The following is a 57,671-nucleotide window of genomic DNA, read 5'->3' as shown; positions in this document are numbered from 1 at the left end:
GCGAAGCCTATACCCATCTTCTGCCCGAACTCATTCCGGCGGGCTGTCAGGCCTGCATCGAGCAAGGCGCAAAAGTCTTGAAGATTCCTTATCCTGGATCGGATGAAGCCTGCGCGCGCGTGACCACTCTCTGCGGTGAAATACCCTGGGCCGTTCTGTCTGCGGGCGTCGATCACGCCACTTTTCTGCCTCAGGTAGAGAGCGCGTTGAAAAATGGCGCTGCCGGCGTAATTGCCGGACGTTCTCTGTGGAAGGATTGCATCTCCCTCGATCGCAACGTTTCTAAAGAGAAGTTGTCCACGGTCGCCGTGTCCCGCCTCAACGATATTCAACGGCTGTTAAAACGGTATCAACACCGCTAGTCCAAATGGTATTTCGCGCTCTCTTCGGGGAGCGCACTTCCCTATCCGCATTTCCCTATCCGCATTTCCCTATCCGCATTTCCCTATCCGCATTTCCCTATCAATAGACAGCGTAATACCGATTTATCTTTTATCACCTGAGCGACCTTTTTCCATCAAACACGCTCAATTCGTCAATTGCCGCGTTTCCAAAGCTCAGCTATAACTAAATGAACCACGATGATTTTTTGACAGGAGCCAGCGGGAAGGCAGTAAACGAGATCTCACGTACAGGCTTGTTATGTTAGGGGGCGCGCTGATGGCTATATCGACGGATAATCAGGTAAAAAAAACACTTCGCCTGAGTGATGGACCGGACTGGACGTTTGAGTTATTACAGGTTTACCTTGATGAAATTGATCGGGTAGCCAAGCTGTATCGTCTGGCAACCTATCCTCATCAGATTGAGGTAATCACCTCAGAACAAATGATGGATGCCTATTCCAGCATAGGTATGCCGATCAACTATGCCCACTGGTCGTTCGGGAAAAAATTTATCGAAACCGAACAGCGGTACAAGCACGGGCAACAGGGGCTGGCATACGAAATCGTCATTAACTCCGATCCCTGTATCGCTTACCTGATGGAAGAAAATACGCTGCCGATGCAGGCGCTTGTCATGGCACACGCCTGCTACGGACACAATTCGTTCTTCAAAGGCAACTATCTGTTCCGCAGTTGGACCGACGCCAGCTCTATCGTCGATTATTTGCTGTTTGCCCGGCAGTATATTGCACAATGTGAAGAACGTTATGGCGTGGATGAGGTCGAGCACCTGTTAGACTCTTGCCATGCGCTCATGAATTACGGCGTTGACCGCTATAAGCGTCCGCAGAAAATCTCGCTCGAAGAGGAAAAATCTCGCCAGAAAAGCCGCGAAGCCTATCTGCAAAGTCAGGTCAACGACCTCTGGAAAACCTTACCGCGCCGCGAACAGGGTACGGCACCAGAACAAGCAAGGCGCTTTCCGCAAGAACCGCAGGAAAACCTGCTCTACTTTATGGAGAAAAACGCCCCGCTGCTCGAGCCCTGGCAACGAGAAGTATTGCGCATCGTGCGGAAAGTCAGCCAGTATTTCTATCCACAGAAGCAGACTCAGGTGATGAATGAAGGTTGGGCCACCTTCTGGCATTACACCATCCTGAACCATCTTTATGATGAGGGTCGGGTCTCTGAGCGTTTCATGCTGGAATTCCTGCACAGCCATACCAACGTGATTTATCAACCGCCGTATAACAGCCCGTATTACAGCGGCATCAACCCCTATGCGCTGGGCTTCGCAATGTTTCAGGACATTAAGCGTATTTGTCAGTCACCGACAGAGGAAGATCGCTACTGGTTCCCTGATATCGCGGGTAAAGACTGGCTTGATACGCTGCATTTCGCGATGCAGAATTTCAAGGATGAAAGCTTCATCAGCCAGTTCTTATCACCTAAATTGATGCGCGATTTCCGGCTATTTACCGTGCTGGACGACGATCGCAATAACTATCTGGAAATTGCCGCGATTCACGACGAAGAAGGCTATCGTTTGATCCGACAAGAGCTGTCCGCACAGTACAACCTGAGCCATCTGGAGCCAAATATTCAGGTCTGGAACGTGGATTTACGCGGTAATCGAGCGCTGACACTGCGCTATGTTCCGCATAACCGCGCGCCGCTAGATAAAAGCAGCCAGGAAGTGTTGAAGCACGTCCATCGCCTGTGGGGGTTTGACGTTTACCTGGAACAGGCTAACTCGGATGGCAGCATTGAGCTAATTGAGCGCTGCCCGCCGCGTAACGGGGCGGCATCCGCATAGCAGAACACAGTGACACAGGTAAAAGGCTTCGCCGATAAAAGACAAAGGGGATTCAGGCAGTATCTGAATCCCCTTTTCACATTTTCATTATGACGCGCGTGACGTCTTAGCGGCGCACTTCCGCGATATCCCGCGGGATGGCACTCTGCATACTGTGCCAAATCGCTCCACTTTCTTTACCGTAATGTCTGACGACATCCATCACCTGATCGTACAGCTCTTCGCTGCGCAACGTTTCCAACCGACCGTAAAAATTCACCGCCAGCTTACGGGCTTCAGGGTTGGAGAAATAATATCGCCCTACGCGAATATATAACCCTTTCAGACCGTTCAGGATCAGGCCATAAATCGGGTTGCCAGAGGCAAAAGCCAAACCACGGAACACGTTGTAGTCAAGTAGCGCAAAAGCTTCTGCGCTGTCATCAACCGCGTTTGACTGAGTCAACACATCGCGCACCTTTTCAGGATTATGTCGTAACGCCGTCCGAATAAAAATTGCGGCGATATTAGTGCGCACAGCCAGCAGGTTATCGATCAGTTGCGGGACGCTATCGTGATCGAGCCGAGCCAACGTTTCCAGAATGTTAAGCCCAGAGGTTTCCCAAAAATTGTTAATCTTTGTTGGTTTCCCGTGCTGTATCGTCAGCCAACCATCGCGGGCTAAGCGCTGAAGCACCTCACGCAGGGTAGTACGGGTCACGCCGATCAGTTCGGAAAGCTCTCTTTCCGCGGGCAAAATAGAGCCTGGCGGAAAGCGGTTATTCCATATACTTTCGATAATGTATTCTTCCGCGAATCCAGCCGGACTTTGCGCCTTTATAACCATGTGTTTGATAATCCGTAGCGGTGATTGCCGAAAAAAGCCGAACTATAATACCAGACGAAAGAATCATGATATAGCGCCGCACTCAGACCCTGAACCATTTCCATGAAAAATTGTGACGGCAAATCGCCCCCTCACAGCGACGATGGTAGACTTATGACCTTTTGTAAAGTTTTTACGATATGATAAAAACCATCAAACTATTCTAACGAATAAGGATGTCCCTCCCATTATGCTCGCCATTCCCCTTCACCGCGCGCTGTTAAAAAATTTTCTGGGATACGCGCCAGACTGGTACAAACTGACTATCTTGGGTTTCTTGCTGATTAATCCGCTGCTGTTCTATTTTGTTAGCCCGTTCTGGGCGGGTTGGCTATTGGTGGTGGAATTTATTTTCACACTCGGTATGGCGCTGAAATGCTATCCGCTACAGCCAGGCGGCCTGCTGGCGCTAGAAGCCATCGTCATCGGTATGACCAGCCCACAGCAGGTGTGGCATGAAGTCACCGGGAATATTGAAGTGCTCATGCTGCTAGTGTTTATGGTGGCAGGCATCTACTTCATGAAACAACTGTTGCTGTTTGTGTTTACCAAATTGCTGCTACACATTCACTCCAAAACGCTACTCTCACTCGCCTTCTGTATGGCGGCGGCGTTTCTCTCCGCTTTTTTAGACGCATTGACCGTGATTGCTGTCGTTATCAGCGTCGCTATTGGATTTTATGGTATTTATCACCGCTTCGCGTCCCAACAGGGTGAAGACGAGGCCGACATCAGCGATGACAGCGCATTAAGCAGCGAGGAACATCATCGTACGCTAGACCAATTCCGTGCATTTCTACGGAGTTTGATGATGCACGCTGGCGTCGGTACAGCATTGGGTGGGGTGATGACGATGGTCGGCGAACCTCAAAACCTGATTATCGCGAAAAGCGCTGGCTGGGATTTCGTCAGCTTTTTCCTGCGTATGTCACCCGTAACCGTCCCCGTGTTTATTTGCGGCATCCTGACCTGCGTGCTGGTCGAACGTTTTAAACTGTTTGGCTATGGGGTAAGCCTGCCGGACAATGTACGCCGCGTACTTGAGGATTACGATCGGGACATGACAGAAAAGCGTACGCCGCAGGATAACGTGCGTTTACTCGTGCAGGCGGTAATTGGCGTCTGGCTCATCGTCGCGCTGGCGTTTCATCTGGCTGAAGTCGGGTTGATTGGTCTTTCCGTAATTATTATGGCCACAACGTTCTGCGGCGTGACCGAAGAACACGCTATCGGTAAAGCGTTTCAGGATGCCATGCCGTTTACCGCGCTGTTGACGGTCTTCTTTGCCATCGTCGCCGTCATTATCGATCAGCAGCTATTTTCACCGATTATCCATTACGTCTTGCAGTCTTCTGACAGCGCCCAGTTGACGCAGTTTTATCTGTTCAATGGCCTGCTATCATCGATATCGGATAATGTTTTTGTGGGTTCGGTTTACATCAACGAAGCGCGTAATGCGTTTGAGAGCGGCAAAATCTCCTTACCTCAATTTGAACTGCTCGCCGTAGCGATCAATACCGGCACCAACCTGCCTTCGGTTGCTACACCGAATGGGCAAGCAGCGTTTCTGTTCTTGCTGACGTCCTCTCTGGCACCGCTTATCCGCCTCTCTTACGGACGTATGGTGATCATGGCACTACCTTACACCATAGTGATGACGTTGGTCGGGTTGCTTTGCGTCGAATTCGCGCTGGTGCCGTTCACTGACTTTTTGCTGAATAATCACTGGATTTCTTTGCCAAATTTGACCCTATCGGGCAGTCACTCATAATCACGATCGTGTATAGTAATCGCGGCAGCGACAATTTCGGCCTTGATGATATTATCAACACCATTTTCGCCGCCGCAGAATGACAGAAAAGCATCAAATAAACATATCGTTACGTTTTGCACAGTGAAATGATGGCAGTGAAGCCAGAACGGTTTACACTGCTGCTTTAATCATGTTTAGCATGGAATATTTTTATGTTGCGATTTCTTAATCGTTGCTCACGCGGACGTGGTGCGTGGCTGCTGCTGGCGTTTACCGCTTTAGCGTTGGAATTGACTGCGCTCTATTTTCAGCACGTTATGCTATTAAAGCCGTGCGTGCTGTGTATCTATCAGCGCTGTGCACTATGGGGCGTGTTCGCGGCAGGTATTGTCGGTGCCATCGCACCATCAACACCGTTGCGTTACCCTGCCATCGCGCTCTGGATATACAGCTCGTACGAAGGGGTTCGATTGGCATGGAAGCATACGGATATCTTGTTGAATCCGTCGCCGTTTAACACCTGTGATTTCTTTGTCAGCTTCCCATCATGGCTGCCGTTGGACAAATGGCTTCCCGCCATTTTCAATGCGACAGGGGATTGCTCAGAGCGTCAGTGGTCGTTCCTTTCAATGGAAATGCCGCAATGGCTGCTCGGCATTTTTGCTGCTTATCTATTGATTGCCGTGCTGGTATTGATCGCTCAGCCCTTCCGTCCCAAGCGCCGCGACCTCTTCAGCCGCTGATCATATACCCTAAATAATTCGAGTTTCAGGACAAAACGTTAGCGTTTTGAACAACACAAAGTGTTGGCCCTTTAGGGCGAGGCGTATTTATGCGCCTCGTAACGCGGCAAGTGAAGAAATCCCGATGAGCTTACTCAGGTAAGTGATTCGGGTGACTGACAACTCTGCCAGAGGCAGGTTTGAACGCTGCTTGCAGCGGCCTCAACGGGGCGAGGTACACGCAAGTGAGCCGAGTATCGTAGCCAACGCACATGCAACTTGAAGTATGACGGGTATAGACCGAAAAGCCCGACACTATTGTCGGGCTTCTGGTAACCGTCTCTACGCTTCACAGACTCGCGCCAACCGTCACTGCTGGGGCCTGTAGATATCGCGATAATGGCCTAATCGCTCGTTGAAGAAAGGCCTTTTTTCTTGCGGGATTCTTCGTGATATTTCATCTGCGTCGATCTTTTTTTCCTGACTTTCCATGAAAGCAATCGTGGAGGCAGCAAAGTCAGTGTACTGCTCGCTGTATTCAAGGATGATTTTTTCAAAGTTAATCACATGCTCTCCCCCTCTGCTGGTTTAACTGCTCTAAAATTATACAACACGTCACGATTTATGCCGGAAACGACAGCATGATTCGCACAAGGAAAAAGAAAAATGTGAAGTGGTGGGCAAAAAAATGGATGTTTCAGTTTCAGTAGTGAAGTGCGGCGTTTTCTTCCTCAATGGTATTTAAACCACCACCCCCTTTTTGAGCATTTTTTCTTCATTACAATCCCATTCATGCCTATAGTGCGTACCGCAGGTCAACAACGACTTCTCACCCTATGAGGTATTTCTATCGCAATTAATTTATTCAGGAGAAACAATTATGTTAGGCAATATCAATATTTTTATCGCCGTATTGGGCGGCATCCTTTTCCTTAGCTTTCTGGCGGCGTACCTGAGCCCCAAATGGGATGACTAATGAGCACTGACTCTCCCCCCGATAAAAAGCCCCTCTTCTGAGAGATTCAGATTGAGGGGCTTCTTGTTTTAGGCATGCAATAACCCGCGCCGAGCAAACGTTATCGCGCCCACTCCGGTTTGTTCAGGATATGATCCTGCCAGTCCACCACTTCGCTTTCGCGCACGGCGATATGGCGCACCGAGATACGTTCGCGGTGCATGGCGGTCTTGGTACCACAGACCAGCGGATGCCACTGCGGTAAATCCTCACGCTCATGAACCAAACGATAAGCACAGGTTGCCGGTAGCCAGTTAAACGTCAGTAGATTTTCCCGCGTCAGCTTGATGCAGTCCGGTTCGTACTCAAAGCGTTTTTCATAATTACGGCACTGGCAGCTTTTAATATTCAGTTGATTACAGGCGACGTTGGTAAAGTAGATCTCCTCCGTATCCTCATCAATCAGTTTATGCAAACAGCACTGACCGCAGCCATCGCACAGCGACTCCCATTCATCGTCAGACATCTCAGACAACGTTTTTTGCTGCCAAAAAGGGCGTTCAGTCATGTTTCTTCCTGTTGTAAATCTATAGCGTTGTAAATAAAGATGCGTGATTCTGGCAGGCACTGCGGGGAAGTGTTGCTGCCCGTCGTTCGACACGGGCAGCCAGAGCGTTAAATAATACGTGTGCTCAGCGTCCGGTCATTGACCGTAATCGTCAGCATATCGCCAGACAGGATCGGACCAACCCCTTTTGGCGTACCCGTCAAAATAATATCGCCCGCGCGCAGCGTAAAGAAACGGCTCATATAGGCAATCAGCGGCAGAATCGGCGTAATCATATCACGCGTGTTGCCCTGCTGGCGCACTTCATCATTCACTTTTACACCCAGTTCAGTTTGCTGCGGATCGCCAAACTCAGCGACCGGAATAAAACCGGAGATCGGGCAAGAGCCGTCAAATGCTTTAGCTTTTTCCCACGGCTGGCCCACTTTTTTGAATTCAGACTGCAAATCGCGCAGCGTCAAATCCAGCGCTACACCATAACCCGCGATTGCACGAGCGACGCGTTCTTCATTCGCCTGCTTTAATGGCGTACCAATCAGCACCGCCAGCTCGACTTCATGGTGTACCGATCCCAGATTTTTGGGAATGGCAACGGGCTGGCGTAAATCACACAATGCGGTTTCAGGCTTGATGAATAGAACTGGCTCGCTCGGGGTTGCACTTCCCATTTCTTTGATATGTTCTGAGTAGTTGCTTCCGACGCAAACGACTTTATTTACTGGGAAATCAAGCAGCGCGCCCTGCCAGTCTCTGTGTTGATACATGGGTATTCTCCTGCCCTGTCTGTTGGATTATCGCTGCCTTCATGGCGTACAACTCGCCCGAAAGGAAAACAGCTATATAAGAACACGATGGTGCAAAACCATCGTTATATCATCGCAACAGGGGTTCTCCCAACAGATTTCAGGAGCGCAAGGTTACCGAGAAGAAGGCGTCATAGCCCATCCAGAATAGAGACAATTAAATTATGACGGGCGAAAAATCGAAAAAAGATGAATATTTATCGTGCGGAATATCATGTAAACCGTCGAGATATTCCACACTCAATTATGTGTTCGGCTTTATCTGAAAGTATGCATTAGTATTATTTTTTTACATTTACACAGGCGTGGTTAATAAGCTTTCAACGGGCGGCGGAACCTGTAGATAAAAACCCTGTTCCTGTAGCGCAAGTTTTACTTTTTCTATATCGGCATTCGCCAATTTTTTACGTCCATCCAGCGGTAAAACCATGGCCAACTGCGGCGCACCAAAACTTTTCATTAATTCTTCAGGCACGCGTGAAAAATCGTCTTTTTTTTCAACATAAAGATAGGTCTGATCGCGTTTAGCACTTCGATAGATCACACAAAACATTTTTTTTACTCTATTTGATGGGAATGCCATCTTGCCTGTATATAATTGTAACTATAACATGCTTACAGCGCTCTGGAATATCATGCCTTAAATGTTACTCTAGGGATTAAAAGATGCTGAAACTGAGTCAGGATAGATGTCACAAACGCCAATAGAGCTAAAAGGCAGCAGCTTTACCTTATCGGTTGTTCATTTGCATGATTCCCAACCCGAGGTAATTTACCAGGCACTACAGGAAAAAATAGAGCAAGCGCCTGCTTTCCTGAAAAATGCCCCCGTTGTCATTAATGTTGCTGCATTAACAGCGGAAACCGACTGGATAAAATTGCAGCAGGCCATTTCATCAACTGGCCTGCATGTCGTTGGCGTCAGCGGATGCACCGACGATGTATTAAAACAAGCCATTGCGCAGGCGGGGCTTCCTCTTTTGAGTGAAGGTAAAGCACAACGTCGGGCAATCGAACCCGTTGCTGCTGTTCCTACCGCAGTGAAAACGAAAGTCATCAACACCCCTGTTCGCTCCGGCCAACAGATTTACGCTCGGAACAGTGACTTAATCGTCATGAGCAGCGTCAGCGCAGGGGCAGAGGTGATTGCCGATGGCAATATTCATATTTACGGCATGATGCGCGGCCGAGCCCTCGCGGGCGTTTCTGGCGATGTTCAAAGCCAGATATTCTGTACGCATCTGGCCGCAGAACTGGTCTCTATTGCCGGACGTTACTGGCTGAGCGACCAGATTCCTGAAGCGTATTTTGGGCAACCAGCACGGATCAACCTGAACCAGCTGGACAATGTGTTAACGATAAAACCTCTAGACTAGAATCTCCCAAGGAAACATTTATGGCACGCATCATTGTTGTTACATCGGGTAAAGGGGGCGTTGGCAAGACCACATCAAGCGCGGCCATTGCTACCGGTTTAGCCCAGAAAGGAAAAAAAACAGTTGTCATCGATTTTGATATCGGTCTACGTAACCTCGACCTGATCATGGGATGTGAGCGTCGCGTGGTATATGACTTCGTGAACGTGATTCAGGGTGATGCCACGCTGAATCAAGCGCTGATCAAAGATAAGAGAACGGACAACCTCTATATTCTGCCTGCATCACAAACACGCGATAAGGATGCGTTAACACATGAGGGCGTTGAAAAAATACTCAACGACCTGAGCGATATGGAGTTCGATTTTATCGTGTGTGATTCGCCAGCCGGGATTGAAACGGGTGCGTTGATGGCACTCTATTTCGCCGACGAAGCGATTATCACCACTAACCCGGAAGTGTCTTCCGTTCGCGATTCCGACCGTATTCTGGGCATTCTGTCCTCTAAATCACGTCGTGCGGAACGTTCTGAAGATCCGATTAAAGAGCATCTGCTGTTGACGCGCTACAACCCAGGCCGGGTGAGCCGCGGTGATATGTTGAGTATGGAAGACGTGCTTGAGATCCTGCGGATTCCGCTGGTTGGCGTTATTCCTGAAGACCAATCCGTACTGCGCGCCTCTAACCAGGGCGAACCCGTTATTCTGGATGCGGAAGCCGATGCAGGTAAAGCCTACGCGGATACTGTTGAGCGTTTGCTTGGCGAAGAGCGTCCTTTCCGTTTTATTGAAGAAGAGAAGAAGGGTTTCCTTAAACGACTTTTTGGGGGATAAATTATGGCTTTACTGGACTTCTTTCTGTCCCGCAAAAAAACGACAGCCAATATTGCCAAGGAACGGCTGCAAATTATTGTCGCGGAGCGACGCAGGGGTGATAGTGAACCCCATTATCTGCCGCAATTAAAGCGAGACATTCTTGAGGTTATCTGTAGATATGTACAGATTGATCCTGAGATGGTGACAGTTCAACTTGAGCAAAAAGGAGATGATATTTCCGTACTTGAGTTGAACGTGACATTACCCGAAGCAGAAGAAACGCCTAAATGATTTTTCTGCTGTGATATCCCCTGCTTTCACGCAGGGGATAACTATTTCTGTCATACTTCAAGTTGCATGTGCGTTGACTGAGTCCGTTGCTCGGCTCACTTACCTGAGTAAACTCATCAGGGTGCTTTCTTTTGTGACCTTTCTAAAACTCGAATCGTTTAAAATAAACTGTATATTTAGCCAGTGTTTATTTTTATTCTGTTTTTCACCACGTTCTTCTCACCCTATTTGCTGCTTTTCTCTAATTGAATATCGCAACAAATAAGGTGCATTGAGAATATTCGTTTGCCAGTAATTAATAGCCCTGCACAATTTCGCGCAGTTCATCGCCATATAACTGACCACGCCAGCCAGATAGCATTTCTGGTGTACTGGCATCTTGCCCCGTTAATTTCCAGTGCCAGTTCAGCAGGCGATTAATTTGACGACGTGATGCCAATAATTCGGCGGATAAACCACTCTGTTCACTGGCGCGCTGCACCAACGCCTTGATATCTTTAAATGCTTTCTTATAGCCAGGATGGTCGATCAGATTAATGACTGGTGGTGGGCAATCCACATCAGCAATACCCTCCGTCTGCGCAACACAATCCAGCAGCGTTTTTCCGTGATAACGGATTTCAGGGCCGCTCAGCCCCAGAGAACTCAGTTCTCCCAGCGAAGACGGCAGACAACGTGCAACCTGCAAAAGGTTCTCTTCACGTACGACAAAATTCACCGCGCTGTCCCGCTCACGCGCTTTACGTAAACGCCACTCAGCCAAACGCTGAAGACATGCCAGATGCCGTCCACGCAGTTGCCAGGCGTTGCCAAATTCACGATAGGCCAGCGCCGGAGCCAAAATATCCTGTTTACGCTGACAAAGCAGGAGGCACTCGTCCAACGCGGCGTTCATCCACCCCGCAGCTTCTGTATCCGCCACCAGTTGGATCGCCATCGGTAACAGATAGAACACATCGGCGGCCGCATAGTCGCACTGTTTTTCGCTCAGTGGACGGGCAAGCCAGTCCGTTCTCGACTCACTTTTATCCAGCGTCACGTCCATGTAGTCGGCCACCAGCGCAGCAAAGCCATAAGAAAGTGGCTTGCCTAAAAATGCAGCCAGAATCTGTGTATCAATGAAAGGCGTCGGAAGTGTTCCAAACGTATTGAGAAAGACTTCCAGATCTTCGCTGCCCGCATGCAGGAATTTAGTGACCTGTTCGTCACGCAGTAATGCCTGAAAAGGTGCCCAGTCTGTAATCGTTAACGGGTCGATAAGCGAAAGCTGTTCGCCGTCATACAATTGAATCAACCCTAATTGCGGGTAATACGTGCGGGTTCTGACGAACTCCGTGTCCAATGCCACCTGCGGAAAGCGTTGCGCCTGGGCGCAGACCTGTTGTAACCCGATGTCGGAAGTGATCAACTGATAATTCAAAACGTCATTCTCTTGGTTGTTTTTACTTTACGGTTCTGGGTCAAATCCGTATCGCCGTAAAAAATTCCCGGCGGACATTTTTAACGTCGTAAGCGACGGCCCATAGGTTATTCATCATAAAAAAGAACGCCGGATAAACCGGCGTGAAAACATCATATCGCGTCCTGCCTCTCTCTGGCAGTCGTTTTTCGCGGAAAATCGTCAAGCGGCAGCGTCTTTCTTCGCCTTCTTATCTTCACGTAATTCGCGGCGCAGGATTTTTCCAACGTTGGATTTCGGCAAATCTTCACAAAATTCGATCTCTTTCGGCACTTTATAGCCCGTCAGATTACGGCGACAGTGGGTGATGAGTTCTTCTTTCGTTAACGAGCGATCGCGCCTTACCACAAAGGCTTTGACTGCCTCACCGGATACTTCATTTTCGACCCCAATCACTGCCGACTCGGAGACTTTGGGGTGACGGCTAATAACGTCTTCAATCTCCGTCGGATAGACATTAAAACCAGAAACCAGAATCATGTCCTTCTTGCGATCGATCACCCGCAGGAATCCTTCGTCATCAGCCGTGACAATGTCACCTGTCGCCAACCAACCGTCTTTTAATACGTCATCCGTGGCAGCAGGCTGCTGCCAGTACCCTAACATCACCTGCGGCCCGCGCACCCACAGTTCACCGGATTCGCCCGGCCCCACATCGTTGCCGTTATCGTCAATGATTCTGACATCCGTTGATGCTACTGGCAGTCCAATACTGCCGCTATAATGCTTGAGATCGTAGGGATTCACGGCCACCAGAGGAGAACTTTCTGTTAAGCCATATCCTTCAAGCAGATGTTTACCCGTTAGTTTCTCCCAGCGTTCCGCCACAGCCCGTTGCACTGACGCTCCTCCGCCAACAGATAACCGCAGTGTCGAGAAATCAAGCTCATGGAATTCTTTATTATTGAGCAACGCATTAAACAGCGTATTGACGCCGGTAATCGCAGTAAAAGGATATTGCTTCAGTTCTTTTACCACCGCGGGGATATCTCGGGGATTGGTGATCAATAGATTCTGGCCGCCCAACTCAAAGAAAAGCAGACAGTTAGCCGTCAAAGCAAAAATATGGTACAGCGGCAACGCCGTGACCACCCATTCATTTCCTTCCCTCAACACCGGGCCATAAGCCGCAAGACACTGTGCCACATTCGCCTGCATATTGCGGTGCGTGAGCATCGCGCCTTTGGCGACGCCCGTCGTACCGCCAGTATATTGCAGAAAGGCAAGATCGTTATTGATGATATCAGGCCGCACATACTGCTGGCGCCGCCCTTCTTGCAAAACACGACGAAACGAGATGGCATCAGGCAAATGGTACTTGGGCACCAGTCGCTTAATGTATTTCACTACGAAGTTAACCAGCGTGCCTTTTGCCGTGGATAGCTGGTCGCCCATGCGGGTCAGGATAACGTGCTTCACCGCCGTGTTATGGACGATTTTTTCCAGCGTATGCGCAAAGTTCGAGACGATCACAATCGTACTGGCACCGCTATCTTTTAGCTGGTGTTCCAGTTCCCGTGGCGTGTACAGCGGGTTAACGTTAACGACCACCATGCCCGCACGCAGCACACCGAACAGTGCAACAGGGTATTGCAACAGGTTGGGCATCATCAACGCCACGCGATCGCCTTTCTGCAATTTAAGCTGATTTTGCAGATAAGCCGCGAACGCCCGGCTCCGCTCTTCCAACTTGCGAAACGTCATCACCTCACCCATGTTGATGAATGCAGGTCGATCGGCATAACGCCTTACGTTATTTTCAAACATTTCAACCAACGACGAATAGCGATCTGGATCGATTTCCGCCGGTACGTCCGCCGGATAACGTGATAACCAAATTTTTTCCAAGACGTCACTCCCGAGATATTTTTTTAGTGGCATCGTCGTCGCCCTCATAGGCCTATAGTTATTAACATTATTTTAACTCAGCCTACCAGTTAGCTAACAAACAATGTTAAGGTTGCGAGAACGATCACTAATTTATTCTTTATTCAAAAAAAATCAGGCGACTTGCGTCGCCTGATCTCAATAGTCCTACGGCTAGATTTTATTCTGTCACGATATTCTCAATACGTGCCAGGCCAGGCCAACCGCCGTCAAATCCCCATCCCGGCCCCCAGCCATAACCGTAACCTGCACGCCATCCCCACGGGCCATAGCCACCAGGCGGCACCATCAGACGCTGCACGACATTCCAGCGTTTGTAGCCTTGCGCATCGACCACAACATAGCGATAAGGTTTATCACCAATAGCGCCCTGCTCGGTACCAACAATCGACCCAACAACGGTCACCAGTTGATCTTTAAAATCGACAGGTTCCAGAAAGCGATTCACATAAGCAATAAAGCGGCCTTCTGACGGCATATCCAACAACGGTTTCGCGCCGCTATCCAGCGGCATACTGGCAATTTCCAGACGCGTTTTATTCGCTTCATTGCGGATGCTGACAACTCGTCCACCAAAGCGTGATTCCTGACCGACATAAATCTGCGGCGCATTCATCACTCGCACCAGATCGTCTTGCGGCGTTGGCGACGTGCCTTTGATGGCATCCGGCACCGTGACACAACCTGAAAGCAACAGCGCGACAGCCGCCGCCATGCAGAGGCGTACGCTTTTCTGATTCCTACTTTTTATTTGTATGGACATGGGACACCCCCTCTACCAGATATCTGATAGTTAGACTGCTCAGCATCGAATAAGTTGCTGTTTATGACGGGTATACTTCACGCCGAATACGCATTCTGGCTAGTCGCGGCCAGGTAGCTTTTTCCAGGTCACTTCATTGCGCAGGTAGCGAGGTTGCGCATTCTCGACGCTGACCGCTTTTCCTGCCTGCCATAGCTGACAGGCCAACGGCAGCATGTCCTGTGCCTGCGGCAACAGCACGCCGCCCTTCGTTAATGCCAACGATGGATGCTTGACCAATTCTGGATAGGTTTCCCATCCGGTTCCTACCGTGGTCCATTCGCCAGACAGCGCAACCGTCAACGCCTGCACCTGTTCAGGTTTCAATACCGCTTCTTCGGACTCGCCCTGCCAACTGCCGTCAGCATCGCGCTGATAGCGGCCCCAGTAGACTTCCCCCATCCGCGCATCGATGGCAGCCAGCACTTGTGTCGCCTGCATCTGGCGGAAAGCACCCTGCGCCATCGCCGCCAGTGACGATACGCCGAGCAGCGGTAAATCTGCGCCCAGCGCCAACCCTTGTGCAATACCGATACCAATCCGCACGCCGGTAAAACTTCCCGGCCCCTGACCAAAGGCCAGCGCATCAAGATCCTTGAGCGTCAGACCGCTGTCGGCCAGCACCTGCTGAACCATCGGCAGAATACGTTGTGTGTGTTCACGGGGACAAATTTCAAACAGGGAATGAATTTCACCGTCATTCCAGAGTGCGACGGAACAGGCTTCCGTTGCGGTATCAAGCGCTAGAATTCGCGTAGACATGCCAACCTCAGGCAGGATAAATAAATCTTAATAACCCGTATCATAGCATAAGCCCCTGTCGTGCAGCAGCCCTTCCCACCATCGGTCAGGCCATACGGCAATCATCAACAGAGATTAGGTGCTACGCGTCAGGAAAGTAATCGCTTGCTGAATATCACGGGTACGCGGTGTCGGCGGCAGGCTGTTAAGAAATACGGCACCATACGGCCGCATCACCAGTCGATTATCACAAATAACAATCACACCACGATCCTCAACATCGCGGATGAGGCGACCTACGCCCTGTTTCAACGTAATCACCGCATCGGGAACCTGCACATCGTCGAATGGTTCACCGCCGCGCAGGCGACAGTCTTCTATACGCGCTTTCAGCAGCGGGTCATCCGGTGAAGTGAACGGCAGTTTATCGATAATCACACAAGAGAGCGTATCACCGCGCACATCCACGCCTTCCCAGAAGCTGCTGGTCGCCACCAGCAACGCATTTCCCGCCGACACAAACTGCGACAGCAACTGCGCCTTGCCGGTTTCGCCTTGTAACAGCACCGGTAGCGTCAGCGTGGCACGGAACTCGGCGGCTAAATCGCGCATCATCTGATGCGAGGTGCATAGCATAAAGCAACGCCCCTGATTCGCTTCAATCAGCGGCCGCAGCATCGCCGCCAGCTTTTTTGCCGCACCGGGGCGATGGGTTTCCGGCAAGTGACGAGGAACACAGAGCAGTGCCTGATTGGCATAATCAAACGGACTGGGTAACAAGAGCGTGTTCGCGTTATCCAACCCCAGCCTATCGGTAAAGTGAAAGAGTTGATCGTTAACCGACAAAGTCGCAGAGGTAAATACCCAGGCCGCAGGCTTCTCTTTTATCAATTCACGAAAACGATCGGCGACGGACAACGGCGTCAGCGCCAACACAAAATGGCGCGAATTACATTCATACCAGTAGCTGTAGCCCGGTAACTGGACGTCTTTCAGCCGTTTTAGTCGATTGCGGTAAAGCGTGGCGCGTTCAAAGGCAGCATCCAGCAGCGCAGAACGGCCCAGTGATAGTTTCGCTACGTCGTAACACAGCTCCAGCGCATCATCCAGCAACACCAAAGCACGCTGAAGCGACGGCTGTTCGAGCACATCGCGTAAATTACCGCGAAACCCCGGATCGCCGAGCGCCAATCGAAAATCCTGCGTACTTTGCGTCAGACGATCGGCACTTTTCTGTAGTTGAGAAGCGTCGCGTACTTCGGTGCGATAAGCAATGACGATGTCTTTTGCCAGATCCAGCAGTTGGCGGCTGGAAAGCTGCTGGCCAAAATATTGGCTGGCAATATCGGGAATCTGGTGGGCTTCATCGAAAATCACCACGTCGCTTTCTGGGATCAGTTCCGCAAAACCGGTTTCCTTCACCACCATGTCTGCCAAATAAAGATGATGGTTAACCACCACGATATCGGCATCCATCGCTTTACGCCGTGCTTTCACCACGAAGCACTCTTTATAGTGCGGGCAGTCGCTGCCCAGACAGTTATCGTTGGTGCTGGTCACTAATGGCCAAATCACGCTGTCTTCTGCCACGCCTGAACAGGTCGTGACATCACCTTCCGTTGTTTCCGACGACCATCCTCGCAGCCTAACCAGCTCGCTCAACGTTTCGGCGGGTAAATCACCACCCCCCAGCGACTGCTGTTCAAGCCGTTCCAGGCAGAGATAGTTCGAGCGGCCTTTCAGCAGCGCTAACTTACCTTTGTATTTCAATGCCTGCGCAATTGTCGGCAAATCGCGGCTATAGAGCTGATCCTGTAGCGCTTTCGACCCGGTCGAAATGATGACTTTTTTATCAGAACGCAAGGCGGGCGCGAGGTAAGCATAGGTTTTACCCGTTCCAGTTCCCGCCTCCACCACCAGTGCCGTTTTGTCGTCAATGGCTCGCATGACGGCCTGCGCCATCTGCCGCTGTGGTTCACGAGGCCTGAAGCCAGTGATCGCTTTCGCCAGCGCGCCGTCATTAGCAAAATCATCGATTACCCGATCGTTCGTCACGCCAGCTCTCTTTCTCAAAGGAATACGTTCTCTGTCGCCTCTAACCGTTTCTGGTCGCGGCAAAAATATCGCGCTGATTATGCCAAGAGTCGCTCGGCGCTACCACCTTAAATCAGGAAAGCGGGCCGACGCCCGCTGTGTTAGGCTTGGCGATTCGCTTTTATTACGTTAGGAGAAACTTCACCCATGGCGATCACACGAATTAATCCTGAAGCACGCTGGTCAGACGCCGTTATCTATAACAACACGCTCTATTACACCAGCGTGCCAGAGAATCTGGATGACGACGCTCAGTCACAGACGGAAAACGCGCTGGGCGCGTTGGATGCGATCCTGGCACACGCGGGAACGGATAAAAGCAAGCTGCTGGATGTAACGATTTTTCTCGCCGACGCCGATGATTTCGCCGCGATGAACGCGGCGTGGGATGCCTGGGTCGTGGCTGGCAGCGCGCCGGTACGCTGCACCGTGCAGGCAAAGTTGATGCACCCGAAATTCAAAGTCGAAATCAAAGCGATTGCGGCGGTATAAACCGCCACCACTACTCCTATACCCTAAATCATTCGAATTTCAGGACAACTTTGCGGGAACGAATTTGACCAGCCGACGGTGAGAGACAGGATGTCTCTCCCTCATCCCGATGAGCTTACTCAGGCAAATGATTCGGGTGACTGACAAATCTGCCAGAGGCCGGTTTGAACGCCGCTTGCAGCGGCCCTATCGAGTGAGATACACACGAGTGTGTCGAGTAGCGCAGCCAACGCACATGCAATTTGAAGTATGACGAGTATAGAGGAGGCGCGGTTACTGCTCTTCCTCTTCTTCCCCATCGTCAAAATGATGTTCTTCGTCACTGTCATTAACCGCGTCATCATCTTCGTCAAACATGACCGCAACGTTGCCGCCCGTATGATTTTCGCGGATTTCCGCCGCGACGAGCGCGATCGCCTGGCCGCTGCTCATGCCCTCAGACATCAGTTCCTGAATGCGCTCTACCGCATCTTGCTGCTGTTTATGTGTCAGCGCGGGCATACCTGCAATCATGATCATTTCCTGGTTGATAAATTCCCGCGTATCATCGCACGCCCGCTTTGAGATACACCAGTATTTCTGCTTTATGGTACGCTGTAGGCAGTAAAATCGACACGACACTCTATAGATACCACACGAAAACATGATTGCCGCCAACACGATTCACGAGATCAATACCAGCGATTCGGGCTCCGCCGTTCTCTATCACGCGCTGCCATATTACCCGACTGTGCTACTCGATCGTTTTGCCCCCTTTTCCCAACAGCCGTGGGCGATGCTACTGCATTCTGGGTTTGCCGATCATCCGCACAATCGCTTTGACATCATGGTCGCTGACCCGCGCATCACGCTGTGTACGCGCGGAAACAGGACAGAAATCACAAGTGACACCGTAACGAAAACCCTCGAAGGCGATCCGTTTATTCTGCTGCAACAACAGCTTGATACGCTGTCGTTACCCATAGAATCACATCCTGATTTTCCCTTTCAGGGCGGCGCGTTAGGTCTGTTCGGCTATGATTTGGGACGTCAGATTGAAACGCTGCCCGTACATGCCGAACAGGACATCGATTTGCCAGATATGGCTGTGGGTCTATATGACTGGGCGCTGGTTGCCGACCATCATCGGAAAACGTTAACGCTGATCGTACATCATTCCCTTCAGGCACGGCTCGACTGGCTCGCAAACCCGCCCGTTAACGCCTCGAAAACCGATTTCAAACTCACCGACGCCTGGCAGTCGAATATGTCACGCAGCGCGTACGGAGAGAAATTCCGCAAAATACAGGACTATCTTCTGGCGGGAGATTGTTATCAGGTCAATCTGGCACAGCGTTTTTCTACAGCTTACGAGGGCGATGAATGGCAGGCGTTTTTACAGCTATCCGCAGGAAATAAAGCCCCCTTCTCTGCCTTTCTGCGCTTGCCGGAGAATACCGTGATCAGCGTGTCGCCGGAACGCTTTCTCTGGCTTGAAAACAACCATATTCAAACGCGTCCGATTAAAGGCACATTACCGCGTCTCACAGATTCAGACGCGGATAAACAGCAGGCCGCGCGGCTTGCCAATTCAGAGAAAGATCGCGCTGAAAACCTGATGATTGTCGACCTCCTGCGTAATGATATCGGTCGCGTGGCGGTTCCGGGCAGCGTTCGCGTACCTGAGCTGTTCGTCGTCGAGCCTTTTCCCGCAGTACACCATCTGGTCAGCACGATTGAAGCGCGGCTACCAGAAGGTTGCCCCGCCACCACGTTGCTACGCGCCTGTTTCCCCGGCGGGTCGATCACCGGCGCACCAAAAATCCGCGCCATGCAGATTATTGAAGAGCTGGAACCACAGCGGCGTAATGCCTACTGCGGCAGTGTCGGTTACATTAGCCAGTGCGGAACCATGGATACCAACATCACCATCAGGACGTTATTGACAGAATGCGGCAGAATCTACTGCTGGGCGGGCGGCGGTATTGTTGCCGACAGTCAGGAACAGGCGGAATATCAGGAAACGTTTGATAAAGTGGGCCGTATTCTTCCCCTGCTGGAGGATTCCCAGATAATTCAGGGACTAAATAAATGAGTGAGATCGCCTTGCCGCCAGCGGCATTTGCGCTGAATGACTTTATTACGCGCTTTCAGTTACAGCTTCCTCCACCGCTACGGCCAGTGCATCAACAACGTCAGGCAGCGGTTCTGGTGCCGATTATCTGTCACCCGACACCCACACTGCTCTTGACCCGGCGGTCTACCGACCTGCGTAAGCATGCCGGGCAAGTGGCGTTCCCCGGCGGCGCGGCAGATGAAACGGATCGTTCGATCATCGCAACCGCACTGCGTGAAGCGCAGGAAGAAGTGGCAATCCCACCGGAGAATGTTCGGGTGTTGGGTGTCTTACCGCCGTTGGACAGCGTCAGTGGCTTTCAGGTCACGCCTGTCGTTGGGTTGATCACCGCGCAAACTCGCTTTTACCCGAATGAAGATGAAGTCGCCGAGCTGTTTGAAATGCCGCTGGACGAGGCTTTCGCGCTAACGCGCTATTACCCGTTGGATATTGAGCGTAAGCAGCAACGGCATCGGGTTTATCTCTCCTGGTATCAGCAGCAGTTTGTCTGGGGATTGACCGCCGCCATCATCCACCAGCTTGCGTTACAGATTTCCGACAGACCCTAAGTCCAAGGCCGCCACGGCGGCTTTTAGCGCAACACTTCTTTTCCCCCACTAATTATCCCTACTTTAAAAACGGCTTCGCCGGACAAAAACCATTCAGACATAGATTTTACAATGACTTAGCTCACATTTAAGATAAGTTAAATTATGTGTTGGCATAAGTTTATTTCATGCGAAAAAGAAAGCCACACAACATATTCCACACTACAATAGCGCGATTTGACGAGTTTTATTCTAATCTTTGGGTATATATCCACAACAATTTAGGTCATGTCTCGCCAGAAGCGAAAGCAGACGATCAGAGAATTGCGGATACGGCCCTAAGTCTTCGAGGAGTGTGGTGTGATAAGTGTTTTCGACATGTTTAAGATCGGTATTGGCCCCTCTAGCTCTCATACGGTTGGACCTATGAAAGCCGGTAAGCAATTTGTCGATGAATTGATCAACCAAAATTTACTGACCGCGACCACACGCATTGCCGTTGACGTTTATGGATCGCTGTCGCTGACGGGTAAAGGCCACCATACAGATATCGCTATCATCATGGGTCTGGCGGGCAACATGCCAGACACCGTTGATATTGATGCCATCCCCGGCTTTATCCGCGATGTTGAGCAACGCGAACGTCTGCTGCTGGCTAACGGGCAGCACGAGGCGGATTTCCCCCGTGAAGGCGGCATGGTTTTTCGCAGCGAGAATTTGCCACTGCACGAAAATGGCATGACGATCACCGCCTTTGCCAGCAATAAAGAAATTTATAGCAAAACGTATTACTCCATCGGTGGCGGTTTCATCGTCGATGCAGAGAATTTTGGTAAAGACGCCACCACCGACATCTCCGTTCCTTATACCTTCCATTCTGCCAAAGAGATGTTGGAACACTGTAAACAGAGCGGCCTATCGCTTTCCGGTATGGTAATGCGTAACGAGCTGGCGTTGCACAGCCGCCAGGATATTGAGGCGTACTTTGCCGATATTTGGCAAACCATGCGTGCCTGTATCGATCGCGGCATCAACACCGAAGGCGTTTTGCCTGGGCCACTGCGCGTACCACGTCGTGCCTCTGCGCTGCGTCGTATGCTGGTGTCTTCCGATAAGTTGTCCAACGATCCGATGAACGTCGTCGACTGGGTTAATATGTTCGCGCTAGCAGTGAACGAAGAAAACGCCGCAGGTGGCAGAGTGGTTACCGCACCAACAAACGGCGCATGCGGTATCGTTCCTGCTGTCCTTGCCTATTATGACCATTTCATCGAACCGGTTAGCCCGACCATTTATATTCGCTATTTCCTCGCAGCGGGTGCGGTCGGCATTTTGTACAAAATGAACGCCTCTATCTCCGGTGCCGAAGTGGGTTGTCAAGGCGAAGTCGGCGTGGCCTGCTCTATGGCAGCGGCTGGACTGGCAGAGCTGATGGGCGCGAGTCCTGAACAGGTTTGCATCGCCGCCGAGATCGGTATGGAACACAACTTAGGCTTAACCTGCGATCCTGTTGCAGGTCAGGTACAGGTTCCGTGCATCGAACGTAACGCGATTGCTTCCGTTAAGGCGATTAACGCCGCGCGTATGGCCACCCGACGCACCAGTGAACCACGCGTTTCGCTGGATAAGGTGATTGAAACCATGTACGAAACGGGGAAAGACATGAACGCTAAATACCGCGAAACGTCACGAGGCGGGTTGGCGATCAAAGTGCAGTGTGATTAAAAGTGCAGTGTGATTAATCCGTTTTCACCTCGTATCGGCTTGTTTCTATCATAAAAAAGCCCCGCTACATCATGGCGGGGCTTTCGCAATCAACTCACAAAACGCTAATTACGCGTCTTCATCTTCTTCCCGATCGATGATCCGCTCTACACGCACCAGTTCAATACGGTATTCGGAAACATCAATGATATGGAAGCGCAGGCGGTGCAACTCGATGATCTCGCCGACTTTCGGGAATTCATCGCTGTGCGCCAGCAGCATACCTGCCAACGACGCATACTCTTCCTTTGGATCAACCAGATCGCTGCTATCCACTACCTGTTGCAGAGCGTGCAGATCTGTCCCACCTTTCACTAACCAACCTTCACCGTCTGGGATGATATCCAGCGTTTCGTCTTCATCCGGGAACTCACCCGCGATGGCTTCCAGCACGTCCAGCGGCGTGACCAACCCTTGCACCACGCCAAATTCGTTGGCGATGATAACCAGACTACCTTTCGCACGACGCAAAACCGGCAGCAGATTAATCACATCCAGCGTTTCTGGTACGACAATCGGCGGATTAGCCGCGGCAAAGCTTTCCACATCGGTTTGCGTTTCCAGCGCCACCAGCAGATCTTTGGCACGGACGACGCCGATAATTTCATCCAGAGAACCGCGACAGATTGGGAACAGGCTGTGAGGCGTATCGAGCAATTGCATACGGATCTGTTCGACAGAACTCGCGCTATCCACCCAGGAAATTTCAGTACGCGGCGTCATTACGCTACGCAGCGAACGTGAGGCTAACGTCAGCACACCGCTGATCATATTGCGCTCTTCTTCGGCGAATTCCTCTGTCGTGAGTTTCTTCTGCGGTTCATCCGCATCCACATCGTCCGTATTTTTCCGTGAGCCCATCAGGCGCAGAATGGCCTCTGCGGTACGTTCACGCAAAGGGCGGTGCGACTGATGCTTCATAAAGTTATGACGGGCAATTTGGTTAAACAGCTCGATCAGGATAGAGAAACCAATCGCGGCATACAGGTAGCCTTTCGGTATGTGGAAACCAAAACCTTCCGCCATGAGGCTCAGACCAATCATCAGCAAGAAGCTGAGGCACAGGACAACCACCGTTGGGTGCTCGTTGACGAAGTTGGTCAGTGGCTTAGAGGCAATCAGCATGACGCCCATCGCAATGATCACCGCCGTCATCATGACGCCCAGGTGATCCACCATCCCCACTGCGGTAATCACGGCATCCAGCGAGAACACAGCGTCCAGCACGACGATCTGCGCCACCACAGCCCAGAAGCTGGCATGCGCGCGATTACCGTTGCCGTCGTGCGTTTTATTCTCTAGCCGTTCATGTAGCTCCATCGTGGCTTTGAACAAGAGGAACATACCGCCGAATAGCAGAATCAGATCTCGACCTGAGAAGCTAAAATCGCCAACGCTAAACAGTGGACGCGTCAGGGTGACCATCCAGGAAATCAAAGACAACAGGCCCAGACGCATTAACAGCGCCAGGCTTAAACCGATAATGCGGGCTTTATCTCGCTGCTTGGGAGGTAATTTGTCCGCCAAAATGGCGATAAACACCAAATTGTCGATACCCAGAACAATTTCAAGTACCACCAGCGTCAATAAGCCTGCCCAGATTGAAGGATCTAGCAAAAATTCCATGTCAGACTCCAGAAAATGAACGAGCAGATGACATCAATGCATGAGCCGCATTGAATGGTAATAAAAAGAGTTGGTGTGAATCAGAGAGATTCTGAATGTGGTCTGAGTGACCAGCTGAGTACAGAAAACCGCCAGCATTAGCGGGAAAACAGAGAACGTTTTGTCGGTGACAGTCCATGGGAAGGGCTGATGCCCGGTGCTCCTAAGCAATTTAAGGGATGTTTACTCTAACAGGTTGTTACCATTTTTCACAAAGAATTTCTTAGACTGGCTTCGCATTGATAACGCGCTCAAATTTTGTGATTCCACACCGTTTTGTCCCTCTGCTTAACTGGTCAGCATTAGAGCATCATCACACTATTTATTTTTTCGATAACTAAAATAAATCTGTCAGTCACGATTTCTCGCCTGACAACCTGGAGGAACACAGTGAAATGTCATGAATCCACGGTAAAATTTTTTCTTGCAGCCATACTAATACCGCGACGGTTAACGTTGAACGACGAAGCGTTATCCCGGTTTCCTGACACATTGACTCTTTTTGATCGTGAACGTGAGGAGGTATCAAGTGAGTATTGCCATACTGTTATGCACTCACGGCGCCACTGCGGGACCGCTGTTAAAAACAGCAGAAATGATTCTTGGTGAACAAAGTAATGTCGCCTGGATTGATTTCGTTCCTGGAGAAAACGCCGAAACATTGATAGAAAAATATCAGGAAAAACTCACGCAGTTAGATACATCGCAGGGCGTGCTGTTTCTCGTTGATACCTGGGGCGGCAGCCCGTTCAACGCCGCCAGCCGCCTCGTCACCGACAAAGAAAACCATGATGTTATCGCCGGCGTGAATATTCCCATGTTAGCGGAAACCTTTATGGCTAGAGATGATAACCCGTCCTTTTCCGATCTGGTTGCCATCGCTCTGGAAGCTGGCAGAGACGGTGTAAAAGCGTTAAAGCATCAGGAGAAAGCCAAAGCGGCTCCTGCCTCGCCTATTCCAAAAGCCAACACCGTACCCACACCGGCGGGGCCCGGTGAACATATGAATATCGGGTTGGCACGTATCGATGACCGTCTGATTCATGGTCAGGTCGCCACCCGCTGGACGAAAGAAACCAATGTTTCGCGCATTATTGTTGTCAGCGATGAAGTCGCCGCCGATCACGTGCGTAAAACGTTGCTGACTCAGGTTGCGCCACCGGGCGTTACCGCACACGTCGTGGATGTGGCAAAAGCCGTTCGCGTTTATGACAACCCGAAATATGCCGCCGATCGCGTAATGTTGCTATTCACTAATCCAACCGATGTATTAACGCTGATCGAGAATGGCGTAAAGATCACTTCAGTCAATATTGGTGGGATGGCATTCAAACAGGGGAAAACACAGGTAAATAATGCCGTCTCTATTGATGAAAAAGATATTGCGGCATTCCGTGAATTAGACAAACGCGGTGTTGAACTGGAGGTTCGGAAAGTATCCACCGATTCCCGGATTAAAATGATGGATTTGATTAACAAAATGCCGCGTTGATGCCTATCGCGATGTGAAGATTATTAACACTAACATCACCATCAATAATAGCTTTATAGACCTGATGATTTTCAAGATATGCCTTTATGTCGATATTGAAAAGCTTATGTCGACATAGAAAATCAATGGGGATGGCGATTTACTTTACTCAGACACATTTTATAGGAGAAGTACGATGGAGATTACCACACTTCAAATTGTGCTGATATTTCTCGTCGCATGTGTTTCGGGGATGGGTTCGATTCTCGATGAATTCCAGTTCCACCGTCCACTCGTCGCTTGTACGCTAATTGGCGCAGTATTAGGTGATTTAAAAACCGGGATCATTATTGGCGGTACGCTGGAGATGATCGCATTAGGCTGGATGAACATCGGTGCGGCAGTCGCACCCGATGCGGCACTGGCTTCTATTATTTCAACCATTCTGGTTATTGCTGGCGGTCAGGGAATTGGTGCCGGGATTGCCCTGGCGATTCCGCTCGCTGCCGCCGGGCAAGTATTAACCATCATTGTTCGTACCATCACGGTCGCATTTCAGCATGCAGCAGACAGCGCGGCAGAGCGAGGTAACCTGACGGCCATCAGTTGGATTCACGTGTCCGCGCTACTGCTTCAAGCCATGCGTATTGCGATTCCTGCGGTTATTGTCGCGGTCTCCGTCGGTACTGACGCCGTTCACGCCCTGCTCAACTCCATCCCAGAGGTTGTCACCAACGGCCTGAATATCGCCGGTGGGATGATTGTCGTCGTCGGTTATGCGATGGTCATCAACATGATGCGCGCAGGCTACCTGATGCCATTCTTCTATCTCGGCTTCGTTACCGCCGCGTTCACTGAGTTCAACCTGGTGGCGCTGGGCGTAATCGGTATTGTGATGGCGGTGCTGTATATCCAGCTCAGCCCGAAATATAACAAGGTTCAAGGCCAGCCTGTTTCATCAGGCAATAACAACCTTGATAACGAACTGGATTAACAGGAGTGAGAAAAATGGTCGAAAATACGAAGGTTAAAAAGCTCACTGACAGCGACATCCGCGCGGTGTTTATCCGTTCCAACCTATTTCAAGGCTCCTGGAACTTTGAACGTATGCAGGCACTCGGCTTCTGTTTTTCCATGGTGCCGGTAATTCGCCGTCTTTATCCTGAAAACTCGGAAGAGCGTAAACAGGCGATCAAGCGCCATCTGGAGTTCTTCAACACGCAGCCTTTTGTTGCCGCCCCGATACTCGGCGTAACAATGGCAATGGAAGAGCAGCGCGCAAATGGCGCTCCGATTGACGACGCGGCAATAAACGGCCTGAAGGTCGGGCTGATGGGGCCACTGGCTGGCGTCGGCGACCCGATATTCTGGGGCACTGCCCGTCCGGTGTTCGCTGCGCTGGGTGCAGGGATTGCCATGAGCGGCAGCCTGTTAGGGCCTGTCCTCTTCTTCCTCCTGTTCAATTTGGTTCGCCTGCTGGTGCGCTACTATGGCGTCGCTTACGGCTACCGTAAAGGGATCGATATCGTTAGCGATATGGGCGGCGGCTTCCTGCAAAAAATGACCGAGGCGGCATCTATTCTCGGTTTGTTTGTTATGGGCGCTTTGGTCAATAAATGGACTCACGTCAACATTCCGATGGTGGTGTCGACAGTGACGAACCAGAACGGGGAAACGACGGTAACCACCGTTCAATCCATCCTTGATCAGCTCATGCCGGGGCTCGTTCCACTACTGCTGACGTTTGGCTGCATGTGGCTATTGCGGCGTAAGGTGAACGCGCTGTGGCTGATTATGGGCTTCTTTGCCATTGGTATCTTTGGATATTGGATCGGTCTGCTCGGCGTATAATCTTTATATACCCCAAATAATTCGAGTTGCAGGAAGGCGGCAAGAGAGGGAGTCCCGATGAGCTTACTCAGGTAAGTGATTCGGGTGAGTGACAAACCTGCCATGCCATAGGCAGGTTTGAACGCTGCTTGCAGCGGCCCCAACGGGGCGAGGCACACGCAAGTGTGCTGAGTAGCGCAGCCAACGCACCTGCGGCTTGAAGTATTACGGGTATATTAGTCGGGCACAATGTGTGCCCGACTCGCCTTTATCAACGGAGGCGCAACGGACAGGGGTAATACGGATGACGATGACAGATATCACGCTGGTGGGCTTGATAGTTTTAGCACTGATTTATTCCCTCTATGATGAATTCATCATGGATAAACTCAAAGGGAAAACACAACTCCTCATCCCCCTGAAGCGGATCAATCGACTCGACACTCTGATTTTTATCGGCTTAGTGGGTATTCTTATTTATCAAAATGTGATGAATAATGGCGCTGTTATCACAACCTATCTTTTGATTTCACTGGCCTTCATGGCATGCTACCTGGCCTATATTCGCCGCCCCAAACTGATTTTTAAACCAACCGGTTTCTTTTATGCAAATATATTCATTCCTTATACCAAAATTAAGAATATGAATTTATCTGAGGATGGCGTATTGGTCATCGAACTTGAAAAACGTCGTTTATTGATACAGGTTACACAGCTCGATGATTTAGAAAAAATATATAAATTTATGATTAACAATCAATGAAATAAAATTATCATTCAAATTATTTAAATAGTTCCCAATATGCCCTCTCTATCTCGATGACAATTTAACCACAACAATCTTGACGTTATTTTATACGATTTTTTATCCCTAATGAGTAAATGAAAATAATTATCAATTGCATTGTTAACACTTAAAACTTTTGGTGTTGTTTGCAACATAAATAATATGGTAAGGTTGCGCCGTCATTGGGGAGTAGCCGATTTCTGATTAGCCAATATTCATAGTAACTGGTCAGAAATGCTCGTATCAACATACTCGTTCTATCTCCATATTATCGGAGCATAAAACGTGGTGCGGGCGGCCAAGCATGATTGGCAGGCGAGACCATAGACACGTAGTATCGTCATTCGGGTTGGGGATGATCTGCGTGTATATGGTTAATCGTCCAGCCGAGGCTATTTTACAATGAATACGTCAGCAACACTTATCCTAGCATTTGGCATGTCAATGGATGCCTTCGCCGCGTCAATCGGTAAAGGTGCCGTCCTGCATAATCCCCGTTTTCGTGATGCGATACGCACAGGCCTCATTTTTGGCGTTATCGAAGCCATTACCCCACTCATCGGTTGGGCGCTCGGTTTTTTTGCCAGCCAATATATTCTCGAATGGGATCATTGGGTTGCTTTTACGCTGTTATTGATTCTCGGTGGCCGCATGGTCATTGAAGGGTTCAAGGGTTCTTCAGATTGTCGCTGCGAAAAAGTCAAAAACCATAGCCTGGCACTATTAATCTGCACAGCGGTTGCCACTAGTCTGGATGCTATGGCAATTGGCGTCGGTTTAGCATTTCTTCAGGTTAATATTTTCCATACCGCGATGGTCATTGGCTGTGCCACCATGATTATGGTTACGCTTGGGATGATGATTGGACGCTATATCGGTCCGATTCTCGGTAAAAAAGCAGAAATTATGGGTGGATTGGTTCTGATTGGTATCGGTTGTAATATCCTGTACGAGCACCTCGGCTACTCTGCCTGATATACCCGTCATACTTCACGTTGCTTGTGCGTTGGCTGCTCTTACTCACCCCAGTCACTTACTTGTGTAAGCTCCTGGGGATTAATGAGCCTCATAAATGAAGCTCACCCTTCGGGCCAGCGCTAGCGCTGTTCAAATCGGTAAGACCGATTTGTCGTGCGGTTGCCGCCTTCACGCAACGCGAATTATTTAGGGTATTAAAACAAGACTTACATCAACGGGCAGCCCGATTATCGCACTGCCCGTTTTTTATTCTTCTCGATTACGCTACCGCACCGCAATCAACACGCTGATGCAAACGGATAATAAAATCCGTTTCACAACTAAACTGCGTGGTTGCCTGCAACCGTTCGCTCACGTCAGGTGTAGCTCGCCAGGCAAAGGGGGTCATTTGCAATAGTGCCGCAGCGTCATTCCCAGCTAGCCGCATCGGATACGCGAGCGTTTGCTGATCCATAAGCTGAAAACCTGCGAGTACTTCATCTTTACACGGGTGCAATAACACCTCATCGTAGACCTCTGCCTTCAACTGATAAAGATGCCGCGGCCCTGGAGACACCGTCACCACCCAACCGCCAATCTTAACCGTGCGCTGTAATTCTGCGTCATTGCACGGCGCATAGATTTTCACCACAGCATCAAGAGATGCGTCGAGAAAAGGTAGCCTCTGGCTGGATGCAACGCAAAATTCAACGTTATCATACCGCTTTGCCGCACGTTGAATCGCTGCTTTGGAAACATCCAGTCCATATATCGCCATCGTCTTGCGCGATATGAGACGATGGGCCAACTCTGCAGTGTAATACCCTTCGCCACAGCCGATATCCAGCAGTGCTGATGCGTCATCCGGCACAATATTATCAATATGTTGTGCAACAGCATCACGTAGCGGTTGATAGTGACCGGCTTCCAGAAAACTGCGCCGTGCCTGCATCATTTCAGCACTATCACCGGGCTGTTTTGAGCGCTTAAACTGTACCGGCAACAGATTAACGTATCCTTCTTTCGCACAGTCAAAGCTATGTTTACCACACGTCCATTGCCGCGGGTGTCGCTCCAGAGGTAACTGGCATAGCGGACACTGATAACTCATCGGCACATTTTCCTCATTAAACACGTCTTCATTGCATTACAGGTGCAGATAAAACGCAGACAACAAAAAACCCGCACCATGGCGGGTTTTGCAACAGAGCTGTAAATTACAGCGCAGTAACGTTTACTGCAGAAGGACCTTTCTGGCCATCCTGAATTTCGAACTCTACGTTCTGGCCTTCAGCCAGAGTTTTGAAGCCGTTGCCTTGAATTGCAGAGAAGTGTACGAATACATCTTTGCTGCCGTCAGCAGGAGTGATGAAACCAAAGCCTTTAGACTCGTTGAACCACTTAACCTGACCTTTAATCTTTGCCATTTCAAATATTTCCTTTAATTGTTTAAACCGCCCAAAAGGCGTTATACAGACAAACCAAAGTCGTTACTGCTTGAGGCACTAAGATAAGGATCGGCAGAGAAGTAGCATGCAACGCTAAAGGTTGTACCTAAGTCTTCTTTACTGAAAATGCCATTCATATACAGAACTGTACCTCGTTTTACCCAGAAGCGTTATTACACACTATGCAAACGATGGCAAGGCCTTTTTTACCAGTCATGGACACGCCGCACAAATTCACATCATCACTGATTCATTAATACACGATAGCGCACACTGACGCCTATATTAACAAGCCAGTTCTGACATTACACAATAAGTACATTTCAGATTTTATTACGCACAAAATACGCGACAAATGTCGCATTTCTGGCACAACAGACCAGTAGTCATAACAAAAAGCTATAATTAGCCTTCTACCATCAAGAGAGATTGAACATTAACGAGAAGCGTGACCCACGTCAGTTACGCTTATATCAATGTTTAAAATCAATTATCATTTTTATGCTATCTATATCCTTTGCATTAATTCATTACATAATAGATATTATCTAGCCTCTCGTTGCACCAGAAATTAACTTGTTTGAACCAGCAGAACTAATAATGCCACCAAGAAGGTCAATAAAAATACACTCGCCAATTTCCAGCGTCGCTCTGATTTTGTGCTCATACAATTCACAGTCCTTTCATATAAAAATAGAGACATCTTTCACATTCTTTATGGTTTATCGGCAGCCACCACGATATTTTTAAGGTTACTTCAGATTTTTCCCTTTTTCTGGCGTAAATTTAACCATGTGTATATCTATGTATAGCCACACGACAGTTCGCCCTCGTTACCGTTAGACTTTCATTGTAACCTTAAGTACGATTCATTAAATTAAAGCAACATTTTTGTTACAAAAGGAGCATGATGCGTTCCTTATCTGCACAAGCACATACGACAAGTCAGCAAACAGCGATTGCTTGTCTCATGAGCCCCTCTCGAATACTGACTCTCCGTGTTTTTTTGCCTCTTGACTTAAATGATATTGATAATTATTCTCAAGTGACATTTCCACGGTTTGTAAGGATATCTGCATGATTGGTTTTCACGCCCCTTTATCTGCCTTGTTCCGCCGTATTGCGCTACCGTGCGCCTTACTGCTTTTAGCCAGCACATCCGCGCAGGCGGCTGAAAAACTAAAAGTAATCACCACCTTTACCATTATTCAGGATATCGCACAAAACATAGCAGGTGATGCCGCAACCGTCGAATCCATCACCAAACCGGGTGCAGAGATTCATGATTATCAACCGACACCGCGCGATATTGTTAAAACACAGTCTGCACAGTTGGTGCTGTGGAACGGTATGAACCTTGAGCGCTGGTTCACGCGCTTTTTTGAAAATGTAAAAAACGTGCCCGCCGTCGTGGTGACAGAAGGTATCACCCCTCTCCCTATTCGCGAGGGTGCCTATAATGGCAATCCGAATCCACATGCCTGGATGTCCCCTTCCAATGCGTTAATCTATATTGAGAATATCCGCAGAGGCTTGGTTCAAGCCGATCCGGCCAATGCGGAGACGTATAACCGTAACGCCAAAGCCTATGCTGAAAAAATTAAGGCTCTCGATGCACCGTTGCGTGAGCGCCTCTCCCGTATCCCAGAGTCGCAGCGGTGGTTAGTCACCAGTGAAGGCGCATTCAGCTATCTGGCGAAAGATTATCAATTCAGTGAAGTCTATCTCTGGCCAATCAACGCCGATGAACAAGGTTCACCGCAGCAGGTGCGCCGGGTGATTGATACCGTGCGTGAAAAGGCGATTCCTGTGGTGTTCAGTGAAAGCACGATTTCCGATAAACCAGCAAAACAGGTCAGCAAGGAAACGGGCGCGAAATATGGCGGCGTGCTGTATGTTGATTCGCTGTCGACAGAAAAAGGTCCTGTGCCAACCTATATCGACCTGTTACAAGTGACGGTGGAAACTATCGCGAAAGGATTTAATCAATGAGTGGTGATCGAGCAGGACAGTCATTAGAAGTCAATGATGTTTCGGTTACTTACAGCAACGGGCATCAGGCTATTCGCCACGCCTCCTTTTCTCTGACAGGCGGTACGATTTGCGCCTTAGTCGGCGTAAATGGCAGTGGAAAATCCACGTTGTTCAAAAGCATCATGGGATTAGTCAAGCCAACCTCAGGACAGGTTCTGCTCAATCAGCAACCCATCTACCAGGCGCTGAAACAAAATCTGGTTGCCTACGTTCCGCAAACAGAAGACGTCGACTGGAATTTTCCCGTTCTGGTTGCCGACGTGGTCATGATGGGACGCTACGGACGGATGAATTTCCTACGTATACCCAGTAAACAAGATCGCGCCATTGTGGCGGAATCATTGGAACGCGTCGGGCTGTCGACGCTGCAACATCGCCAAATTGGGGAGTTGTCCGGCGGCCAGAAAAAACGGGTCTTTCTAGCCCGTGCGCTGGCTCAACAAGGCAGTGTTTTACTATTGGATGAGCCTTTTACGGGGGTAGACGTCAAAACAGAGAATGCCATCATCGAGCTACTTCGCACTCTGCGCGATGAAGGACATTTGATTCTGGTAGCAACCCATAACCTCGGCAGCGTTCCAGAGTTTTGCGACAATGTTATTTTGGTCAATCGCACAGTGCTAGCCGCTGGACCGACGCACAGCACCTTTACCCAAAGTAATTTGGAGAAAACGTTCGGGGGCGTCCTGCGGCATATCAACCTCGGGGGATCACATCTTCACGATGACGATGACGTTCGTTCAGTGACCGTATTGACCGACGATGAACGTCCAGCGGTGTTCTATGGTTCGACCAAAAGTGACCCTCCTGCATCACGCACGATACCGGAGGAGAAAAAGCCCTGATGATCGATATCCTGCTACAGCCATTCAGCTATAACTACATGGTCAAAGCGATCTGGGTCAGCGCTATTGTCGGTGGCGTATGCGCTTTTCTTTCGGCGTACCTGATGCTGAAAGGCTGGTCGCTGATGGGTGATGCACTCTCACACTCCGTCGTCCCCGGCGTCGCGGGTGCTTATGCCTTGGGCCTGCCCTACGCCGCCGGCGCATTTTTTACTGGTATGCTAGCCGCGCTGGCGATGACCCTTATCCGTCACATTACCCGATTGCGCGAAGATGCAATTATCGGCTTTATTTTCTCAACGTTTTTCGCTGTCGGTCTGCTGATTATTTCGCTCAATCCAACATCCGTTAACGTGCAATCCATCATTTTCGGTAATATTTTGGGGATTGCCGACGAAGATATTCTGCAAGTTGAGATCATCATTGGCGTAACGTTCGTGATTCTCTGTTTACTGTGGAAAGATTTACTGGCCGTGTTTTTTGATGAGAACCATGCGCGTTCGATTGGCCTTTCTCCGCTGAAGCTAAAAATTCTCTTCTTTACGCTGCTAAGCGCTTGTACTGTCGCCGCCTTGCAAACCGTCGGCGCGATTTTGGTTATCGCGATGGTGATTACGCCAGGAGCCACGGCTTACCTGCTTACCGATCGGTTTGGTCGTCTGGTTGTGATTTCCATTGTGCTCGGCGCACTAACCAGTGCGGTGGGAGCCTATTTGAGCTTTTTCCTTGATGGCGCAACGGGCGGTGTGATTGTCACGTTGCAAACCGTTGTCTTCCTGTTGGCGTTTGTCTTTGCTCCCAAGCATGGGTTACTGGCATCACGCCGCCTGCGATTACGCGATCAATCAGGAGATGCTTTATGATGCTAATTAGCTGGCTAACCGACCCCCTGTCTTATCCGTTCATGCAGCGAGCATTACTCGCCGCCGTCGTCACCGGTACAGTTTGCGCAGTATTATCCTGCTATCTGGTGCTGAAAGGCTGGTCGCTAATGGGTGATGCCATTTCGCACGCCGTGTTGCCTGGTATCGTTGTCGCGTTTCTACTGGGGATTCCGCTAGTTATCGGTGCTTTTGTTTCCGGTATTTTCTGTGCGATAGCGACGGGATATGTAAAAGAGCACAGCCGAGTCAAAGAAGATACGGTAATGGGGATCATTTTTTCCGGCATGTTTGCGCTGGGGCTCGTCATGTTTGCACGCATCGATACCGATCAGCACCTGAACCATATTCTGTTTGGTAACGTGCTAGGCATCACTCAGCAAGAACTGACGCAAATATTACTGATTGCAGGGGTGACATTGGCTGTCATCTTGTTAAAACGGCGAGATTTCATGCTGTACTGCTTCGATCCCAATCATGCCCGCGTCATTGGCCTGCCCGTTAAGCTGCTGCACTACGGATTACTGAGCCTGCTGGCAATGACCATCGTCGCATCATTACAGGCCGTCGGCGTTATTTTGGTGATCGCGATGCTGATTGCACCTGGGATCATTGCTTTTATGATCTGCAAGCGCTTCGATTATATGGTGCTTGTTGCCACACTGGTTTCCGTCATTTCCTGTATTGCTGGCACCCTGATCAGTTTTTACATCGATGGAGCGACTGGCCCTTGCATCGTCATCGTTCAAGCGCTGTTCTTCACATTAGCCTTAACTTACCACCAGCTCAAACTACGTCGCCAAGCAGCATCCCAGATTGTCACTGATGCGCTGTAGTGCCTTGCTTCTCAGCGCCAACATGGGGTAACCGGAGTACAACTGCCGGTTACCCCATTATTTAACGGATTGGGCGTCATCCTAACCTCGTTATTTTTAATTCCGACTATACTTGCCTATCTCTATCGATAGATCGGCCATCACTGTGCTGTAGATTCCATTTTTATTGCGCTCAATGGGTTACCGTAAACGAATCACCCCAGTGAACAGCAGGGTATCAGCAACATCAACGGGAGGATGACCTTATGTGGCAAGCTATCAGCCGACTTTTGGAAGAGCATCACGGTGCAGCGGACATTCAGGAACATCGCGAATTGTCCGGCGGTGAAATACATCCAGCCTGGTACGTCCGCTACGGCGAGCATGACGTCTTCGTAAAATGCGATAGCCGTGAAATGCTAGCCAAGTTCACCGCTGAAGCCGATCAGCTTCACTTACTGAGCCGCAGTAATACCGTGCGCGTGCCAGCCGTCTACGGTGTCGGCAGTTCACGCGATCACAGCTTCTTGCTTCTACAATATCTGCCTGTCAAACCGTTGGATGCCCACAGCGCGTGGTGTCTGGGCGAACAGTTAGCACGCCTGCACCAGTGGAGCGATCAACCACAGTTTGGGCTGGATTTTGATAATGACCTCTCGACAACGCCGCAACCAAATAGCTGGCAGCGGCGCTGGGCGACCTTTTTTGCCGAACAGCGCATTGGGTGGCAGTTACAACTGGCGGCGGAAAAAGGAATGCATTTTGGCCACATTGAAACGCTGATCGCGCGCGTTGAGGAACGTCTGGCTGGGCACCAACCCCAACCCTCACTCTTGCACGGCGATCTGTGGCCAGATAATTGTGCAAATAGTCAGGATGGCAGTTATTTGTTCGATCCGGCCTGTTATTGGGGGGACAGAGAGTGTGATTTAGCGATGCTGCCACGCTATCCCGCTCTACCGGCGCAGATTTATGATGGTTACCAGAGTGTATGGCCACTGGACAAAGGCTTTATCGAACGCCAGCCGATTTACCAGATTTACTATCTGCTTAACCGCGCCAATCTTTTCGGCGGCAAACATATTGTTGAAGCGCAGCAGCTCATCGAACGGCAGCTTTTGATTTAAGGCAAGGTGTTTGCTCAAAACCCGGAAGTTTACTCTAAGCCAGAAAAGAGGCTTCAGCGTCTGGCGCGATCTCCGCGCCAGAGCGTCACTTAGACTGGCAATCCTAATAAGCGCAACGCCAGATAACCAATACCCGCGATAATTAGCGGCAGAATATAAAGCGGAAAAAACTGCACAAATATCGTATGCGTTGGAACAATGACACGTGACTCCAGAGTCTCGCGCGTGTTCCCATCTTCTCCCTTCATTTTTTCCAGAATTAGCTGATCTTCAATGCCTTCTTTAATTGCCTTCGCCTGACGAGACATCCGGGCACCCGAAACCTGCAACGCAAGGCCAATAAAAATCAGGATGTAGATCAGCCAAAACATCAGCGTAGCTGCACTGAAAAAGCGCGTAAAATCCGGAATTGGCGAATTGAACCAAAAAATGTTCAGGAAAGGCGTATTAAAGCGCACCATGTCGACCATTAAATGCAGAAAATCCAGAAGTACAGCATCGATACCCTGTTTTTTCTGAGTATAGGCGTAGAGATAGTTAGCCAGCGATACGCAAGTTGAAAGCAGCGCGGGGATAAAAAGTATCCATCCGGCAAGGCGTTTAATCACGGCAATACGGCCAGCCTGTTGATACGTCATGAGAACCCCTTCTTAGCGACGCAACATCGATAATATATCGTTTTAGTACGACGGGTAGCCTACTGTAAGTTTACGTGCAGTCAATACTTTATCTCCCGCACCGCCAGATAAGCCACAATAGCAATTTGCCACCTACTCTGCTTCAAGTTGCCTGTGCTGGCTATAACTCAGCCCTTGCATGGACCGCTGGTTGTTCAAAATGCTAGCGTTTTATCCTGCCACTCGACTTATTTGGGGTATAGTTTACCATTAAATATTCTTTTCTTTGCTGACGGAGCCCGTGGTATGTCCTTTGATTCTTCTATACGAGCAGCGATTTTCGATATGGATGGGCTGCTAATTGATTCAGAACCACTGTGGGATAAGGCAGAGCTGGAAGTTATCGCTTCGCTAGGCGTCGATATTTCACTGCGAGAATCAATGAAAGATACGCTGGGCTTACGCATCGATATGGTGGTCGAACTCTGGTATCAACGTTCTCCTTGGGCGACACCGAGTCGAGATGACGTCGTCCGTCGTATTATCGATCGTGCCATCGAACTCGTTGCTGAGCAGCGTCCGCTCCTGCCCGGCGTAGAGCATGCTCTGCAACTGTGTCGTAAGCTGAATCTTAAAATTGGACTGGCTTCTGCTTCGCCGCTTCACATGCAGCAACAGGTGCTGCGCATGTTTAACTTGGATCGCTACTTTGATGTCCTGATGTCGGCCGAAACATTGCCGTATAGCAAACCTCATCCCGACGTGTATTTAAATGCAGCAAACGGACTCGGCGTCTCTCCTACACAGTGCGTTACGCTGGAAGATTCGGTGAATGGCATGATTGCAACCAAAGCGGCGCGTATGCGCTCCATCGTTATTCCACAGACTGAATTTCGTGCTGACGCACGCTGGGTGTTGGCCGACTATAAGCTGGATTCACTGAATCAACTGGCTGCTGAGCATCTGGTATAGGGACAGAAAAGTAGAAGAATAGAACGGTAGGAATCGCGGGATATGACGAAAGCGTGGCCGACTCTATACCGGCCACGCGTTGAGGCATTACAGGAAATCAGCGCGCTTAGGCGAGAAAGCATCGATCAGAACGCTGCCATCTTCCAGCGCAACCACGCCATGCATCTCGGGTTTCACCGCCAGATAGGCGTCGCCTGCTTTCAGGATACGTTTATCACCTTCGATCTCCACTTCAAAACTGCCAGCAGCAACATAAGCAATCTGATCGTGAATTTCATGGAAGTGCGGCGTACCAATCGCACCTTTATCAAAGTGCACGTAAACCATCATCAGCTCGTCGCTCCACGTCATGATTTTACGTTTAATGCCACCACCCAGCTCTTCCCATGGCGTTTCATCATCAATAAAGTATCTTCTCATCATCATCTCTCCTCTAACGCTTTTATTGCCCATACCTTCTATTGCGTCAACAAACTGTGCACGACAACGAGTGTATGACTATGGATTGCGACATTTTAGCCACATCAGTACCAGAAGAAACATAAAATAAGCAAAACCATGACGGCCCTCAAGAAATAAATAAAACATTATTTCATTTTTATTGAATTCACATCCCATCCAAACTATCATCCCGCATAACAAGAAAGAACCGGGCATGTTGAGAAATAGGTGACGTTGTCACTGCCACGCAACATCATCTGTTTCGCCCGGCGCTTTCGCCAGGAATGATTCCTGTTCAGGAACAACGCCTGATTTTTGTTTTTCTCTGAAAGAGAGGCTAAGAAATGCAAGTTCGTCAAAGCATTCACAGCGATCATGCGAAGCAGCTAGATACCGCTGGCCTGCGTCGTGAATTTCTTATCGAACAGATTTTTTCTGCCGATGCCTACACGATGACCTATAGCCACATCGACCGAATCATCGTCGGTGGCATCATGCCTGTACACCGTGCTGTAACCATTGGCACTGAGGTAGGCAAACAGCTCGGCGTCAGCTATTTCCTTGAGCGTCGCGAACTCGGTGCCATCAACATTGGTGGTGCAGGTATCGTGACGATCGATGGTGAACGCTATGACGTAGGTAATGAAGAAGCTATCTATGTGGGTATGGGCGTAAAAGACGTGCAGTTTACCAGCGCCGATGCGGCTAACCCAGCCAAGTTCTACTACAACAGTGCGCCAGCACATACCGCATACCCTACCCGCAAGATTACCCAGGCTGACGCATCGCCACAAACCGTGGGAGAAGATGCCAGCTGTAATCGTCGCACAATTAACAAATACATTGTTCCTGATGTATTGCCGACTTGCCAGCTCACAATGGGATTAACCAAGCTGGCTGAAGGCAGCCTGTGGAACACCATGCCTTGTCATACGCATGAGCGCCGGATGGAAGTCTATTTCTATTTCGATATGGATGAAGAAACGGCCGTTTTTCACATGATGGGGCAGCCACAGGAAACCCGTCACATAGTTATAAAAAACGAGCAGGCGGTGATTTCACCGAGCTGGTCAATTCATTCCGGTGTTGGCACCAGACGCTACACCTTTATCTGGGGCATGGTTGGCGAAAATCAAGTTTTCGATGACATGGATCACGTCAAGGTTAGCGAGTTACGTTAATCGCTTTCAACCGGAATTACCGGCGTTCCCTACAGTAACAGCTAACGACTAAGTATTGTCGCTTACAGAGAGATTATAGATATGATTTTAAATTCTTTTGATTTGCAAGGTAAAGTTGCTCTTATCACTGGTTGTGATACCGGTTTGGGTCAGGGTATGGCTATCGGTCTGGCGCAAGCAGGCTGCGATATCGTCGGCGTCAACATCGTTGAACCGAAAGACACCATCGAAAAAGTCACTGCGCTGGGACGTCGTTTCCTCAGTCTGACTGCTGACATGAGCAATGTATCTGGTCATGCCGAACTGGTAGAAAAAGCCGTTGCTGAATTTGGCCACGTTGACATTCTGGTCAACAACGCCGGCATCATTCGTCGCGAAGATGCTATCGAGTTCAGCGAGAAAAACTGGGACGACGTCATGAACCTGAACATTAAGAGCGTTTTCTTTATGTCTCAGACCGTTGCGCGCCAGTTCATCAAACAAGGTAAAGGCGGCAAGATCATCAACATCGCTTCTATGCTGTCCTTCCAGGGCGGTATCCGCGTGCCTTCTTACACCGCATCAAAAAGCGCTGTTATGGGTGTGACCCGTCTGTTGGCTAACGAGTGGGCAAAACACGGCATCAACGTCAATGCGATTGCTCCAGGATACATGGCAACCAACAATACCCAGCAGTTGCGCGCCGATGAAGACCGTAGCAAAGAAATTCTGGATCGTATCCCCGCTGGCCGTTGGGGTTTACCACAGGATCTGATGGGCCCATCCGTCTTCCTGGCATCCAGCGCATCTGACTATATCAATGGCTACACGATTGCCGTTGACGGTGGCTGGTTGGCTCGCTAAGTGTAATTTTTCTTAGCGGCATTTCGCCAATTTGCGATAAAAAGCACAATTTCGGTTGTGCTTTTTATTTATTTTTCAATTTGTTATTTCGTTTCTCATCATTCTTTCTCCTGCCAGAATCCTTTCTTAAAAAAAATCAAAACAACGTTCCGACTTTGATCACACTTTCGAGATTGCGTGCATGACGGCAAGGTTAATAGCGCAATATAATCAATCAAAACAGTGTTTCTATTTATAAGGAACTGTTCCACGGTTCCATAAGAAGGTACTCCATGAGTATTTTTGAAAACTTATACACCAGCAGGAAATCGCAGCTCGACGAATGGGTTGCAGCACTTGATAGCCACATAGCTTGCGTACAGGATAAAGGTCGTAGCCTGAGCCAACCAACGCCATTACTGGCCGATGGCTTTGATGTGGAAAATTATGCGCCTGTAGTATGGCAATTCCCTGATGGCCATAGCGCACCTATTTCTAATTTTGCCAGCCAGCAGAATTGGCTAAGAACACTGTGCGCTATGAGCGTCGTTACCGATGATGATAGTTATCAACAATACGCTATCGCACAAAGCGAGTATTTCCTTGAACACTTTGTTGATAATAATAGCGGCCTGTTCTACTGGGGCGGCCACCGCTTTATTAATCTGGATACCTTAGAAGGCGAAGGACCAGAGTCCAAAGCTCAGGTGCATGAATTAAAGCATCACCTGCCTTATTATTCGCTATTGCATCGTGTTAATGCGGAAAAGACGCTGAATTTCTTTCAGGGCTTCTGGAACGCGCACGTTGAAAACTGGGAATCATTGGATCTGGGTCGCCACGGCGATTACAGCAAAAAACGCGATCCTAATGTGTTCCTGCATAACCGTCATGACGTCGTCGATCCAGCAAAGTGGCCTGCTCTGCCATTAACGAAAGGATTGACATTTGTTAATGCTGGCACTGATCTGATTTACGCCGCATTCAAATACGCAGAATACACGGGTGATAGTCATGCCGCGGCTTGGGGTAAACACCTTTATCGCCAATATGTTCTGGCTCGCAACCCAGAAACCGGTATGCCGGTGTATCAGTTCAGCTCACCACAACAGCGTCAACCCGTACCGGAAGATGATAACCAGACACAATCCTGGTTTGGCGATCGTGCTCAACGCCAGTTTGGCCCAGAGTTCGGCGAAATTGCGCGTGAAGCTAATGTGCTGTTCCGTGATATGCGCCCACTGCTGATTGATAACCCACTGGCAATGCTGGATATCCTCCGCACCCAGCCTGATGCTGAAATGCTGGATTGGGTGATTTCTGGGTTAAAAAATTATTATCAGTATGCCTACGATGTCACTAGCAATACGCTGCGTCCAATGTGGAACAACGGTCAAGACATGACAGGCTACCGTTTTCAACGCGATGGCTATTACGGCAAAGCGGGAACAGAATTAAAACCGTTTGCATTAGAAGGCGATTATTTATTACCGCTGGTTCGTGCTTATCGTCTGAGCGGCGATGAAGACCTGTATGCACTGGTTAACACCATGCTGACGCGGCTGAACAAAGAAAATATTCAGCACATCGCCAGTCCAATGCTTCTGTTGACCGTTATTGAACTGGCCGATCACAAACAATCAGAATCCTGGGCACATTACGCCGCGCAGTTAGCGAGCGTTCTGTTTGAACAACACTTCCATCATGGCTTGTTTGTTCGCTCTGCACAGCATCGTTATGTTCGTCTGGATGATACTTATCCGCTGGCTTTACTGACTTTCGTTGCCGCTTGTCGCAACAAATTAAACGCTATTCCACCGTTCTTGACGCAAGGTGGATATGTTCACGGTGATTTTTGCGTTAACGGGGAAAATAGAATTGTTTATGACGTGGAGTTAATTTATCCAGAGTTATTAACGGCTTGATTTTATATTTTTTTAATGATTCACAATTACAAATAGGTAAGCATTATGAATGAAAACAGAATGCTGGGGTTAGCCTATATCTCCCCCTATATTATAGGGCTGATAGTTTTTACCGCTTTCCCCTTTGTTTCGTCATTTATCCTCAGTTTTACTGAGTATGATTTGATAAATCCACCTGAATTTACGGGGCTAGAAAACTATCACCGTATGTTCATGGAAGATGATCTTTTTTGGAAATCAATGGGCGTCACTTTTGCCTATGTATTTCTGACCATTCCATTGAAATTAATCTTCGCACTGTTAATTGCGTTTGTACTTAATTTCAAATTACGTGGTATCGGTTTCTTCCGTACTGCTTACTATGTGCCTTCTATTCTGGGTAGCAGCGTGGCAATCGCCGTTCTGTGGCGTGCTCTGTTCGCCATCGATGGCTTGCTGAACAGCTTCCTCGGCGTATTTGGCTTTGACGCTATCAACTGGCTGGGCGAACCTTCGCTGGCACTGATGTCGGTAACCCTGCTGCGCGTATGGCAGTTTGGTTCCGCCATGGTTATCTTCCTTGCTGCATTGCAGAACGTTCCGCAATCACAGTACGAAGCCGCCATGATCGACGGTGCATCCAAATGGCAAATGTTCCTGAAAGTAACGGTACCGCTGATTACGCCAGTTATTTTCTTTAACTTTATCATGCAGACCACTCAGGCATTCCAGGAGTTTACGGCACCTTACGTCATCACTGGCGGTGGTCCAACGCACTACACCTACCTGTTCTCGCTCTATATCTATGATACAGCGTTCAAGTATTTTGATATGGGCTATGGTGCTGCACTGGCATGGGTTCTGTTCTTGGTTGTTGCGGTATTCGCGTCTATCTCCTTTAAGTCGTCGAAATACTGGGTGTTCTACTCCGCTGATAAAGGAGGAAAAAATGGCTGACATGCATTCAAACCTGACTACAGCACAAGAAATTGCCGCTGCAGAAGTACGCCGTACGCTGCGTAAAGAGAAACTCAGTGCCACCATCCGTTACGTGGTTCTGCTGTTCGTTGGCTTGCTGATGCTTTACCCACTTGCGTGGATGTTCTCAGCGTCGTTCAAACCGAACCATGAGATATTCACGACACTGGGTCTGTGGCCAGAACACGCCACATGGGACGGTTTCGTCAACGGTTGGAAAACCGGTACGGAATATAACTTCGGTCACTACATGATTAACACTTTCCAGTATGTGATTCCGAAAGTGGTTCTGACCGTCATCTCCTCAGTGATTGTGGCTTATGGCTTCGCTCGCTTTGACATTCCGTGGAAGAATTTCTGGTTTGCAACGCTGATTACCACCATGCTGTTGCCAAGCACCGTACTGTTGATTCCGCAGTACCTCATGTTCCGTGAAATGGGCATGCTGAACAGCTATCTACCACTGTATTTGCCGCTGGCGTTTGCAACACAAGGGTTCTTTGTGTTCATGCTGATCCAGTTCCTGCGTGGTGTACCACGTGATATGGAAGAAGCTGCCCAGATTGATGGCTGTAACTCCTTCCAGGTGCTGTGGTATGTGGTCGTGCCGATTTTGAAACCAGCCATCATCTCTGTTGCGCTGTTCCAGTTCATGTGGTCAATGAACGACTTCATCGGTCCGCTGATTTATGTCTATAGCGTGGATAAATATCCGATTGCGCTGGCGCTGAAAATGTCTATCGACGTTACTGAAGGCGCTCCGTGGAATGAAATTCTGGCCATGTCCAGCATCTCCATTCTGCCATCCATTATTGTTTTCTTCCTGGCACAGCGTTACTTCGTACAAGGCGTGACCAGCAGCGGAATTAAAGGTTAATAGAGGATTTATCATGGCTGAAGTTATTTTCAATAAACTGGAAAAAGTATACACCAACGGCTTTAAAGCGGTTCATGGCATCGACCTGACCATTAAAGACGGTGAATTCATGGTTATCGTCGGCCCATCTGGCTGTGCGAAATCAACAACGCTGCGTATGTTAGCGGGTCTGGAAACCATCAGCGGTGGTGAAGTTCGCATCGGTGAACGCGTTGTTAACAATCTGGCGCCGAAAGAGCGTGGGATTGCGATGGTGTTCCAGAACTACGCGCTCTACCCTCACATGACGGTAAAAGAGAATCTGGCGTTTGGCCTGAAGCTGAGCAAATTGCCTAAAGATCAAATTGAAGCGCAGGTAGCTGAAGCGTCCAAGATTCTGGAACTGGAAGACCTGATGGATCGTCTGCCGCGCCAGCTGTCTGGTGGTCAGGCACAGCGTGTGGCCGTAGGCCGCGCCATCGTTAAAAAGCCGGATGTGTTCTTGTTTGACGAACCGTTATCAAACCTGGATGCCAAACTGCGTGCCTCCATGCGTATCCGTATTTCCGACCTGCATAAGCAATTGAAGAAAAGCGGTAAAGCAGCAACAACGGTATATGTTACCCACGATCAGACTGAAGCAATGACCATGGGTGACCGTATCTGCGTGATGAAACTCGGTCACATCATGCAGGTCGATACGCCGGACAACCTGTACCACTTCCCTGTCAACATGTTTGTTGCTGGCTTCATTGGCTCACCAGAAATGAACATTAAGCCGTGCAAACTGGTCGAAAAAGACGGTCAGATTGGCGTTGTTGTGGGTAATAACGCGCTGGTGTTAAATGCTGAAAAACAAGATAAAGTCCGCAGCTATATCGGACAAGACGTATTCTTCGGTGTTCGCCCAGACTATGTTTCCGTGTCAGATACGCCATTTGAAGGCAGCCACTCACAGGGTGAGCTGGTTCGCGTAGAAAACATGGGTCACGAATTCTTTATGTACATTAAAGTCGATGGCTTTGAATTAACCAGCCGCATTCCTTATGACGAAGGTCGGCTGATTATCGAGAAGGGACTGCATCGTCCGGTATATTTCCAGTTCGACATGGAAAAATGCCATATTTTTGATGCAAAAACAGAAAAAAATATCTCTCTTTAACAGGAGTAGTAACCGATGAAAAAAGCGATCCTACACACGTTAATAGCTTCATCTCTGGCGTTAGTGGCAATGCCATCGTTAGCCGCTGATAATGTTGAATTGAGAATGTCCTGGTGGGGCGGCAACAGCCGTCACCAACAGACGCTCAAGGCTATTGAAGAGTTCCATAAGCAACACCCAAACATCACCGTGAAAGCGGAATACACTGGATGGGACGGTCACCTGTCTCGTCTGACAACACAGATTGCCGGTAACACCGAGCCAGATGTGATGCAGACCAACTGGAACTGGCTGCCGATTTTCTCTAAAAACGGCGATGGTTTTTATGATCTGAATAAAGTTAAAGATTCTCTGGATCTGACCCAATTCGAATCAAAAGAGCTGCAAAACACCACGGTCAACGGCAAACTGAACGGTATTCCAATTTCTGTTACTGCTCGTGTGTTCTACTTCAACACCGAAAGCTGGAAAAAAGCGGGTCTGGAATATCCTAAAACATGGGACGAGCTGCTGAACGCCGGTAAAGTGTTCAAAGAAAAACTGGGCGACCAATACTACCCTATCGTGTTGGAACACCAGGATTCTCTGGCATTGCTGAACTCTTATATGGTTCAGAAGTACAACATTTCAGCCATTGATGTAAAAGCTCAGAAATTCGCCTACAGCGATGCGCAATGGGCTGAATTCTTTGGCATGTATAAGAAATTGATCGACAGCCATGTCATGCCTGATGCGAAGTACTATGCCTCTTTCGGCAAGAGCAACATGTATGAGATGAAGCCATGGATTAATGGTGAATGGTCTGGTACTTACATGTGGAACTCCACCATCACTAAGTACTCTGACAACCTGCAACCACCAGCAAAACTGGAATTGGGTAGCTACCCAATGCTGCCAGGTGCGAAAGATGCCGGCTTGTTCTTCAAACCTGCACAGATGCTGTCTATCGGTAAGTCGACGAAGTATCCTAAAGAGTCTGCTCAGTTGATCAACTTCCTGCTGAACAGCAAAGAAGGTGCTCAGGCTCTGGGTCTGGAACGTGGTGTTCCGTTGAGTAAAGCGGCTGTTGCTCAGTTGACTGCTGATGGCGTCATCAAAGATGATGCACCAGCGGTTGCCGGGTTGAAACTGGCGCTGTCTCTGCCACATGACGTTGCTGTTTCTCCTTATTTCGACGATCCGCAAATCGTTTCTCTGTTTGGTGATACCATTCAGTCTATCGATTACGGTCAGAAATCTGTTGAAGACGCAGCGAAATACTTCCAGCGTCAATCTGAGCGTATTCTGAAACGCGCAATGAAATAAGTAGTACTCGATTTACTCTGTAATTCATCCCTGCCGCACCGCCGGCAGGGATTTTTTCATTTAAATTAAAACATCCACTATATTCAACTCGATCTCCCTCACAATTTGAAACCCTATTTTACTTTTTGTTACTCAAGACGATCTCGATCACAGAACGTAGTTTAATAATAAATAAAATAGAACTTGTCCCAAAAAGCATAATGCGCCTTTCGAAATAAAGTATTAAGCATCATCCTAACCAGTAGGGAATATAACAATGAAATTTAAATTACTAGCTCTGGCTGTTACGTCATTAATTAGTGTAAATGCAATGGCCGTAACCATCGATTACCGTCATGAAATGCAAGATACCGCTAAAGGTGATCATAAAGATCGTCTTTCAATGTCTCACCGTTTTGATAATGGCTTCGGGCTTTCCGTAGAAGCTAAATGGAAAAACGGTGACTCAACACCAGATAAACCTCTTAATGAGCCGGTAAGTAACGGTACAGAAGTAAAAGCTAGTTATGCCTATAAAATCAATGACACATTCTCTTTAGAGCCCGGTTTAACGTTTGAGTCAAATAATACAAGCAGCACCTACAAACCGTACTTAACCGGTAAAGTTAACATAGTTAAAGATCTCTCTTACTCATTACGTTATCGCCCTTACTATGCCCGTACAAGCGGCAACATTGGCAAAGCCAATACATCAGAGAATGGCTATAACCTCACTGGTACATTAAGTTATAAATTCCTGAAAGATTTTGGTATCAGTTATGAAACTGATTATAAAAAATCAAACAGAGCGAATAACTATCAGGCCGATAACGAAACATGGAAAATTGATCACAACGTAAAACTGTCCTACAAGTGGGATAAAAACTGGACGCCTTATGTAGAAGTCGGAAATATTGCTGCTGATAAACTCAGCGATGAACGTCAGACTCGCTATCGTGTAGGTATTCAATACAACTTCTAATAATGGCCTTGTTATTTAAATAAGCATTATTAGTTGGTAAAAGGGATGTTATTGTTAATTGTTTACTTGGTTTTTCTTTTATCATTAACATCCTTTTATTACGATATCGGTTGTTGGTTAAGCAAGTTAGTTACGTTTCTTTGTTACATACGATCGAGTTAATATTTTTTAGCTACATGCGTTTTAGCTGTTGGAATTGCTGTGTCTGATTTACCCTCTTCGTGTATGAATGTTACTTCTTTATTAAATTTTGCGGTTCAGGGTAGTCATTTTTTCTCCGATGTAATGGCTACCCTATTTTTTATCATCGCCCACCCCCTTTCCCTTTGTCAGGTGATCTATCATGATTGTTCGTTCTCTGCTTGTCGGGGCCATTATGATGTCTGTAAATGGATTAAGTTACGCCCAACCTGTTTTTCCTGTCTGGCCACACGGTGATGCACCAGGAGCTTCTTCTTCAACGGTACAGCCGCAAGTCGTCGAACGAAGTAAAGATGCCTCTCTCCCTGACCGAGCGGCGATGGGTATTCGCAGCCCCGAAATTACCGTTTATCAGGCAGAGAAACCTAATGGCATCGCATTACTCATTACGCCCGGCGGTTCTTATCAACGTGTCGTGCTGGATAAAGAAGGCAGCGATTTGGCACCGTTCTTTAACCAGCAGGGTTACACACTTTTCGTCATGACCTATCGCATGCCCGGCGAAGGCCATAAAGAGGGCGCTGATGCCCCACTGGCTGATGCACAGCGAGCAATAAGAACACTGAGAGCCAATGCTGATAAGTGGCACATTAACCCACAGCGCATTGGTATTATGGGGTTCTCTGCTGGTGGTCACGTTGCCGCTAGCCTCGGAACCCGATTCGCACAATCCGTTTATCCTGCGATGGATGCCATTGACAGCGTAAGCGCACGTCCTGACTTCATGGTCTTGATGTACCCCGTGATTTCCATGCAAGCCAATATTGCGCACGCTGGTTCACGCAAACAATTAATCGGTGAACAGCCAACGGAAGCGCAGGTGGTTCGTTATTCTCCAGAGAAACAGGTTACGGCTCAAACGCCCCCTACGTTTCTGGTACATGCCGTTGACGATCCGTCAGTCTCTGTTGATAACAGTCTGATCATGTTTAGTGCACTGAGAGGGGAAAAAATTCCGGTTGAAATGCATCTCTTTGAGAAAGGTAAACACGGCTTCGGTCTACGCGGTACTAAGGGACTTCCCGCAGCAGCATGGCCTCAACTGCTGGACAATTGGCTGCAAGCTTTGCCCGTAGAACAGCCCAAAACCGCACCATAATAAAGATATATACCCTAAATCATCCGGGTTTCAGGACAAACGTAAACGTTTGAACGCTGCTTGCAGCGGCCCCAACGAGGCGAGGCTCATGGATGAGCCGAGTAGTGAGTACAGCCAACGCACATGCAACTTGCGGTATGACGGGTATAGCGTAATAAATCGTTACGCTGTCACCGCTTCCGCAGACAGAGATAATCTCTTATACTGTATAAAATAACAGTTTTATTTGAGAAGTTTCATGACTGCGGAAGGACACCTGCTTTTTTCTGTTGCCTGCGCGATTCTGGCTAAAAAAGTTGAGTTATCGCCAGCGCTGGCTACCGGAGATTGGTGGCACATTATCCCTGGAGCACTCCTTACCGCGCTGCTACCCGATATCGATCACCCAAAATCCGTTCTTGGACAACGCCTGAAGTGGCTTTCTACACCGATCGCGCGGCTTTTTGGTCATCGGGGATTTACTCACAGCCTCCTTGCTATTGCTACGGGTATTTTCTTTATTCAGACGCGCCTACCACCGAGCTGGCCGATTCCGACTGATGCCTATCATGCCATGATCGTCGGTTATCTTAGCCATATTCTCGCCGACATGTTGACCCCCTCCGGCGTTCCCCTACTCTGGCCGTGCCGCTGGCGTTTCCGCGTGCCGATTTTAAACAGCCAAAAAGGTAATCAATTAGAGCGCTTCCTGTGTCTTGCCTGTATCGGTTTTTCACTGTATCAACCACAAAAGAATTTAGATTGTTGCACCTACGAGCAGTCATTTCGCTTCTTACAGTCAGCGCAAACGTACCTCTTTCAATACGTGAAATAACCACGCTGCCTGGCGTAATACCCTAAATAATTCGAGTTTCAGGACAAAACGTTAGCGTTTTGAACAACACAAAGTGTTGGCCCTTTAGGGCGAGGCGTATTTATGCGCCTCGTAACGCGGCAAGAGAAGGACAAATTCGTCAGGAACGAATTTGACCAGCCAACGGCTGGCCTTCGGTGAGAGACAGGATGTCTCTCATTTCATCCCGATGAGCTTACTCAGGTAAGTGATTCGGGTGAGTGAGCGTAGCCAACGCACATGCGGCTTGAAGTATGACGGGTATAGACATATCTCTGTAACATGATGGCAAAAGACCTGTTATCCTGTGCGCGTTTGTTATTTTTTATCGCAAAAAATCACACCGCCTCCACCGTTCTGCACTACTGCGCAGGATCGTGGGCAATGTGTTGCGATTCACTGATAGGGAGCAAAGCCGGATGAATTTTCCGCTACTCATAAATATTCTGCTATTTGTCGCATTACTGTTCGGATTAGGCTATGCCAGCCGCAATCCATCCTGGAGTCTGGCAAAGAAGGTATTGCTGGGTTTGGTTGTTGGGGTGTTATTTGGTCTGGCGCTGCATCTGATTTATGGCGGCGACAACCCAGTAGTTAAGCAGTCCATCTCATGGTTTAACATCGTCGGTAATGGCTATGTACAGCTGTTACAAATGATCGTGATGCCGCTGGTATTTATCTCCATTCTCAATTCCGTTGCCAAACTGCATAACGCCTCATCATTAGGGAAAATCAGCGTTTTGACGCTTTCCACTTTGTTGATCACCACGCTTATTTCTGCGCTGGTCGGCGTTTTTGTCACCAATCTGTTTGGCCTGACGGCAACCGGACTGGTACAAGGTGCGCAAGAAACTGCACGATTAACGGCAATTGAAAGCAATTACGCAGGCAAAGTTGCTGATCTTAACGTTCCTCAGCTTATTCTGTCATTCATCCCTAAAAACCCGTTTGCTGAACTGACTGGCGCTAACCCAACATCTATCATCAGCGTCGTCGTTTTCGCGGCTTTCCTTGGCGTTGCAGCGTTACAACTACTGAAAGATGATGCAGTGAAAGGCGAACGTGTGTTAACCGCCATCGACACACTGCAATCCTGGGTAATGAAGCTTGTTCGTCTGGTGATGAAGTTAACCCCTTACGGCGTCATGGCGCTAATGACCAAAATGGTTGCTAGCTCTAACCTGCAAGACATCCTCAAACTGGGTAGTTTTGTTGTTGCATCCTATCTGGGGTTGGCAATAATGTTCGGCGTCCATGCGCTGATTTTGTCTTTTACCGGTATCAATCCGGCGCGTTTTTATCGCAAAGTTTGGCCGGTACTGACATTTGCGTTTACCAGCCGTTCCAGCGCAGCGACAATTCCACTCAGCATTGAGGCGCAAACGCGCCGCATTGGCGTACCGCAATCTATCGCCAGCTTTGCGGCGTCTTTCGGTACGACAATCGGTCAAAACGGCTGTGCCGGGCTTTATCCAGCGATGCTGGCCGTGATGGTCGCACCAACGGTGGGAATCAACCCTCTGGACCCAGTCTGGATTGCAACACTGGTTGGCATTGTTACCATCAGTTCCGCTGGCGTAGCCGGCGTAGGCGGTGGTGCCACCTTTGCCGCGTTAATCGTTTTACCCGCGATGGGGTTGCCAGTCACGCTCGTTGCTTTGCTAATCTCCATTGAACCGCTTATAGATATGGGACGTACCGCGCTCAACGTTAGCGGATCGATGACGGCAGGAACCGTCACCAGCCAGTTGATGAAGCAGACGGATAAAACGGTTTTCAACGCGCAGGATGACGCGGAATTGACACACCGCTAAGCCATGTTGCAGCACAAAAGAAAACGCCGACGGCTCATGCTGTCGGCGTTTTTTTATGACGGACATCCTTATCCATCACCCCACGAGTCGTTGCTACGCAACGTTGAAAAACGTTCCCTACGTTTTTTTATGACGATGTCGTGCAATCAGGTTACTTAGCGCTGTGGATTGGTGTCATAAGCCTGACAGGTTTGGAAACCTTTGTTGAGGACATGCCCCGTATCGTTGTAGCTCACAAAATAGTTCTGCGCAGTCCCATCACGGTTTTTCAGCAGATAATCACTACAGGTACCCTTGGCATTCACCAGCCTTTTTTCCATTCCACTGCCTGCGAGTTGGTGGACCTGCTGCTTCGTCATTCCCACCTTCACATCTTTCACTACGGGCTCATTAACATAGCTTTCTGCTTTGTTATAAGCCGAACATCCCGCCAGCATGACAGCACCCGCTGCCGCAATACACACCAGTAATCTGTTATTCTTCATCTCATCACCTCATTATTAATGGGTCACCCTAAGGCTAGTCGGCGGCGACCACTTTTTCAAATCATAGCGTGGATATGTAACCTATTGGCCGATAGTCAAAAAACGTGTATCTATAGGGAAAATGACTACCTGACAGCTTGTTCTTTTTCTTCACGTCGATTCGTTTTACACTCAAGTAATCGTAATAATTCTTTTTCAGTATCAATAAGTTCAGGAGGGAGATGGCATGTCATTACAAAACGACATTATCACGGCGCTGGGAGTGAAAAGTAGCGTCGATCCAGCACAGGAAATCCGTGTCAGCGTTGATTTTTTAAAGAATTATCTGAATGCTCACCCGTTTGTTACGTCGTTAGTGTTGGGTATCAGCGGCGGTCAGGATTCTACCCTGACAGGCAAACTGTGCCAGACGGCTATCACGGAATTGCGCAATGAAACGGGAAATTCTCGCTATCAATTTATCGCTGTCCGGCTACCTTACGGCGTACAGGCTGATGAAGCTGACTGTCAGGATGCCATCGCCTTTATCCAACCCGATCGCGTACTCACCGTAAATATCAAGCCTGCAATCGAAGCCAGTGAAGCCACATTACGAGCCATTGGCGTCGAGCTTTCTGATTTTGTCAAAGGCAATGAAAAAGCCAGAGAGCGAATGAAAGCACAGTACAGCATCGCAGGTATGAATGCAGGTCTTGTCGTTGGTACCGATCATGCAGCAGAAGCAGTAACGGGCTTTTTCACCAAATACGGAGATGGCGGTACCGATATCAACCCGATTTTCCGGCTGAATAAGCGTCAGGGTAAAGCGCTGTTGCGCGAGCTGGGCTGCCCTTCCCATCTTTATACCAAAGCCCCAACGGCCGATTTGGAAGAAGATCGTCCCGCCCTTCCCGATGAAGTTGCACTGGGCGTGACCTATGAAAAGATCGACGATTATCTGGAAGGTAAGCAGATCGACGCTAACGATGCGGCCACGATCGAGAACTGGTATCGCAAAACGGAGCACAAGCGTCGTCCGCCTATTACCGTATTTGATGACTTCTGGCAGTAAACCCTCACTATAAAATACCACCGGACGCTGACAACAACGTCCGGTTCAAACTTGATTCCTTCTGCACGCACTTTACGACACCGTCACGTATTCAGGTGGTAGGACAAAGTATTAGCGTTTTGAATAACGTGAAGCGTTGGTTCATCAGGGCGCAGCCATGGAAAGACCAAGCAGTGCAACCAACGTGCAGGCAATTTGAAGGATGGCAGGGATAAACATGACACCACAGCGCGCCACGCTCACAGGCTTACTCGCAATCATTCTATGGAGTACATCCGTTGGGCTTATCCGCAGCCTGACAGAGGCGCTCGGCCCTATTGGGGGAGCGGCAATGATTTACTCCACCAGCACGCTATGCTTACTGGCTTTTTATGGCCTTCCGCGCATTAACACGCTACCCAGAATCTATTTGTTCGCGGGCGGTGCGCTATTTGTCTGCTATGAAATATTTCTGTCTCTGTCTATCGGATTAGCCGATAGCCGCATGCAAGCGATGGAAATCGGAATGATTAACTATCTGTGGCCCAGTTTGACCATCCTTTTTTCTCTTTTTATCAATCAACAGAAAAGCCGTCTGCTGCTCTGGCCAGGCCTCGCACTCGCACTGGGTGGTATCGTCTGGATTATGAAAGGAGAAAGTGACTGGACACCCGAGCGCTTGTGGAACAACATTCTTGCTAACCCGTTGGCCTACAGTCTGGCATTTTCTGCGGCCTTAACCTGGGCGCTATACTGCAATATCACCAAGCGTTATGGGCAGGGAAAAAGCGGCGTATCGTTGTTCTTCTTCATCGCTTCGCTCGTGCTATGGATTCAGTATTCCTTCAGTGCCGAAGGGCCGATTTCATTAACGTTGCCGAGTTCGCTGGAATTGCTCTTTATGGGAGCATCAGCCGCGTTGGCTTATTCAGCATGGAATGCTGGTATTCAACACGGCAATCTGACGCTGCTGGCAACGGCCTCTTACTTCACGCCCGTACTTTCCACATTGCTGGCGGCGATCTGGCTCAATATCACGCCCGCCATTTCGTTTTGGCAAGGCGTCGCAATGGTCACAGCAGGCTCATTACTCTGTTGGTATGCGACACGGTCGCCCACGCGCTGATCCGTTTCCGGTTAGATTCTCTGACCAATAAAAACCTTAATCTGCTCGCGGTCACATTCTTCTCGCTAACCTGTTATAGTCACTTTCACATTTCGTTACCTAAAAAAGTCACACATGTTAAGCCGTTTCTTTTCGTACTATTCTCCCTATAAAGGGTTATTCGTCCTCGATTTTGGCTGTGCCATTATCGCAGGCCTGCTTGAATTAGGGTTTCCGATGGCGATTAAAGCGTTCATCGATAAACTGTTGCCTGCTCAGGATTGGTCCCTGATTCTGTTAGCGTCAGTGGCGCTATTGGCAGTATATCTGCTGAATACCGCGCTGATGGCTATCGTCAACTATTGGGGACATGCGCTGGGCGTGGGGATTGAAACCGACATGCGCCGGCAGGCGTTTGAGCACCTGCAAAATTTGCCGTTCCGTTACTACGACAATATGAAGACCGGGCATATCATCACGCACGTCACCAAAGATCTGGAAGAAGTGGGGGAAATCGCCCACCACGGCCCGGAAGACTTGTTCCTCGCTATTATGACGTTTATTGGCGCATTTATTCTAATGGCGACGGTTCACCTGAATCTGGCGCTGCTGACGATTGTTATCGTGCCTTTCATGGGATATCTCGTTAGCCGCTATGGCGCACGAATGACGGAAACCTGGCGTCAGCTCTTCGGTCAGGTGGGCAATTTCAACGCCCGTATTGAAGAGAGCGTGGGCGGTATCCGTGTCGTTAAAGCTTTCGCTAATGAAGCCCATGAGAAGAAACTGTTCTCTAACGACAATGAAAACTATCGCCGCACCAAATTGCAGGCCTACCGCATCATGACCGCCAGCATGACGCTCAGTTACCTCAGCACGCGCCTGATACAGCTTATCGTGATGCTGGCAGGTATTTGGTATGTCATTCAGGGCGAGCTCACCTACGGCGGTTTTATCGGTTTTCTGCTGCTGATTGAAGTTTTCTTCCGCCCCGTTGCCAAAATTACCTCTGTGCTGGAGAGTTATCCCAAGGGCATTGCGGGATTCAAGCGCTTTACTCAACTGATCGATACGGTTCCCGAGATTGCCGATGCCCCTGATGCGCATGATGCAGGGCCTCTGAAAGGTAATATCGAGTTTAAACAGGTAGGCTTTGGTTATTCCGCCGAACGCCCAATTCTGCGTAATATCGACCTGTCAATTCGTGCGGGAGAAACCGTCGCGTTTGTTGGCCCGTCCGGTGCAGGCAAAACCACACTTTGCTCTCTACTACCCCGCTTCTACGATTTAACCAACGGAGCCATCACCATTGACGGCATGGATATCCGCCAGATGACACAGGCGTCACTGCGCAGCCAAATTGGCATCGTACAGCAGGATGTTTTCCTATTCGGCGGCACCATTCGAGAAAACATCGCCTACGGAAAACTTGGTGCCAGCGATGATGAAATCATGGAAGCTGCACGACGAGCCAGATTAGATGAACTGATCGAAAATCTGCCTGAAGGGCTGGATACCGTAGTCGGCGAACGCGGTGTTAAGCTGTCGGGTGGGCAAAAGCAGCGTTTGTCTATCGCGCGAATCTTCCTGAAAAACCCGCCGATCCTGATTCTCGACGAGGCGACGTCCGCACTAGATACGGCAACGGAGCAGGCGATACAGCAATCGCTTAGCGAACTATCCGCAGGACGCACCACGTTGGTTATCGCGCATCGACTGGCAACCATACAGAACGCGGGGCGTATTGTGGTAGTGGATAATGGCAGCATCATTGAACAAGGCAGCCATCAAGCGTTGCTGGAACAAAGTGGCATTTATGCGACTTTGCATCAGGCACAATTCGGTCAGGCCTGATACCTTCTTTTCTTCGGCGAGGGTTCTCCTCGCCTTTTTCTCTCTCAGCCTTTTACACGTTGATGTGACTTAAGAGGTTTCCCTTGCTATAAATTGCATTTAAAATACACCTATTATAATTTCATCAGGACATAACGCACATGGCGAGAAAACCCCTGGGAAAATACCGACAGCGGGAGATCCGTACCGTCGGGTTGATGATCGAACTGTATGAAAAGCACCACCCAGAAACCGACGACAGCACACAGTATAAAGACCTGTTTAGCTACGCCATCAAACGTCTGGAGCGCTGTCATTTTGGTGAAGAGAAGCCCGCATGTAAGCATTGTCCCATCCACTGCTATCAGCCAGCCAGACGTGAAGCAATTAAAGCGATTATGCGCTGGTCTGGGCCGCGAATGCTGCTACGTCACCCTATTTTGGCAATACGCCACTTAATTGACGATCATCGACCCGTGCCAGACTATCCCAAAAAAGAGACCTCGCCAAAAGCGCGAACCTGACGGACAACCCGTTCTTCGCAGCAGACGGAGCCGATAGGTATCGATCTGACGTTAAAAAAGTAGATGACGTTGAAATAGATAAAATGAAGGCAAATAAGAGAGGAAAAGGCCGCTTACGCGGCCTTTTTGAGTGACACAGTTACTCTTTGGGAGAGGCGTTCTCTACCCTGCTTTTCAGCTTTTGCCCCGGACGGAACGTGACCACACGGCGCGCCGTAATCGGAATATCTTCGCCAGTTTTTGGGTTACGTCCAGGACGTTGGTTCTTGTCTCGCAAATCAAAATTGCCAAAACCTGACAACTTGACCTGCTCGCCATTTTCCAAAGCGCGACGAACTTCTTCAAAAAATAGCTCGACTAGGTCTTTGGCATCCCGTTTGCTCAGCCCGAGCTTCTCAAACAGGTATTCTGACATTTCAGCTTTAGTAAGCGCCATAGGTTCAATCCCTCAAGGATGCTTGGAATCGCTGTTTTAATGCTGCTACGCACTCAGCAACGGTAGCGGCAATTTCCTCTTCTGCCAGTGTACGCGTGGTATCTTGCAGGGTCAGGCTGATAGCCAGACTCTTATAACCTTCCGCTACGCCCTTCCCTCGGTACACGTCGAATAAGTTTACGCCAACTAACTGATTTGCGCCAACTTTCTTACACTCGGCCAAAATATCACCCGCAGGGACATTTTCAGCGACCACAACGGCAATATCACGACGGTTCGCAGGGAAGCGGGAAATCTCGTTCGCATCAGGCAATACGCGGTCTGCAACCTTATCCCACAACAATTCGAACACCACGGTGCGCCCGTTAAGATCCAACTTGCGCTCCAGCTCTGGGTGAATAACGCCAATAAATCCAATGCGTTCTCCGCACAGATAAATAGCAGCACTTTGTCCTGGATGCAATGCCGGATTATTTTCGGCTTTGAATTCAATCTGAGACAATTTGCCCGTCAATGCCAGCACCGCCTCTAAATCGCCTTTTAAATCATAGAAGTCAACGGCCTGACGCGCCAGATCCCAATGTTCTTCATAACGCGTGCCGGTAATCACACCCGCCAGCATCAGATCCTGGCGAATACCCAGGTCAGCACTGGTGTCCGGTACAAAACGCAGACCACTTTCAAACAGACGCAGGCGACTTTGTTGACGGTTTTGGTTATACACAGCGGCGCTCAGTAAGCCACTCCACAGTGATAAACGCATCACCGACATCTCTGCTGAAATCGGGCTCGGCAGACTCAGCGAAGCTTCCTCAGGGTGGATTAACCCCTGAATTTTCGGGTCAACAAAACTGTAAGTAATTGCTTCCTGATAGCCATGATCGACTAATAGTGCCTTAACACGCTTCAATGACAATGACGCTTCACGATGCGCGGTCATGATCAACGGAGCCTGAGTAGGAATATTCGGAATGTTGTTGTAGCCGTAAATACGCGCGACTTCTTCAACCAGATCTTCTTC

Annotated in this window: 58 protein-coding genes (2 of these 58 cut by a window edge); 38 read left to right on the top strand and 20 right to left on the bottom strand. The window is 49.1% G+C overall.

Annotated features, from left to right (window positions below; all coding sequences use genetic code 11):
• Both EDI29_RS02860 and EDI29_RS02855 read left to right on the top strand, forming a co-directional pair.
• Nucleotides 1-362: the 3' portion of a tagatose-bisphosphate aldolase gene (locus tag EDI29_RS02860; RefSeq protein WP_137739638.1), read on the top strand. Its footprint begins 538 nt before the window's first position; the window shows 362 of its 900 coding nt (coding positions 539-900); its start codon lies off the left edge, out of view; the stop codon is at nt 360-362.
• 298 nt (nt 363-660) lie between these two features.
• The gene (locus EDI29_RS02855) at nt 661-2,202 is read left to right on the top strand and encodes a SpoVR family protein (protein ID WP_137739637.1); all 1,542 of its coding nucleotides are present in this window, start codon (nt 661-663) and stop codon (nt 2,200-2,202) included.
• A 106-nt stretch (nt 2,203-2,308) separates the two neighbouring features.
• On the opposite strand, the gene fadR is transcribed toward EDI29_RS02855, so the two are convergent.
• A complete protein-coding gene (fadR, locus tag EDI29_RS02850) occupies nt 2,309-3,028 on the bottom strand; it encodes a fatty acid metabolism transcriptional regulator FadR (protein WP_107170562.1) in 720 nt (239 codons plus the stop codon).
• Between the two features lie 229 nt (nt 3,029-3,257).
• Here fadR and nhaB point away from each other — a divergent pair, with 229 nt between their 5' ends.
• Nucleotides 3,258-4,838 carry a sodium/proton antiporter NhaB gene (nhaB, locus tag EDI29_RS02845; RefSeq protein WP_137739636.1) on the top strand — a complete coding sequence of 527 codons (1,581 nt, stop codon included), beginning with the start codon at nt 3,258-3,260 and terminating at the stop codon, nt 4,836-4,838.
• Between the two features lie 194 nt (nt 4,839-5,032).
• Nucleotides 5,033-5,563, top strand: a complete 531-nt coding sequence (gene dsbB / locus EDI29_RS02840) for a disulfide bond formation protein DsbB (RefSeq protein ID WP_137739635.1) — start codon at nt 5,033-5,035, stop codon at nt 5,561-5,563.
• 348 nt (nt 5,564-5,911) lie between these two features.
• On the opposite strand, the gene EDI29_RS02835 is transcribed toward dsbB, so the two are convergent.
• Entirely contained in the window at nt 5,912-6,109 is a 198-nt protein-coding gene (locus tag EDI29_RS02835) for a DNA polymerase III subunit theta (protein ID WP_010275471.1), read from the bottom strand.
• A 313-nt stretch (nt 6,110-6,422) separates the two neighbouring features.
• Between EDI29_RS02835 and mgtS the strand changes: the two genes are divergently transcribed.
• Nucleotides 6,423-6,518: a protein MgtS gene (gene mgtS, locus EDI29_RS02830; RefSeq protein ID WP_005968788.1), complete on the top strand. Its 96-nt coding sequence runs from the start codon at nt 6,423-6,425 to the stop codon at nt 6,516-6,518.
• Nucleotides 6,519-6,618: 100 nt separating this feature from the next.
• On the opposite strand, the gene EDI29_RS02825 is transcribed toward mgtS, so the two are convergent.
• The 3 genes from EDI29_RS02825 to EDI29_RS02815 all read right to left on the bottom strand — a co-directional run bounded on the left by EDI29_RS02825 (nt 6,619) and on the right by EDI29_RS02815 (nt 8,421).
• Nucleotides 6,619-7,065 (bottom strand): YcgN family cysteine cluster protein, encoded by a 447-nt coding sequence (locus tag EDI29_RS02825; protein WP_014699866.1) that lies wholly within the window; start codon nt 7,063-7,065, stop codon nt 6,619-6,621.
• 107 nt (nt 7,066-7,172) lie between these two features.
• Nucleotides 7,173-7,829 (bottom strand): fumarylacetoacetate hydrolase family protein, encoded by a 657-nt coding sequence (locus tag EDI29_RS02820; protein ID WP_014699865.1) that lies wholly within the window; start codon nt 7,827-7,829, stop codon nt 7,173-7,175.
• 334 nt (nt 7,830-8,163) lie between these two features.
• Entirely contained in the window at nt 8,164-8,421 is a 258-nt protein-coding gene (locus EDI29_RS02815; RefSeq protein WP_107170566.1) for a YcgL domain-containing protein, read from the bottom strand.
• 136 nt (nt 8,422-8,557) lie between these two features.
• On the opposite strand from EDI29_RS02815, the gene minC reads away from it, so the two are divergent.
• From minC to minE, 3 genes are read left to right on the top strand one after another with little or no spacing between them, the layout of a single operon-like run.
• Nucleotides 8,558-9,244, top strand: coding sequence for a septum site-determining protein MinC (gene minC, locus EDI29_RS02810; RefSeq protein WP_107170567.1), 687 nt, complete (start codon nt 8,558-8,560; stop codon nt 9,242-9,244).
• A 20-nt stretch (nt 9,245-9,264) separates the two neighbouring features.
• Entirely contained in the window at nt 9,265-10,077 is an 813-nt protein-coding gene (minD, locus tag EDI29_RS02805; RefSeq protein ID WP_137739634.1) for a septum site-determining protein MinD, read from the top strand.
• A 3-nt stretch (nt 10,078-10,080) separates the two neighbouring features.
• Nucleotides 10,081-10,350, top strand: a complete 270-nt coding sequence (gene minE, locus EDI29_RS02800) for a cell division topological specificity factor MinE (protein WP_005968801.1) — start codon at nt 10,081-10,083, stop codon at nt 10,348-10,350.
• Nucleotides 10,351-10,645: 295 nt separating this feature from the next.
• Here the strand turns inward: minE and rnd are convergent, their stop codons facing one another.
• From rnd to EDI29_RS02775, 5 genes are all read right to left on the bottom strand, one after another.
• Entirely contained in the window at nt 10,646-11,770 is a 1,125-nt protein-coding gene (gene rnd, locus EDI29_RS02795; RefSeq protein WP_137739633.1) for a ribonuclease D, read from the bottom strand.
• Between the two features lie 201 nt (nt 11,771-11,971).
• Nucleotides 11,972-13,657, bottom strand: coding sequence for a long-chain-fatty-acid--CoA ligase FadD (gene fadD / locus EDI29_RS02790; protein WP_137739632.1), 1,686 nt, complete (start codon nt 13,655-13,657; stop codon nt 11,972-11,974).
• Between the two features lie 199 nt (nt 13,658-13,856).
• Nucleotides 13,857-14,459, bottom strand: coding sequence for a Slp family lipoprotein (locus tag EDI29_RS02785; RefSeq protein ID WP_137739631.1), 603 nt, complete (start codon nt 14,457-14,459; stop codon nt 13,857-13,859).
• A 99-nt stretch (nt 14,460-14,558) separates the two neighbouring features.
• Nucleotides 14,559-15,260 carry a tRNA (adenosine(37)-N6)-threonylcarbamoyltransferase complex dimerization subunit type 1 TsaB gene (gene tsaB, locus EDI29_RS02780; RefSeq protein ID WP_137739630.1) on the bottom strand — a complete coding sequence of 234 codons (702 nt, stop codon included), beginning with the start codon at nt 15,258-15,260 and terminating at the stop codon, nt 14,559-14,561.
• Between the two features lie 114 nt (nt 15,261-15,374).
• Nucleotides 15,375-17,294: a DNA repair helicase YoaA gene (locus tag EDI29_RS02775; RefSeq protein ID WP_137739629.1), complete on the bottom strand. Its 1,920-nt coding sequence runs from the start codon at nt 17,292-17,294 to the stop codon at nt 15,375-15,377.
• 186 nt (nt 17,295-17,480) lie between these two features.
• On the opposite strand from EDI29_RS02775, the gene EDI29_RS02770 reads away from it, so the two are divergent.
• Entirely contained in the window at nt 17,481-17,825 is a 345-nt protein-coding gene (locus tag EDI29_RS02770; RefSeq protein ID WP_137739628.1) for a RidA family protein, read from the top strand.
• Nucleotides 17,826-18,098: 273 nt separating this feature from the next.
• Here EDI29_RS02770 and EDI29_RS02765 read toward each other — a convergent pair whose 3' ends face one another.
• On the bottom strand, nt 18,099-18,338 hold the full coding sequence (locus tag EDI29_RS02765) for a YoaH family protein (RefSeq protein ID WP_137739627.1): 240 nt from the start codon (nt 18,336-18,338) through the stop codon (nt 18,099-18,101).
• A 130-nt stretch (nt 18,339-18,468) separates the two neighbouring features.
• Here EDI29_RS02765 and pabB point away from each other — a divergent pair, with 130 nt between their 5' ends.
• The 3 genes from pabB (at nt 18,469) to sdaA (ending at nt 22,193) form a co-directional block, all read left to right on the top strand.
• Nucleotides 18,469-19,899, top strand: coding sequence for an aminodeoxychorismate synthase component 1 (pabB, locus tag EDI29_RS02760; RefSeq protein ID WP_137739626.1), 1,431 nt, complete (start codon nt 18,469-18,471; stop codon nt 19,897-19,899).
• Complete coding sequence (locus tag EDI29_RS02755) at nt 19,896-20,489, top strand: CoA pyrophosphatase (RefSeq protein WP_137739625.1); 594 nt, start codon at nt 19,896-19,898, stop codon at nt 20,487-20,489. Before pabB ends, EDI29_RS02755 begins: the two co-directional genes overlap by 4 nt.
• Nucleotides 20,490-20,828: 339 nt before the next feature.
• Nucleotides 20,829-22,193 carry an L-serine ammonia-lyase gene (gene sdaA, locus EDI29_RS02750; protein ID WP_137739624.1) on the top strand — a complete coding sequence of 455 codons (1,365 nt, stop codon included), beginning with the start codon at nt 20,829-20,831 and terminating at the stop codon, nt 22,191-22,193.
• 108 nt (nt 22,194-22,301) lie between these two features.
• Here the strand turns inward: sdaA and EDI29_RS02745 are convergent, their stop codons facing one another.
• The gene (locus EDI29_RS02745) at nt 22,302-23,858 is read right to left on the bottom strand and encodes a TerC family protein (protein ID WP_137739623.1); all 1,557 of its coding nucleotides are present in this window, start codon (nt 23,856-23,858) and stop codon (nt 22,302-22,304) included.
• 568 nt (nt 23,859-24,426) lie between these two features.
• Here EDI29_RS02745 and manX point away from each other — a divergent pair.
• From manX to mntP, 5 genes are all read left to right on the top strand, one after another.
• Complete coding sequence (manX, locus tag EDI29_RS02740; protein WP_137739622.1) at nt 24,427-25,389, top strand: PTS mannose transporter subunit IIAB; 963 nt, start codon at nt 24,427-24,429, stop codon at nt 25,387-25,389.
• Nucleotides 25,390-25,564: 175 nt separating this feature from the next.
• Entirely contained in the window at nt 25,565-26,362 is a 798-nt protein-coding gene (locus tag EDI29_RS02735) for a PTS mannose/fructose/sorbose transporter subunit IIC (protein WP_010299942.1), read from the top strand.
• 14 nt (nt 26,363-26,376) lie between these two features.
• Nucleotides 26,377-27,219, top strand: a complete 843-nt coding sequence (locus tag EDI29_RS02730) for a PTS mannose transporter subunit IID (RefSeq protein WP_137739621.1) — start codon at nt 26,377-26,379, stop codon at nt 27,217-27,219.
• A 283-nt stretch (nt 27,220-27,502) separates the two neighbouring features.
• Nucleotides 27,503-27,961 carry a DUF986 family protein gene (locus tag EDI29_RS02725; RefSeq protein WP_137739620.1) on the top strand — a complete coding sequence of 153 codons (459 nt, stop codon included), beginning with the start codon at nt 27,503-27,505 and terminating at the stop codon, nt 27,959-27,961.
• Nucleotides 27,962-28,387: 426 nt separating this feature from the next.
• The gene (gene mntP / locus EDI29_RS02720; RefSeq protein ID WP_137739619.1) at nt 28,388-28,960 is read left to right on the top strand and encodes a manganese efflux pump MntP; all 573 of its coding nucleotides are present in this window, start codon (nt 28,388-28,390) and stop codon (nt 28,958-28,960) included.
• 262 nt (nt 28,961-29,222) lie between these two features.
• Here mntP and rlmA read toward each other — a convergent pair whose 3' ends face one another.
• The 3 genes from rlmA to EDI29_RS02705 form a co-directional block, all read right to left on the bottom strand.
• On the bottom strand, nt 29,223-30,053 hold the full coding sequence (gene rlmA, locus EDI29_RS02715) for a 23S rRNA (guanine(745)-N(1))-methyltransferase (RefSeq protein ID WP_137739618.1): 831 nt from the start codon (nt 30,051-30,053) through the stop codon (nt 29,223-29,225).
• Between the two features lie 106 nt (nt 30,054-30,159).
• Nucleotides 30,160-30,369: a transcription antiterminator/RNA stability regulator CspE gene (gene cspE, locus EDI29_RS02710; protein ID WP_005968829.1), complete on the bottom strand. Its 210-nt coding sequence runs from the start codon at nt 30,367-30,369 to the stop codon at nt 30,160-30,162.
• Between the two features lie 41 nt (nt 30,370-30,410).
• Nucleotides 30,411-30,527: a DUF2627 domain-containing protein gene (locus EDI29_RS02705; RefSeq protein ID WP_015730422.1), complete on the bottom strand. Its 117-nt coding sequence runs from the start codon at nt 30,525-30,527 to the stop codon at nt 30,411-30,413.
• A gap of 940 nt (nt 30,528-31,467) precedes the next feature.
• Here EDI29_RS02705 and EDI29_RS02700 point away from each other — a divergent pair.
• From EDI29_RS02700 to EDI29_RS02680, 5 genes are all read left to right on the top strand, one after another.
• A complete protein-coding gene (locus tag EDI29_RS02700) occupies nt 31,468-32,382 on the top strand; it encodes a metal ABC transporter substrate-binding protein (RefSeq protein ID WP_137739617.1) in 915 nt (304 codons plus the stop codon).
• Complete coding sequence (locus EDI29_RS02695; protein WP_107170587.1) at nt 32,379-33,269, top strand: manganese/iron ABC transporter ATP-binding protein; 891 nt, start codon at nt 32,379-32,381, stop codon at nt 33,267-33,269. The genes EDI29_RS02700 and EDI29_RS02695 overlap by 4 nt, the downstream gene beginning before the upstream one ends.
• The gene (locus tag EDI29_RS02690; protein WP_107170588.1) at nt 33,269-34,132 is read left to right on the top strand and encodes a metal ABC transporter permease; all 864 of its coding nucleotides are present in this window, start codon (nt 33,269-33,271) and stop codon (nt 34,130-34,132) included. The genes EDI29_RS02695 and EDI29_RS02690 overlap by 1 nt, the downstream gene beginning before the upstream one ends.
• On the top strand, nt 34,129-34,986 hold the full coding sequence (locus EDI29_RS02685) for a metal ABC transporter permease (RefSeq protein ID WP_137739616.1): 858 nt from the start codon (nt 34,129-34,131) through the stop codon (nt 34,984-34,986). The genes EDI29_RS02690 and EDI29_RS02685 overlap by 4 nt, the downstream gene beginning before the upstream one ends.
• Before the next feature lie 245 nt (nt 34,987-35,231).
• A complete protein-coding gene (locus EDI29_RS02680) occupies nt 35,232-36,092 on the top strand; it encodes a fructosamine kinase family protein (RefSeq protein ID WP_137739615.1) in 861 nt (286 codons plus the stop codon).
• Nucleotides 36,093-36,181: 89 nt separating this feature from the next.
• Here EDI29_RS02680 and EDI29_RS02675 read toward each other — a convergent pair whose 3' ends face one another.
• Nucleotides 36,182-36,730, bottom strand: coding sequence for a YniB family protein (locus EDI29_RS02675; protein WP_137739614.1), 549 nt, complete (start codon nt 36,728-36,730; stop codon nt 36,182-36,184).
• Nucleotides 36,731-37,015: 285 nt separating this feature from the next.
• On the opposite strand from EDI29_RS02675, the gene hxpB reads away from it, so the two are divergent.
• Nucleotides 37,016-37,681 (top strand): hexitol phosphatase HxpB, encoded by a 666-nt coding sequence (gene hxpB / locus EDI29_RS02670; protein ID WP_137739613.1) that lies wholly within the window; start codon nt 37,016-37,018, stop codon nt 37,679-37,681.
• Nucleotides 37,682-37,768: 87 nt separating this feature from the next.
• On the opposite strand, the gene EDI29_RS02665 is transcribed toward hxpB, so the two are convergent.
• Nucleotides 37,769-38,101, bottom strand: coding sequence for a cupin domain-containing protein (locus EDI29_RS02665; RefSeq protein ID WP_005968848.1), 333 nt, complete (start codon nt 38,099-38,101; stop codon nt 37,769-37,771).
• Between the two features lie 365 nt (nt 38,102-38,466).
• On the opposite strand from EDI29_RS02665, the gene kduI reads away from it, so the two are divergent.
• The 11 genes from kduI to EDI29_RS02610 all read left to right on the top strand — a co-directional run bounded on the left by kduI (nt 38,467) and on the right by EDI29_RS02610 (nt 51,237).
• Complete coding sequence (gene kduI / locus EDI29_RS02660) at nt 38,467-39,303, top strand: 5-dehydro-4-deoxy-D-glucuronate isomerase (RefSeq protein WP_137739612.1); 837 nt, start codon at nt 38,467-38,469, stop codon at nt 39,301-39,303.
• An 81-nt stretch (nt 39,304-39,384) separates the two neighbouring features.
• Nucleotides 39,385-40,146, top strand: a complete 762-nt coding sequence (kduD, locus tag EDI29_RS02655; RefSeq protein WP_005968850.1) for a 2-dehydro-3-deoxy-D-gluconate 5-dehydrogenase KduD — start codon at nt 39,385-39,387, stop codon at nt 40,144-40,146.
• Between the two features lie 272 nt (nt 40,147-40,418).
• Nucleotides 40,419-42,050, top strand: a complete 1,632-nt coding sequence (pelW, locus tag EDI29_RS02650) for a pectate disaccharide-lyase PelW (protein WP_137739611.1) — start codon at nt 40,419-40,421, stop codon at nt 42,048-42,050.
• A 45-nt stretch (nt 42,051-42,095) separates the two neighbouring features.
• Entirely contained in the window at nt 42,096-42,986 is an 891-nt protein-coding gene (locus EDI29_RS02645) for a carbohydrate ABC transporter permease (protein WP_039286676.1), read from the top strand.
• On the top strand, nt 42,979-43,884 hold the full coding sequence (locus tag EDI29_RS02640; protein ID WP_039480553.1) for a carbohydrate ABC transporter permease: 906 nt from the start codon (nt 42,979-42,981) through the stop codon (nt 43,882-43,884). Before EDI29_RS02645 ends, EDI29_RS02640 begins: the two co-directional genes overlap by 8 nt.
• 13 nt (nt 43,885-43,897) lie before the next feature.
• Complete coding sequence (locus EDI29_RS02635) at nt 43,898-45,025, top strand: ABC transporter ATP-binding protein (RefSeq protein ID WP_137739610.1); 1,128 nt, start codon at nt 43,898-43,900, stop codon at nt 45,023-45,025.
• Nucleotides 45,026-45,040: 15 nt separating this feature from the next.
• On the top strand, nt 45,041-46,330 hold the full coding sequence (locus EDI29_RS02630; protein WP_137739609.1) for an ABC transporter substrate-binding protein: 1,290 nt from the start codon (nt 45,041-45,043) through the stop codon (nt 46,328-46,330).
• Nucleotides 46,331-46,586: 256 nt separating this feature from the next.
• Nucleotides 46,587-47,291 carry an oligogalacturonate-specific porin KdgM family protein gene (locus tag EDI29_RS02625; protein ID WP_137739608.1) on the top strand — a complete coding sequence of 235 codons (705 nt, stop codon included), beginning with the start codon at nt 46,587-46,589 and terminating at the stop codon, nt 47,289-47,291.
• 343 nt (nt 47,292-47,634) lie between these two features.
• A complete protein-coding gene (paeX, locus tag EDI29_RS02620; RefSeq protein ID WP_137739607.1) occupies nt 47,635-48,591 on the top strand; it encodes a pectin acetylesterase PaeX in 957 nt (318 codons plus the stop codon).
• Between the two features lie 238 nt (nt 48,592-48,829).
• Nucleotides 48,830-49,405, top strand: coding sequence for a metal-dependent hydrolase (locus EDI29_RS02615; RefSeq protein ID WP_137739606.1), 576 nt, complete (start codon nt 48,830-48,832; stop codon nt 49,403-49,405).
• A gap of 437 nt (nt 49,406-49,842) precedes the next feature.
• Entirely contained in the window at nt 49,843-51,237 is a 1,395-nt protein-coding gene (locus EDI29_RS02610; protein WP_137739605.1) for an L-cystine transporter, read from the top strand.
• Between the two features lie 155 nt (nt 51,238-51,392).
• Here EDI29_RS02610 and osmE read toward each other — a convergent pair whose 3' ends face one another.
• The gene (osmE, locus tag EDI29_RS02605) at nt 51,393-51,722 is read right to left on the bottom strand and encodes an osmotically-inducible lipoprotein OsmE (RefSeq protein ID WP_137739604.1); all 330 of its coding nucleotides are present in this window, start codon (nt 51,720-51,722) and stop codon (nt 51,393-51,395) included.
• 226 nt (nt 51,723-51,948) lie between these two features.
• Between osmE and nadE the strand changes: the two genes are divergently transcribed.
• The 4 genes from nadE (at nt 51,949) to EDI29_RS02585 (ending at nt 56,214) form a co-directional block, all read left to right on the top strand.
• Nucleotides 51,949-52,773 carry an ammonia-dependent NAD(+) synthetase gene (gene nadE, locus EDI29_RS02600; protein WP_137739603.1) on the top strand — a complete coding sequence of 275 codons (825 nt, stop codon included), beginning with the start codon at nt 51,949-51,951 and terminating at the stop codon, nt 52,771-52,773.
• A gap of 217 nt (nt 52,774-52,990) precedes the next feature.
• Nucleotides 52,991-53,878, top strand: a complete 888-nt coding sequence (gene yddG, locus EDI29_RS02595) for an aromatic amino acid DMT transporter YddG (RefSeq protein WP_137739602.1) — start codon at nt 52,991-52,993, stop codon at nt 53,876-53,878.
• 114 nt (nt 53,879-53,992) lie between these two features.
• The gene (locus EDI29_RS02590; RefSeq protein ID WP_137739601.1) at nt 53,993-55,711 is read left to right on the top strand and encodes an ABC transporter ATP-binding protein; all 1,719 of its coding nucleotides are present in this window, start codon (nt 53,993-53,995) and stop codon (nt 55,709-55,711) included.
• A gap of 140 nt (nt 55,712-55,851) precedes the next feature.
• Complete coding sequence (locus EDI29_RS02585) at nt 55,852-56,214, top strand: nitrous oxide-stimulated promoter family protein (protein ID WP_137739600.1); 363 nt, start codon at nt 55,852-55,854, stop codon at nt 56,212-56,214.
• 139 nt (nt 56,215-56,353) lie between these two features.
• On the opposite strand, the gene ihfA is transcribed toward EDI29_RS02585, so the two are convergent.
• Together ihfA and pheT are read right to left on the bottom strand one after the other, a co-directional pair.
• On the bottom strand, nt 56,354-56,650 hold the full coding sequence (gene ihfA, locus EDI29_RS02580; RefSeq protein ID WP_005968881.1) for an integration host factor subunit alpha: 297 nt from the start codon (nt 56,648-56,650) through the stop codon (nt 56,354-56,356).
• Nucleotides 56,651-56,654: 4 nt separating this feature from the next.
• A protein-coding gene (pheT, locus tag EDI29_RS02575; RefSeq protein WP_137739599.1) for a phenylalanine--tRNA ligase subunit beta crosses the window boundary here: on the bottom strand, nt 56,655-57,671 show its end. Its footprint extends 1,371 nt past the window's final position; the window shows 1,017 of its 2,388 coding nt (coding positions 1,372-2,388); the start codon falls outside the window, past its right edge; its stop codon occupies nt 56,655-56,657.

It is taken from the genome of Pectobacterium polonicum (assembly GCF_005497185.1).
Taxonomy (GTDB): Bacteria; Pseudomonadota; Gammaproteobacteria; order Enterobacterales; family Enterobacteriaceae; genus Pectobacterium; species Pectobacterium polonicum.
This window is presented reverse-complemented; position numbering and strand designations above follow the sequence as displayed.

Bases quoted from the DNA above. Each gene is read 5' to 3' on its own strand.
- tsaB (WP_137739630.1), bottom strand. From the start codon at position 15,260: ATGTCTACGCGAATTCTAGCGCTTGATACCGCAACGGAAGCCTGTTCC.
- EDI29_RS02695 (WP_107170587.1), top strand. From the start codon at position 32,379: ATGAGTGGTGATCGAGCAGGACAGTCATTAGAAGTCAATGATGTTTCG.
- osmE (WP_137739604.1), bottom strand. From the start codon at position 51,722: ATGAAGAATAACAGATTACTGGTGTGTATTGCGGCAGCGGGTGCTGTC.
- cspE (WP_005968829.1), bottom strand. From the start codon at position 30,369: ATGGCAAAGATTAAAGGTCAGGTTAAGTGGTTCAACGAGTCTAAAGGC.
- mgtS (WP_005968788.1), top strand. From the start codon at position 6,423: ATGTTAGGCAATATCAATATTTTTATCGCCGTATTGGGCGGCATCCTT.
- EDI29_RS02685 (WP_137739616.1), top strand. From the start codon at position 34,129: ATGATGCTAATTAGCTGGCTAACCGACCCCCTGTCTTATCCGTTCATG.
- yddG (WP_137739602.1), top strand. From the start codon at position 52,991: ATGACACCACAGCGCGCCACGCTCACAGGCTTACTCGCAATCATTCTA.
- EDI29_RS02700 (WP_137739617.1), top strand. From the start codon at position 31,468: ATGATTGGTTTTCACGCCCCTTTATCTGCCTTGTTCCGCCGTATTGCG.
- EDI29_RS02770 (WP_137739628.1), top strand. From the start codon at position 17,481: ATGGCGATCACACGAATTAATCCTGAAGCACGCTGGTCAGACGCCGTT.
- nadE (WP_137739603.1), top strand. From the start codon at position 51,949: ATGTCATTACAAAACGACATTATCACGGCGCTGGGAGTGAAAAGTAGC.
- kduD (WP_005968850.1), top strand. From the start codon at position 39,385: ATGATTTTAAATTCTTTTGATTTGCAAGGTAAAGTTGCTCTTATCACT.
- EDI29_RS02665 (WP_005968848.1), bottom strand. From the start codon at position 38,101: ATGAGAAGATACTTTATTGATGATGAAACGCCATGGGAAGAGCTGGGT.
- mntP (WP_137739619.1), top strand. From the start codon at position 28,388: ATGAATACGTCAGCAACACTTATCCTAGCATTTGGCATGTCAATGGAT.
- EDI29_RS02590 (WP_137739601.1), top strand. From the start codon at position 53,993: ATGTTAAGCCGTTTCTTTTCGTACTATTCTCCCTATAAAGGGTTATTC.
- EDI29_RS02815 (WP_107170566.1), bottom strand. From the start codon at position 8,421: ATGTTTTGTGTGATCTATCGAAGTGCTAAACGCGATCAGACCTATCTT.
- EDI29_RS02645 (WP_039286676.1), top strand. From the start codon at position 42,096: ATGAATGAAAACAGAATGCTGGGGTTAGCCTATATCTCCCCCTATATT.
- minD (WP_137739634.1), top strand. From the start codon at position 9,265: ATGGCACGCATCATTGTTGTTACATCGGGTAAAGGGGGCGTTGGCAAG.
- EDI29_RS02610 (WP_137739605.1), top strand. From the start codon at position 49,843: ATGAATTTTCCGCTACTCATAAATATTCTGCTATTTGTCGCATTACTG.
- EDI29_RS02680 (WP_137739615.1), top strand. From the start codon at position 35,232: ATGTGGCAAGCTATCAGCCGACTTTTGGAAGAGCATCACGGTGCAGCG.
- EDI29_RS02820 (WP_014699865.1), bottom strand. From the start codon at position 7,829: ATGTATCAACACAGAGACTGGCAGGGCGCGCTGCTTGATTTCCCAGTA.
- EDI29_RS02615 (WP_137739606.1), top strand. From the start codon at position 48,830: ATGACTGCGGAAGGACACCTGCTTTTTTCTGTTGCCTGCGCGATTCTG.
- EDI29_RS02855 (WP_137739637.1), top strand. From the start codon at position 661: ATGGCTATATCGACGGATAATCAGGTAAAAAAAACACTTCGCCTGAGT.
- minE (WP_005968801.1), top strand. From the start codon at position 10,081: ATGGCTTTACTGGACTTCTTTCTGTCCCGCAAAAAAACGACAGCCAAT.
- dsbB (WP_137739635.1), top strand. From the start codon at position 5,033: ATGTTGCGATTTCTTAATCGTTGCTCACGCGGACGTGGTGCGTGGCTG.
- hxpB (WP_137739613.1), top strand. From the start codon at position 37,016: ATGTCCTTTGATTCTTCTATACGAGCAGCGATTTTCGATATGGATGGG.
- EDI29_RS02730 (WP_137739621.1), top strand. From the start codon at position 26,377: ATGGTCGAAAATACGAAGGTTAAAAAGCTCACTGACAGCGACATCCGC.
- fadR (WP_107170562.1), bottom strand. From the start codon at position 3,028: ATGGTTATAAAGGCGCAAAGTCCGGCTGGATTCGCGGAAGAATACATT.
- ihfA (WP_005968881.1), bottom strand. From the start codon at position 56,650: ATGGCGCTTACTAAAGCTGAAATGTCAGAATACCTGTTTGAGAAGCTC.
- EDI29_RS02675 (WP_137739614.1), bottom strand. From the start codon at position 36,730: ATGACGTATCAACAGGCTGGCCGTATTGCCGTGATTAAACGCCTTGCC.
- pelW (WP_137739611.1), top strand. From the start codon at position 40,419: ATGAGTATTTTTGAAAACTTATACACCAGCAGGAAATCGCAGCTCGAC.
- EDI29_RS02785 (WP_137739631.1), bottom strand. From the start codon at position 14,459: ATGTCCATACAAATAAAAAGTAGGAATCAGAAAAGCGTACGCCTCTGC.
- EDI29_RS02630 (WP_137739609.1), top strand. From the start codon at position 45,041: ATGAAAAAAGCGATCCTACACACGTTAATAGCTTCATCTCTGGCGTTA.
- EDI29_RS02690 (WP_107170588.1), top strand. From the start codon at position 33,269: ATGATCGATATCCTGCTACAGCCATTCAGCTATAACTACATGGTCAAA.
- kduI (WP_137739612.1), top strand. From the start codon at position 38,467: ATGCAAGTTCGTCAAAGCATTCACAGCGATCATGCGAAGCAGCTAGAT.
- EDI29_RS02585 (WP_137739600.1), top strand. From the start codon at position 55,852: ATGGCGAGAAAACCCCTGGGAAAATACCGACAGCGGGAGATCCGTACC.
- EDI29_RS02745 (WP_137739623.1), bottom strand. From the start codon at position 23,858: ATGGAATTTTTGCTAGATCCTTCAATCTGGGCAGGCTTATTGACGCTG.
- EDI29_RS02625 (WP_137739608.1), top strand. From the start codon at position 46,587: ATGAAATTTAAATTACTAGCTCTGGCTGTTACGTCATTAATTAGTGTA.
- rlmA (WP_137739618.1), bottom strand. From the start codon at position 30,053: ATGAGTTATCAGTGTCCGCTATGCCAGTTACCTCTGGAGCGACACCCG.
- EDI29_RS02765 (WP_137739627.1), bottom strand. From the start codon at position 18,338: ATGATTGCAGGTATGCCCGCGCTGACACATAAACAGCAGCAAGATGCG.
- EDI29_RS02705 (WP_015730422.1), bottom strand. From the start codon at position 30,527: ATGAATGGCATTTTCAGTAAAGAAGACTTAGGTACAACCTTTAGCGTT.
- EDI29_RS02755 (WP_137739625.1), top strand. From the start codon at position 19,896: ATGAGTGAGATCGCCTTGCCGCCAGCGGCATTTGCGCTGAATGACTTT.
- EDI29_RS02825 (WP_014699866.1), bottom strand. From the start codon at position 7,065: ATGACTGAACGCCCTTTTTGGCAGCAAAAAACGTTGTCTGAGATGTCT.
- EDI29_RS02640 (WP_039480553.1), top strand. From the start codon at position 42,979: ATGGCTGACATGCATTCAAACCTGACTACAGCACAAGAAATTGCCGCT.
- paeX (WP_137739607.1), top strand. From the start codon at position 47,635: ATGATTGTTCGTTCTCTGCTTGTCGGGGCCATTATGATGTCTGTAAAT.
- nhaB (WP_137739636.1), top strand. From the start codon at position 3,258: ATGCTCGCCATTCCCCTTCACCGCGCGCTGTTAAAAAATTTTCTGGGA.
- minC (WP_107170567.1), top strand. From the start codon at position 8,558: ATGTCACAAACGCCAATAGAGCTAAAAGGCAGCAGCTTTACCTTATCG.
- EDI29_RS02635 (WP_137739610.1), top strand. From the start codon at position 43,898: ATGGCTGAAGTTATTTTCAATAAACTGGAAAAAGTATACACCAACGGC.
- pabB (WP_137739626.1), top strand. From the start codon at position 18,469: ATGATTGCCGCCAACACGATTCACGAGATCAATACCAGCGATTCGGGC.
- EDI29_RS02725 (WP_137739620.1), top strand. From the start codon at position 27,503: ATGACGATGACAGATATCACGCTGGTGGGCTTGATAGTTTTAGCACTG.
- EDI29_RS02735 (WP_010299942.1), top strand. From the start codon at position 25,565: ATGGAGATTACCACACTTCAAATTGTGCTGATATTTCTCGTCGCATGT.